Here is a 57,671-nt window from a genome sequence, read left to right as displayed (position 1 = left end):
GATCATTTCCGGGGTTTTGAGGCTTATTGGGCTGTTCCCCAGGGAGAAACTACTGCCATGAATGGCGAATGGATTGAAGCGCCTGGAGTGGCTTTATTTGAGGCAATTAGAAAGCGTTTGGGTAAGTTACCTGTTTTGGCGGAGGATTTGGGAATTATTACGCCAGAAGTGGAGGCACTGCGAGATCAGTTTGAGTTTCCAGGGATGAAGGTGTTACAGTTTGCCTTTGGTTCTGATCCCGGAAATCCATTTTTACCTTTTAATTACACTCGTAATGCTGTAGTTTATACAGGTACTCACGACAACGATACGACTGTAGGCTGGTTTAACACGGGAAATGATTATGAAAAGCAAAATTTATTGTTGTATTTGGGTTGTATAAGTCCTGATGGTATACACTGGGACTTAATTAGATTAGCTTTAAGTTCGATCGCTAATCAAGCGATTATACCTTTGCAGGATGTATTAGGTTTGGGAACTGAAGCCCGGATGAATTTTCCTAGTACAGCGGAGGGAAATTGGGAGTGGCGTTACCAACCAGGTGTATTAACGCCAGATTTAAGCGATCGCTTAAAAACTCTCACTCTCCGTTACGGACGCGCTAGTAGAGAAAAGTAGGGGAAGTGGGGGAAGTGGGGGAAGTGGGGGAAGTAGGGGAAGTAGGGGAAGTAGGGGGAGTAGGGGAGAAATTTTCTTCCTTCTGACAACTGACAACTGACCACTGACCCCTATGAGTTTGGTTTAGCAGCGATCTTGATTTCTTGAGTTTTCCCAAGTTCTCCCATTTCCTTTGCTTCCTGCTGATTCACGCTCATTAACACACCACCAGCATTATCAGTTTTTACTGTCAGTTGGTCAGTGGCGGTCCAAGTGCGACTAGAACCTTGTGGTAAAACTCCCTCAAAGGCGGTTTTACCATCTGTAACCACGCTAATCCAAGATGAGGTTTTTAAAGTCACACCAATTTGTACGGATTGATGCTCTTTCTTGCTGAGTAATGTATTACTAGCTGTTTCTTGCCCTTTTGACTGCGCTGCTGTATTTGGTTGAATTTGGCGGTTATTTGCCTGCAAGGTGGCATTATTCAACAACTGGGATAAACCGTTCACAGAACAGAAAATTAACCCGATATAAAGCAGGTAAAGATGAATAGGACGTAATTGAGGAACAGCTTGTGCTTTCCAATGGGATTTAACACCCACTGATTGAGAACCAATGGGGAAATGACTGGCAAATTCTGCTCCCCGAACTCCTAAAGCGTCTGCAAACTGTCTAATTAAGCCTTGAATATAAATTGGTTCTGGTAAGTCGCTTAAATTACCTTCTTCAATTGCTTGCAAAAGTCGTCGAGGAATTCTAGTTAATCCGACTAACTCATCCAGAGTTAAACCTTTTTCTTGCCGTAGTGAAGCTAGTTGTGAGCCAAGTTGTCCTAACTTTTCGGCTTGATGTTCCTTGATAGAAGGTTTGATTGGCTGTTCATCCTTCTTTCTGAACCATTTCATGTTTTTCCTTTACTCCTTAACTCGGCTTTGTCTGAATCGTTGTGCGAATTATCTGCTTATTTAAAAAACTCATCTCATCTTCACTAAGATGACGATATTTACCAGATGGCAAAAATGCTGTTGTTGACGTTTTTAATTGAATTAAACCAATAGCCGTACGATGTAGCTTGATAACTGGATATCCCAATTGTTCAGCTATGCGGCGAATTTGACGGTTTCTTCCTTCCTGTAAAACGATCTCTAAACAGCTTTTATCAATATAAGTTTCAATTAAGCGCACCTGAGCAGGTCTTGTGATTCTTCCTTCCAGAACTATACCCTGACTCCACTTTTTGAGAACTGTTGCTGGGGGATGGCCTTGAACAACAACACGATAGGTCTTAGTAATACTATGACTGGGATGGGTAAGTCCATAGGTAAGTTCCCCATCATTGGTTAAAATCAAGGCTCCTGTGGAGTCTACATCCAAACGGCCTACCGGGTGAATACCCCATCCGGTTCTTAACTCTGACGGTAGCAGATCCAAAACGGTTGGTCTTCCTTGAGGATCATGGCAAGTAGAGACAATTCCGGCTGGTTTATGCAGTAATAAACAGATTTTGGATGGTCGCTGTTCTGCCAGCACAGGTTGACCATCAATAGAGATTTTGTCTTGAGAGGGATCGACTTTTTGACCTAAATGTGCTAATACCCCGTTAACACATACTCGTGATTGCCTCATCATTTCTTCGGCTTCACGTCGTGAGGCGATACCCCATTGAGCTAGAATTTTTTGTAACCGTTCCTCCATGTTTAAATTGTGATTTTCTTGCTGAATATTTTTATACTACTAATGTTTGCACTTTGTTGTTAACAAACTTCCATGCTAAAGTTAAGAACTGTTTAAGATGCTCAATAATTGGGCATATTTACATTGATGTAACCGTCGAAAAATGACAGAACCAAGTTCCCCAAATCCAAATAATAGCAGAGTCAGGATCATTACAAAAGTTTTAACATCAGCGATTAAGCTCTGGTTAAGAAGCCAATTAAATCAAGTATCTCATTTAGAGGTACAGATAGAAGCAAGCGATCGCCAATTACTTTCTGGTTACATTCCTGGAGTATCAATTTCCGCTAGTAATGCAGTGTATCAAGGTCTTCGTGTTACACAAATCGAACTTGAGGCAGAAAAAATCCAACTGAATGTTGCTGCAATATTAAAAGGACAACCTTTGCAATTATCAGCAATAGTCCCTGTGGTTGGTAAGCTGATTATCACCGCACAGGATCTTAATAACTCTCTTTCCTCTCCATTATTATTAACTGCTATAAATGATGGACTGATTCCACTATTAGCAGAATACAGCCTAAATTACCCGTTTATTACTTGGGAAAAAATCACCCTTGACAACCAGGTATTGATCCTACACGGTATCCCCATTTCTGAAACAGAAGGGGCATTTTTCAATATTCATTTAGGCTTAGAACTACGCAATGGTCAAGAACTGCAATTAACGCAGGTTCAGGTCAAGACCGATCAAGAGGTGCTTTTGGAAAGGAATTCTCCTTATATGATAAACCTGGGAACAGATGTTGATATCGAAAAAATTTCTCTGCTGCCAGAACAATTAACTTGTTATGGACGTATTAATATTAACCCATAACTATTAAAAAATCAAAACTCAATATTCCCTGAATTTACTTTAAATTGTATGGCTATTGTGAGTGACATGAGCAAGTTGAGATTAAATCTTATCTTAGTTCCTATTACAGCGTTTTTTCTAATAAAGGTAAAAGTAATGTAACGAAATAATACACTAGAGGAGCAGTGAAAATATAGCTATCGGTGCGATCTAAAATCCCTCCATGACCAGGGATCAATTGTCCCGAATCCTTGACACCAGCATCACGTTTCAGTAAGGATTCTGTTAAGTCACCCAATAAACTAGCAATACCAATAATTAGACCTAATGTGACACCAGTGATTAACCAATGGGGAAAATGGAGAAGGTAAGCTCCTACCATAGCAACAGCGACACTGGCAGTAATGCCAAAAACAGCACCTTCTACAGTTTTTTTGGGACTAATATCTGATAATCGCGTTTTCCCGAAGAACTTACCAAACGTATAAGCACCAATATCAGCAGCCCAAATACATAAGAATGTGAGGATAGTCGCGGTTAAACCCGCGGGGAAGGCAGTTAAATTGCCTTGTCCAATATCTTGCCAATTAGATGGCCAATAACCACCTAAAGGTAAATTACTGCTAATAGCATGATCAATTCCTCGTAAGCGGACCCAGTAACTTGGTAAGTAACCGACATAAAACAAACCCATAATAGAAGCGGAAATATCCGCAATGGTGGCTAATTTGGGTTGAAATAGTAAATAAAAACAAATAAGTGTCCCGGCTATGGGCATAATTGCATCAGCTAAACTACCATTCAGGGTACAAATTGCCAGTAGAACTTGACTAACAATCATAGTAGTTTTGACTGAGGGTGTGATGCCGCGAGAACGGACCAAATTAAAATATTCTTGTTGACCTAAAAATACGACAATAGCGATCGCTATCGTAAAATACCAACCCCCTAAGAGGGTTGCAGATAGCGCCATGATAATCGCAATAATTCCACTAATAATTCGAGGCCAGGGCATAGGATAATATTGGGGATTTTAGATTTGGGATTTTGGATGCAACCCAAAACCGAAAACCGAAGGAATTTAATCTAATTTTTCACCACTAAGAATGAAAATGGGATCGGCTGCTACAAAGGTTTGAGAATAGCCCCGTGTTTCTAAGCGATTTACCGCTGACTGGACAACTTCAATATTCCTAACTCTCAACTGAGAAAAGCTTTGAGAAATAGCATACAGACTTTCTAGACTAGCAGCAGTAGCGACTACTCGGCCAGATGTTGGTAAATATTGCCATGCAGCTTGGACAATTTCCTGTATGGCTTTTCCACCTTCAATGCAGATCCGATCAGGTAGTAACTTGATTTGATCTAAGCATTCTGGGGCGCTACCTTCAATTACTTCGACGTTTTTGACTTCAAAGCGATCGCAGTTGCGTCTAATTAGGTTCGCAACATCCTCATCTCTTTCGATAGCAATCACTCGTCCGTGGGGACACAATAAGCTCACCTCTATAGGAATTGTACCTGTTCCTGCGCCAATATCCCACAATACCGAATTCGCTTCTAGTCGCAGTTGGGAAATTATCAGCAATCTTAATTCTCGCTGACTGAGGGGAATACCTGGTAAATTCTCAAATAATTCGTCGGGAATACCTGGGGTAATATAAGGCCAAAGTGGGGAAGGCATAAGCAATTAAAAATTAACAATTAAAATTTAACAATTGGGAAAGGGGAAGATAATTTTGGTAGTTATGCTCATCAATGACATCAGGAAACTGCAATGATGAATAGGGAAATATTAGCTAATCGCTATGAAGTTCAACAACAGCTAGGCAAAAAAGCCGGGAGAAGGACTTTTTTAGCTACTGACTTAGTAACTGGAAAATCGGTAATTGTCAAGTTACTTGCTTTTAGTAATGATTTTGAATGGGATGATCTCAAATTATTTGAGAGAGAAGCTCAAACTTTAAAATCTTTATCACATCCCCATATTCCTGCATACTTAGACTATTTTGAGGTCAATTCCCCTACATATAAAGGATTTGCCCTGGTTCAGACTTATATTTCAGCCCAAACCCTAGAACAATATTTACAAGCTGGGAGGAAATTTACAGAAATTGAAGTTAAAGAAATTGCTAAAGCAGTTTTAGAGATCCTTAAATACTTGCATGAGTTAAATCCACCTGTTGTCCACCGTGATATTAAGCCTAGCAATATTTTATTAGGAGAGCGCTCTGGCAATAGTGTCGGTTTAGTTTATTTAATAGATTTTGGTTCAGTTCAGACAGTCCTAGCAGCAGAAGCAGGGACAAGAACTGTTGTGGGGACTTATGGTTATATGCCACAGGAACAGTTTGGAGGGCGTACTGTTCCCGCTTCTGACCTTTATAGTTTAGGTGCAACCCTAATTTATTTGGTGACAGGGACTAACCCAGCAGATTTACCCCAAAAGGATTTTCGCATTCAATTTCAGCAAGTTGCTAATCTTAGTCCCAATTTCGCTAAGTGGTTGGAGCAAATTACAGAACCCAGTTTAGAAAAGCGGTTTTCTACTGCAACCCAAGCACTCAGAGATTTAAAGCAGCCACAATATGCTGATACGTTTGCTTTAACTGTTGGTAAACCAGCGGGTAGTAAAATTCAATTAACCAAAAATGAAGAGATTTTAGAAATTATTATTCCTCCGGTTGGCTTGCAATGTTTAATGGTATTTGGAGGTTTTTTTGCCATAGCCTGGAATTCTTTTACCTTATTTTGGACTATTGGTGTTTTGTCTGCTCCCTTTCCTACTAATATACTCTTTGCCTTATTTTCATTACCTTTTTGGGGCGCAGGATTTTCGATGATCTATGGTACATTGTACAGTTTATTTGGTAGTACCAAAATACATATAGATTCCCAACAAATTTCTGTGAATTACCAGTTAGGGAAATGGACAATCCCCCGTCGTCGTTCATTTTCTAGAGAAAATATTGATAAATTAGTTTATACACCGAGATATTTTACTAAAGACTCAGATGGAGATAAAACTCAAGTCCCTGCAAAATTGGTAATTTGGGCAGGAGTCGCAAAATTTGAGTTTGATGTTAATACTTTCACCATCAAATCTGAAGCAGAATTAGAATGGTTAGCGAGGGAATTAAGTGATTGGTTAGGGATAGAAATCACCAGTCCTTAGTTTTTAGGGGTTTAGCAATGCTAAACTCAACCCCATTAAAAAAATCCCCCACCTTACGGCAGGGGATTTTTAATTACCTAAAACTAGTAGTCAGGATCAACCGAACTTACCAGCAGTAGAAGCAATGAGGAACGCTGCGTAGGTGAGGATGTAGCCAACAGTGAAGTGAGCTAAACCAACCACGCGAGCTTGAACAATGGAGAGAGCAACGGGCTTGTCCTTCCAGCGAACCAAGTTAGCTAAAGGAGTACGTTCGTGCGCCCAAACCAAGGTTTCAATTAACTCTTGCCAGTAACCTCTCCAAGAGATGAGGAACATGAAACCAGTAGCCCAGACGAGGTGTCCAAAGAGGAACATCCAAGCCCAAACAGACAGGTTATTCATGCCGTAGGGGTTGTAACCGTTAATCAACTGAGCAGAGTTAGCCCAGAGGTAATCACGGAACCAGCCCATCAGGTAGGTAGAGTTTTCGTTGAACTGAGCAACGTTACCTTGCCAAATACCTAGATGTTTCCAGTGCCAGTAGAAGGTTACCCAACCAATGGTATTCAACATCCAGAACATAGACAGGTAGAAAGAGTCCCATGCGGAGATATCGCAAGTACCGCCACGGCCGGGACCGTCGCAGGGGAACGCATAACCGAAGTCCTTTTTATCGGGCATCAGTTTAGAACCACGAGCATCCAAAGCACCCTTAACGAGTACCAAGGTAGTGGTGTGGATAGCCAAAGCGAAAGCGTGGTGAACCAAGAAATCGCCAGGTCCAATGGTCAAGAACAAGGAATTTGTGCCAGAGTTGATGGCATCTAACCAGCCAGACAACCAAACGTTACCAGCATTGGGGTAAGCGGTGTAAGCAATACTGTCGGGGTTAGACAACAGTACATTCAAGCCATACAGAGCTTTACCTTGGGCAGCTTGGATGAATTGAGCAAATACTGGCTCAATCAAGATTTGTTTTTCAGGAGTACCGAACGCAACAACTACGTCGTTGTGAACATATAAACCCAGGGTGTGGAAACCCAAGAAGAGAGATACCCAGCTAAGGTGGGAGATGATCGCTTCTTTGTGTTGTAACATCCGGTCAAGGACGTTACCTTTGTTTTGTTCAGGATCGTAGTCACGAACCCAGAAAATTGCTGCGTGAGCAAAAGCACCAACCATCAAGAAACCAGCGATGTACTGGTGGTGGGTGTACAGTGCTGCCTGTGTGGTGTAATCCTTAGCGATGAACGCATAAGGAGGCAGAGCGTACATATGCTGCGCTACCAAGGAACAGATAGTTCCCAAAGATGCCAAAGCTAATGACAACTGGAAGTGCAGGGAGTTGTTGATAGTGTCGTAAAGACCTTGGTGGGGCAGGTTGAACTGACCTTCGCTCTTGCTACCGGGGATTAAACCGGATTTGGAGTTCAGCATTTCTTTGATGCTGTGACCAATTCCGAAGTTAGTCCGGTACATATGACCAGCGATGATGAACAAAACTGCGATCGCCAAGTGGTGGTGAGCCATGTCAGTCAACCACAAGGATTCTGTTTGGGGGTGGAAACCGCCCAAGAAGGTGAGAATCGCAGTCCCAGCACCAGTGGAAGTACCAAATAACTGGCCAGCGGTGTCAGGGTTTTGAGCGTAAACGCCCCAGTTACCTGTGAAGAAAGGAGTTAAACCTTCTGGATGGGGAGCTACAGTCAAGAAGTTATCCCAGCCGACGTGGATACCACGAGATTCAGGAATAGCAACGTGAACCAAGTGACCTGCCCAAGCGAGAGAACTAACACCGAATAAAGCCGATAAGTGGTGGTTTAGACGGGGTTCAGCACTCTTGAACCAAGAGAGGCTAGGACGGAACTTGGGTTGTAAATGTAACCAACCAGCAAACAGGAACAATGCTGCTAACAGGAGCAAACCAACAGAACCAGTATATAGTTCTGTGTTTGTCCGCATCCCGATGGTGTACCACCAGTGATAAACACCGGAGTAAGCAATGTTTACAGGGTTGCTTGCACCAGCTTGGGTGAAAGCTTCAATTGCAGGCTGACCGAAGTGAGGGTCCCAAATTGCATGGGCAATGGGACGGACGTGCAGGGGATCTTTAATCCACTGTTCAAAGTTACCTTGCCAGGCCACGTGGAACAGGAGGCTGGATGCCCACAGGAAGATGATTGCCAAATGACCGAAGTGCGTAGCGAAAATCTTTTGGTAAAGATTCTCTTCCGTCATGCCATCGTGGCTTTCAAAATCGTTGCCTGTAGCGATCGCATACCAAATCCGACGAGTAGTCGGGTCCTGTGCGAGATCCTGGCTAAATTTTGGAAATTTTGTTGCCATAGGTGTGATCTGTCCTCTGACCTTTAGCCATTATTTGTCAGCAAAATTTTAGATTTTAGATTCTGGATTTTGGATTAAATCTCAAATCCAAAATCCCTACGGGTTCGGCAGTCGCTCATGGGGGAAACCCCCAAGACCGCGCTGCCTCACCAAAATTCCACTGATTCTTATCCTACTGAAAGGATGTGTGCGTGGAAGAATGCCCAAGTGGTAGCAATTCCTCCTAATAGGTAGTGAGCCACACCTACAGCCCGACCTTGAGTGATGCTCAGTGCGCGAGGCTGAATTGTTGGGGCTACTTTCAGTTTATTGTGCGCCCAAACAATGGACTCAATTAATTCTTGCCAGTAGCCACGACCACTGAACAGGAACATTAAGCTGAACGCCCAAATGAAGTGAGCGCCTAAGAACATGAGTCCGTAAGCGGATAACTCAGTTCCGTAGGAGTTAATTACTTGTGTAGCTTGCGCCCACAAGAAGTCACGTAACCAACCGTTGATGGTGATAGCACTTTCTGCAAAGTTGCCACCAGTAATGTGATTTACTGTGCCATCTGCATCTACTGTTCCCCAGACATCAGATTGCATCTTCCAGCTAAAGTGGAAAATTACAATTGATAAGGAGTTATACATCCAGAAGAGTCCGAGGAAGATGTGATCCCAACCGGAAACTTGGCAAGTACCGCCACGACCTGGACCATCGCAAGGGAATCTGAAGCCTAAGTTAGCCTTGTCTGGAATCAGACGAGAACTGCGGGCATACAATACACCTTTGAGCAAGATCAGAACAGTAACGTGAATTGTGAATGCGTGGATGTGGTGAACCATGAAGTCCGCTGTACCCAAAGCAATGGGCATCATTGCGACCTTACCGCCTACAGCTACCAATCCGCCACCAAAAGCATGACTAACTACTTGAAGAGCGTTAGGTGCTGTGTTGCCGGGAGCTAATGTGTGCAGGTTTTGCACCCATTGAGCAAATACTGGTTGCAATTGAATTGCACTGTCGGAGAACATATCCTGGGGACGACCCAAGGCACGCATGGTGTCATTGTGAATGTATAAACCAAAGCTATGGAAGCCTAAGAATATAGATACCCAGTTGAGGTGAGAAATGATAGCGTCACGGTGACGAATCACGCGATCCAATACGTTGTTTTGGTTAACAACAGGATCGTAGTCCCGCACCATGAAGATGGCTGCGTGAGCAGCGCCACCAACAATCAAGAAACCACCGATCCAAATATGGTGAGTGAAGATACACAATTGTGTTGCGTAATCAGTTGCCAAGTAAGGATAGGGAGGCATCGCGTACATATGATGGGCGATGATGATTGTCAAGGAACCCAAGAAAGCTAGGTTAGTAGCTAATTGAGCGTGCCAAGAAGTGGTGAGGTTTTCGTAAAGACCTTTGTGACCTTCGCCAGTGAAAGGACCTTTATGAGCTTCTAGAATATCTTTGATGTTGTGACCGATACCCCAGTTGGTACGGTACATATGACCAGCAACGATGAACAGTACAGCGATCGCTAGGTGGTGATGAGAAATATCAGTCATCCACAAGCCGCCTGTAACTGGGTTTAAACCGCCCTTAAATGTGAGGATATCCGCGTAAGCGCCCCAATTTAAGGTGAAGAAAGGTGTTAAACCACTAGCGAAACCAGGATATAGTTCTGCCATTTTTGCTGTATTAAACAGCAATTCATGAGGCAATGGAATGTCCTTAGCTGCTACACCTGCATCTAACAGATTGTTGATTGGTGCAGAAACGTGAATTAAGTGACCAGCCCATCCTAAAGAACCACAGCCTAACAACACTGATAAGTGATGATTCAGCATTGACTCCACATTTTGGAACCATTCCAATTTAGGAGCGCGTTTGTGGTAGTGGAACCAGCCAGCAAATAAGAACAAGCCTGCTAATACCAAGCCGCCAATTGCAGTTACATATAGCTGGAAGGAGCTAGTGATACCCCAGCCACGCCATACTTGGAACAAGCCAGATGTGATTTGAATGCCGCGGAAACCGCCGCCCATATCACCATTTAAAATGTCTTGACCAACAATAGACCAAACAGTTTGAGCGCTAGGCTTAATGCCTAACGGGTCAGCCAGCCAAGCTTCGTAGTTAGAGAACTTAGCACCGTGGAACAACATCCCGCTCAACCAGATTGTTACTACAGCCAAATGTCCGAAGTGAGCGGCGAATATCTTGCGGGAGATGTCTTCTAAATCGCTTGTATGTGTATCAAAATCATGGGCGAGGGCATGGAGATCCCAAATCCAGGTTGTGGTTTTTGGGCCTCTCGATAAGGATCTGTCGAAATGTCCTGGCTTTGCCCATTTTTCAAATGAGGTAGGAACCGGATCATTGTCAACGATCACTCTTGCTTTTTTTTCCTCTCGCTCCGGAGGACTAATCGTCATTCGACCTCCTCTCTATAAGGAATTGGGAATCATGAATACCACCTAGAATAACACAGTCGCTGTTTTCAGATTGCTCTTGTCCAGCGATGCGGTTGCCGTGTGGAAAAGAAAAGTTGTTTCTGTTGAATTATAGAGTCAGAACTTGCACATTGTTATAGACCTGTTAACAATAATTAAACATAGCCAAGTTTATGGTCTAATTTACGTTACCAGTTCCTATACATTGTTCAAATGTCAATAGACTCTTCATTTAATTTACAAAGAACAACAATTTGCAAAACTGATGATTTATACGGAAATCGGCTTAAACCCTTGCTGTTTAGCTACTTTTACCCAAAATTAGCGGTCTATAAGCAAATTATTTTCCCGGGATTAAGTCAAAAAAATCACTTATTTGGTATTTTAATCAAAGAAAAGTAAGTAGATTTATAACTTTGGTCATAGATTTATGCTCTTAATCCATAGTCCATGAGTCATAATTTGCGCCACAATGATTGCGTCAATTGTTAAAAACTATTAAGGAATAAAAACATGAACACTGGGTGCAGAAAATTTTTTGAGTTACTTTTCTCAAATAGATTCCCAATTATTAAATGGGTTGTCACATTAGTGCTAGTTGTAAATTTGAGTAGTTGCGCTGAAGCAGCAAATAGTCAGGAAATATCTATCAATCCCTTCATGAAAGCGTCCCCAGCTTCAGAAATTTCTGGGACATTTTCCGAAACCGCACCACCAAATGTTATCCAAGCATTGCGTCCCAGTTTGGAGGGTTATCAACCCCAAGTCAGCATCCTCAGTCCCCAGGTAGATGAAATTCTTCAAGACAATATAGTTAAAGTAAAGTTACAAGTTAAGGACTTACCGATATTTAAAGACCCTCAATGGCAACTTGGACCTCATTTGCACCTAATTTTAGACAATCAGCCCTATATAGCTGTTTACGATGTAAATCAGCCGGTGGTATTGTCAGACTTATCCCCTGGTACGCATACTCTTCGCGTTTTTGCTTCTCGTCCGTGGCATGAAAGTTTTAAAAATGAAGGTGCTTATACTCAAACCACATTTCACGTCTTGACGAAAACCGAGGAAAACAACCCAGATTCTAAATTACCGTTACTTACTTATAGTCGTCCCAATGGTGGTTATGGTGCAGAACCCATTATGCTGGATTTTTACCTAACTAATGCACCATTGCATAGTCTCGCTGAAACTAATCCTGAAGATACAATGAGCAATTGGCGCATTCGGAGTACAGTTAATGGTGAAAGCTTTATTCTTGATCGTTGGCAACCTATTTATCTCAAAGGGTTTAAACCTGGTAAAACTTGGGTAAAACTGGAATTCCTCGATAATCAAGGACAACCTGTGAAAAATGCCTTTAATACCAGTATCAGATTAATTAATTATCAACCCAATGGTCAAGATACTTTATCCAAAATTGTCAGAGGGGAATTGACAGCAGATGAAGTCCGTGGCATTGTAGACCCAACTTATACTGCTAAAATTCCAGCTACTGAGGCTACACCAACTCCAGCAACGAAAGTAGAGAAACAGCCAATTCCTGAAGTTAAAGTTCCTGAAGTTAAAGTTCCTGAAGTTACACCAACTCCAGCAACGAAAGTAGAGAAACAGCCAATTCCTGAAGTTAAAGTTCCTGAATTTACACCAACTCCAGCAACGAAAGTAGAGAAACAACCAGTTCCCGAAGTTAAAATTCCTGAAGTTAAATCAACTCCCGTTGCGTCTCCCCCAGTAGCAGCAGAAGCAAAAGTCACGGAAACAGAGGAATCAAATTTACCTACCCAGACAATGGAAAATCCTAAATCTCAATTTCAAGAGTAATTAACTAAAAATACTCAGTTGCAAACTTTGAGATAAAGTTTCCATTAGTGCCAAACCAGCTACAGGATTACCTACAATGTCTAAAGCAGGACTGTAGCTGGCGATCGCTCCCTGATTTGGTATGATGGCCACAAGTCCACCACCAATACCTGACTTTATTGGTAAACCAATTTTCACAGCATACTCAGCGGAAGCTTCATATAAACCGCAAGTTAACATCACCGCATTCACAATTTGACGGTGTTGATTTTTGATCACCTCGCTTTTGCAAGCTAATACTTTTCCTAACTTCGCTAAATCTTCCACTGTCCCAGATATACAACATATTTGCTCATAAACATCAAGAGATAATTCAATATTATTTAAATGTCCAGCTTCGTAGAGATAGTTAGTAATATCTATATTTGTCTGAGAACTACTAGCACGGACTGAAGCTAGAATATTTGCATCTATATATAATTGAGTATCTGCTAATTTATTTAACCATTCACAAAACAATTGTGTACATTCATTTCCATCTTTTCCTGGCAACTTATCAGCGAGAGTAATAGCACCACTATTAATCATGGGGTTGCGAGGATATCCATTATCTGCTATTAATTGCACTAAAGAATTAAAAGGCGCGTCCGAGGATTTAACCCCAACCCATTGCAAAACCTGTTTTACTCCGTAATATTCGAGCAGGTATAGTAGAGAAAATGGCTTTATCACACTCATAAATGGAAATACACAAGCTGTATCTCCTAAACTGTAATTTTCTCCTGGTTCGCAACTTATATGAACAGCAAAACGGTTAGGATTAACAATAGCTAATTGAGGAATGCGTTCAATAACTTTTCCCTGTGCTGCTTGGGTTTTTGATTGTTCTACCCAGCTAGATAAATTATGTATATTAATGCTTTTTATTCCTAGCACAAGCCGAAACCTCAAATTAAAACATAATCTGGATTATATCTTAATGAGTATTTACTCTAACCTTTCATGTAACTAATTTTAAATAAAAAGCCGAAAATTTACGTGATATTAGCAATTACGGGTAATTGGTAAAAGGCAATAAAAAGATAAATGTTCCCTGTTCCCTGTTCCCTGTTCCCTGTTCTTAGGTAAGATAGACTGATTAACAACCAAGTTGTCGGAAAAGATAAATTGGTTTATTTCCCTAATAACAAGGTTTTTAACAGTACATGAACAAAAGATTTATTTTAACTTTAATTTCTAGCCCCGTATTGTTCACATCCATGTTATCTATGGTGATGATGGCTAGACCTGCTCATGCTAGTCAAACAATTGACGCTACTGGGACTCATCTATCTTGCGTCATGTCTCCCCATTCTGCAACTCCGAAAAAGGTATGTATACAGGTAAGTAATACTTCTCCTGCTGTTGCAAAAGAACCCATGCAAATAGCACAAGTAGATACAAATAATCCCAAAGAACTAGAATTTTCTGATGCTGAAAGTGATTTAGCTATCAAGCTATTTGGCTGTGATTGCCCTGTTTGTATCAATGCTGCTCGGCAATTGAATGGTTCAGCGCCTTTACCAGTATAGAAGGAAAGGGCAAACAGCAGGAAGCGGGGGAAGAATTTTCTTCTTCTTCTTCTTTCTAAACTCCTGACTCCTGACTCCTATTCCCTAATAATACTTCTCGAATTATTTCCGTTGGTACTTCGTCGGTAACTTTGACTGCACCAATTTGGGTTGGTAATACAAAGCGGACTTTACCAGATTTAACTTTTTTGTCCAATTGCAAAGCATCAATAAGAGCTTCAATATCTAAATCTGCGGGTATTTGGGTGGGTAAACCTGCTTTCTTGATTAAGGCGTTTTGACGTTCTGCGTCTGCTTGTGACCAAAGTTCTGATTTTACAGCAATGTCTCCCGCTGCTACCATACCAATACCGACAGCTTCACCATGTTTGAATAAACGGTATTCGGTGAGGCTTTCTACTGCATGACCGATAGTATGACCATAATTTAAAATTGCTCTGATTCCAGATTCTTTTTCATCTTTGCCGACAACATCTGCCTTTGCTTGACAGGAATGAGTTAATATGCTGTTTATCAGGTCGGATTTTACATAGCGGAGTTGATCAAGGTGTTTGCTTGCTGTTAGTTGAGTAAACAGTTCGGTGTCCCAAATGATCCCGTATTTGATCACCTCTGCCATTCCTGCTCGAAATTCCCGTGCTGGAAGGGTTTTTAAGACTTCTGGGTCAATTAAAACTAGACTGGGTTGATGAAATGCACCAATCAAGTTTTTACCGTGGGGATGATTTACGCCGGTTTTGCCACCAATAGCTGAATCTACCATTGCTAAGAGACTGGTAGGAACTTGCACGACATTGATGCCTCTGAGCCATGTAGCGGCAGCAAAGCCTGTCATATCACCAATTACCCCTCCTCCCAAGGCAACCATTGTTGAGGAGCGTTCTAGGCGATTTTCCAGGGCGATGTCGTAGAGTTTTTGAATGGAGTTGAGGGTTTTATAGCGTTCACCGGGGGGGAGGTTGTAGCTGACAACTTCAAAACCGGCATTTTGCAAGGATGCGATCGCTCTTTCGCCATAGTATTTAAATATCATGGGGTTGGAAACTAGCAATACTTTTTTACTTAGTTTCAAACTCGCCATTTGTTCACCTAGTTGATCTAAACTCCCAGGTGCAATGGTAATATCATAAGATTTTTCTGGTATATCTACTTTAATTACAGAACTCATAAAAATACCCGGTAAGTGGGAAACTCAGACACTTCAGTGCTGAGAGGGAAACGACTCGTGCGGTTTTAACCGCCTTGAATATTTTTTCATTACCGCCTTGGAGTTGGTAAATTCGGTGTACTTTTGTAATGTACTTTCAACGGGACAATTACCGATTCAAATTTCCCAACTCTGTACGCATAATGTGTTGCTCCGAAGAGCCTCCCATTTCTGGGGTAATGTTAGCTTCGTCAATGTTTTAAGAGCTTTTTAGACTTGCAACACTGTTTCAGTGACTTTAAAACTGTTTAATTGCAAATGACAGAGCAGGGAACTAGCTACGCATTCCAGGGTGTCGTGACTCAAAAAACGTAGTCAGTTAAGACTTAGACTGGTCAGTACAGCTTGCAATTTCTTACAAGCTCAGTCCCTTTAGGGCTGAGTTACTGACTCCCTAACCCTAATATAATCACTCGTCTGGGTATTTTACCCCAAGTTGACAACCTCTTTTCTATTCCCTGTTCCCTTTCATAATTATTGATGATTGAATAGAAATAAGTAACTAATCTGGAGCAAAACAAATGGCTGTAGTTGAATATATTGTCTTTCTAGGCGTGTTTATGGGTGTAGCTGTAGGCCTATTATTTGGTCTACGCGGAGCTAAGATAATCTAACCCTACAATTAGACGCTAATTAAACCCACTTTATGTGGGTTTAGGTATCGGTTTCAATCAGATTATCAAATGTCTATTTACTACTTTGCTGTTTGATTGCAAGTTTTCACCACTTCAATCTCTAACTCAAGTATCCGAGCAACTTTTTCTACAGTTAGTCCCTCATTTAATAAACCAATTCTCAATTATCAGATCCTCAAAATCCTGAAAATCTGCCACATTATTTGTTACTAAAATCAAGTCATTGCAGAAGGCAATACTGGCAATTTGTCCATCAATAAAAGCAGGTGTTTTACCAATTTTCGATAATCTAGCTCTTTCCTGTGCGTGCCATTTTGCAGCTTTGAGATCATAATCAAACACAGGCAAATCTAACACAGAATCTTGAATGTATTTCCATAAAGAATCCTTGCGTTTAGATGCTGGTAAACGCCAACAGCCATAAAGGATTTCATGAACAACAAGACTTGCTACTGCTACCTCTGAACGATAGCGATTTAATTGATCTAAAACCTGAGTATTGGGAATTGGCCGACTCGGTTCTGAGATAATATTAGAGTCTAGTAAAAAGCGAACTGTCATAAATCAATCTCGCGTCCTGGACTACGATCTCTAAGATCTGCAAAATCTTCATCTGTAAATTCAATTCCTTCTCTTTCAATTGTTTCTCGAAACCTTAAAACCCCTTCCCAAAAGCTATCTCCTTTATTCTGTAATGGTTTTTCCTGTACTTGTTCTTTTATTTGTGACAGTTTATGTTTGAGAAATTGAATAAAATCTAAAACTTCTTGTTGTTTATCGGTTGGTAACTCTCGCAGATTTTCTAAAACTGCTTGTTCAATGGTCATTGTTTCACCTCTACTACTAGGCTATAATTCTATTGTAAATGACATCAGCATTAATTTTTATTTTCTCCTCCATTGTTGATATCAATTCCTAATATTGCAAATTGTTGATTTATCCAATCTGTAGCTGTTGCTTCATCGGTTTCAATGGCTTTTTCTACTCCTATTTTAGCAATTTCTAGAAGTTGTTTGGATTTTTGTTTTAAATCAAAACTTTCCAGAAATGAGAGAAATCTTTTTAATTAATCATTTGCCATTCACGAGCATCTACAAATAAGGATAAATGTTTAACATTGGTAGTAGCAACAATTACTTGATCTCCATTTAATTCTTCTATTTTTGCTTGTGCTGCTAAAATAACATCACCATCAAGAGATTTAGGATCAGCAGTTGGTTTTCCTGTGTTTCTAATTTCTGCCCAAAATTGTGCTGCTAAAAGCATGGTAGCAGTAGTAATAGGCAAGTAAGTAATCGCTTGCTTGAGTTGATCTAAACGTTTAATTCCTTTTGTTTTTCCCGCTCTTAACAGTTCTCGTCTTACTTCATAATCAGCAATTTCTGGTAAAATTATTTGATAACTTTTTAAGGGTAATTCATCTAACCATTCTTTACACTCCTGACAATTAGAATTAGAACTTTTAGGATTTGTTACCATTCCTAAAATATTTGTATCGAGGAAAATCAATTTATTCATATAAATTCAGCTTAATCTTAAAAAGGATTATCATCAATTTCTTGTTTTTGCCGCAAATATTCCCAAGTTTCCGTTTGTTCTTCTTGTTCTCCTTCTTCTAACCACTCTTTGGTTAATTCTTTGAGTAATTGATGTTGTTGATTTAAAATTTGTTGTTGTGCGTCTATTTCTAGGTGAGAATGGTGAAAAATCTCAGGTTTAAAAGTAACACTTTCTCGAAATACTCGCATCATTTGTAGTAAATTCGGCCAGTATTCTTTAGGTGTTGCTTGAATTTCTCGTAAAATTTCTATGAGATGATTTTCTTTGGTAGTGTTACTTAATTCTGGTTTATTGATTAAATCGGATTGAGACATAATTATTTATTCCTCATAATGTTGATAAAGCGTAATTAGGGGGTGCTGAAAAAGTTGTCTGTGAGGGCTAGGAGTCAGGAGTCAGGAGTCAGGAGTCAGGAGTCAGGAGGAAGAATTAGAAGAAGAGAAGAATAGTATTGAATCTGGTCAAGTGATAGGTTTTTGCTGATTTCAACCCTTATTCCTTGCACCTGATTCACCTTTTTTACCTTCAAACTCTTGATATATCTCAGTTCTAGGTTTATTCAGCAGCCCCTAATTAGTCATGGGAATCCTATCTTTATATTATGACAAAATTTGCCGTGATAGTAAGCTGTTAAATTGATCAGGGAAAATATATATAAATATTATACAACAGGAAATTAACTGATGATGCTTTTGATATCAATTCCTAATATTGCCAATTGCTGATTTATCCAATCTGTAGCTGTTGCTTCATCGGTTTCAATGGCTTTTTCTACTCCTATTTTAGCAATTTCTAGGAGTTGTTTGGATTTTTACTTTAAATCAAAACTTTCGAGCAATTTTGAATTAATATGGGTAACTAAATATTAGGCAGTGAGTTAATAATCTCTACAGCCTTAATTGCTGAAGTGTCTGGCTGAAAACCAAGATGTGAGTTGAGAAGCTTTAAAGGACCTTTATTAAATTGAGGACAAGCTTCAATACGAGCGAAGATATCTATAATAATTTCCTGATAATCTTCAATTAACACAGGAAGATGACCCTTATGTGCTGAAATATCAAAAGTAAATTCTTCCTCGGAGTTATAAAAAAAGTTGCAGCCATTTGCATCTTTTCCTACCCATCCAACAAGATCGCTGAACTTTCTCCAGATACTTTGATTGAATATACCATCAGGCTTGCCACCAACGCTTAAATAAATTTCTTTTTGGATGCTGAATCCAAATTTACCATTGCTATGTTCTACCCACAATTTGTCAATTTTGTAGAGGTCTGTGCATGGAAAATCTTTTACGTCTTCCTTGGTCAATTGATCCCCCTGAGTTTTACCTACAGCATTGAGCATAAGTTTATAAGTCAGATAATTAGCATTTTCCCAAGCATCTTCCCATTTACTTTCTGATAATAGTTCAGTGAGTTCTCTATAGTCTATGCCTTCTGAGCTAATACTATCTGCATGAGGTGGTTGTTGAGGAGTTTTGGTGAGTGATTTAGGCTGAGTTATTATAGACTGTGACTCTGGGTCTCTTCCAGTAATAGCAGAAATCAGTTTGTTCATTGGGTTAAGTTCTTCTTTACGAAAATCACAATAATGAAAGTCTTTAAATTCTGGATAACTGTTTTTTACGGTATTTATTATTCCCTCTCCTGTGTTGCGTAGGATAACTAAGCCTGTTTGAATTTCAGAGTTTTTTGGCAAAACTTCTTTTAAAAAGAAATCAATTTCTTCGTGTTGTATTGGTCCTATACCATTATTACTAATAAAGACAAGGAAAGCTTTAACTTCACTAATATGATCTTGGAGTTGTTTTTTCCATTTTTTAAATGCTATTAAGTTATCCTCATCATAAAACGTTTTGATTCCTTGACTTTGCAAAATGCTTTTAATTTTTCCTACCTCTGGCTTGTCTTTGCTATTGTGGCAAATAAAAACATCATATTTTTCCATTTTATTCCTCCACACCTGCAATAATCGCCAACGCCTTCGCATACTGTTCCAAACCACCTCGCAAAGCAGCCAACTCACTTCGCAATTTTGATTCTTCTGACCAACTTACCTCATGTTCCTTGGGACTCACCCCTATAGGTCGTCTTGCTTCCCAAGCCTGTAACACAGGATGCCATTTAGCTAAAAATGGTCTTAACCCATTATTCAGCACCGCAATAGCAATACCCCCGACTGAGTTTTTAGAAGCACCCACATCAAATCCAGCAGCTTTGAGAACTTCACGGGTAGTTCCGAATAAACTATACAGAGAGTTCAACGCTTCTCGCACTAACCCCTGGTCAACTTCTAAAGACTGGACAGCAATACGCGTTACCAGTTCCACATATAACGACCAAGCGGCTTTTCGTTCCGTTGTGTCAGCTTCCCATTCCGCAGAACCTATACCAAAGGGAAGACTAATAGATACTTTTTTTAATTTTGCGGGATCATGCTTGGGCATAAAAAGCAACGTTAATAAAATCAGTAATTTGTTAAGGGACTTCCAAATAAAAAAATACTCAACCACCTAACACAAAAATCTCTCAAACCCTTATTCCTCTGTGTCCTCTGCGCCTCTGTGGTTCGTTAATCAGGATAATTTATTTCTTGGAAGTCCCTAAATCTAATTATATTGTCTTTTTAGGCATCCTAGCCCTAAAATTTGGAATAAAGACCAAATATTCTGGCAATTACCACCCAGGGCTATTTCGTTCTAGATACAACCCGCAACCCACTTTATTATTAATAAGAAATTGTTTAATTAAATCAATTCTAAACTGACCCTATCTTCACCATAATTAGCGACTAAAACAAACAACTTCAACCATCGAGAACCCAGTAAAATTTCCTGTATTTCATCTCCAGCAAATACAGGGATTTCCCACTCTTGACCATCTATAATTACCCTACCATGATAAACATCAAAATCAGTTTCTCCTTGAGCAGTTCTTAATTTATCTTGACCTAAAAAATTCCAATCAAGACTTTGTACATCTTGTTTATTCATGGCTAAAAATTCAGTAAATCCTGTATCTAACATTGTTTCTACAGGAAAACTGAAATTATCCCCACCAATTAAATCAATTTCAAAATAAACTTGTCCATTTTCTCCAAATCTGCCCTCTATCTTATGCTGCCACTAACTCCCGTTTCATTAATGCCATAAATATGATGAATAACATGAGGATACTTTTCTCTGGCCATTTTACTGGCTACTTCCTTATCTTGATCAATAAAATAATCACCGCTGTCAGGTTCAATAGCAATATACCAACCAGAATATTTATCTAATATTTCTGGTTTTAAACGCTCAAAAATTACCCAACAACGATCAGAAAATGCCTTTCTTCTAGCTCTATCTTCAGCTTTTTGTTCATCAGTCCACTGAATTTCGGGAAATACTCGACCACGACGGACAACTCTTTGGGGTGTGGATTGTGTCATCTTCATCACTTGCTTAAAATTCATCCTAAATTCTAGCATATTCGAGTCCTCTCCCAGTCAGGGAGAGGTAATTTTCAATTGTTATATCATCGCTGGAGTTGGTGTTTTTTCCTGCTTTTGGAAGGGGGGACGCATTTCCAAACCTAGCAAGTTCAACATTTCTCTATCTGCATCATAATCAGGACAGGGAGTAGTCACCGTCAACATTTTATTATCATCGCTGGAGAAGATGGAATTTGCACCAGCCATGAAGCATAAAGCCTGTTCTACTTGGGAAAGTCTCGCCCTACCTGCACTCAAACGCACGTCAGATTTAGGCATAATAATTCTAGCAGTCGCAATCATCCGCACTACATCCCAAATAGGCACATCTGGTTGATTTTCTAAAGGTGTACCGGGAACTTGAGAAAGAATATTGATGGGTACAGATTCGGGGTGAGGCTGTAAATTTGAGAGAGTATGTAACATTCCGACTCTATCGCTAATATTTTCCCCTAAACCGAGAATACCGCCCGAACATACGGTAACATTAGTTTGGCGAACATTGGCAATTGTATTTAGGCGATCGCTATAAGTTCGAGTCGTAATCACTGTGCTGTAGTATTCCTCAGAAGTGTCGAGATTATGGTTATAAGCATATAATCCCGCATCCTCTAACCGCTTGGCTTGGTTTTCTGTCAACATTCCCAAGGTACAGCATACCTCTAAACCCATGCCAGTTACGTCCTTAACCATATCCAGAACTTCCTCAAATTGGGAATTATCCCGAACTTCTCGCCAAGCAGCACCCATACAAACGCGACTTATACCGCTTTCTTTAGCTGTTTTGGCAATATTTATCACCGTTTCTTTTTCTAACAGTGCTTCGGGTTTTACCTCGGTTTTGTAACGGGAAGATTGAGCGCAGTAACCGCAATCTTCTGGACAAGCACCGGTTTTAATAGAGATAAGCTTACAAACTTGTATTTGTTGCGGTTGATGATATTGACGATGCACTGTAGCAGCTTGATAAATTAGCTCTAGAAACGGTGTATTATATATTGTCAATATCTCTGTTGGTTGCCAATTGTAGCGTATTCCCACCGTAATTATCCTTTTTGCAGTCTTTTGGTTTAATGTTCAAATTAGTATAGCTGATACAAAATATTTAAATTTGAGGATATGACATCAGAGCCACCAATTCTGACAAGCGATCGCCTAATATTAAGAATGGCAGTGATGGAGGATATTCCCTACATACTCAAATATTTTACGGAAAATAAAGAATATCTTACGCCATTTTATCCTCAATGGGATGAAAATTTTTTTACTCACGATTATTGGGAGTATCAAGTAGAAACGAGTTTCTGGGAATTTGTGAACAACTATTCATTAAAACTATTTATTTATCGGAAACACCAGCCTAGAAAAGTTATGGGAACAGCTAATTTTAGCAACTTTGTCTATAGTGCTGCTCAATTTTGTCAATTAGGATACAGTTTAGCAGAATCAGCACAAGGTTATGGTTACATGACAGAAGCCTTGTCTATTTCCACTAAGTATGTTTTTCAAGAATTAAATCTGCACCGCATTATGGCTAATTATATGCCCCATAATCGCCGCAGTGGTAATGTTCTTAAAAGGGCTGGTTTTGTAGTTGAAGGATATGCTAGAGACTATTTAATGATTAATGGTAAATGGGAAGATCATATTTTTACAAGTTTAACAAATCCCCACTGGCGACCAAATTTATAGTATTTTAGATCCCCGACTTCTTGGAGAAGTCGGGGATCTGAAGATAATTATGGGAAAATAAATTATGTCAATATATAATAATCGCGTGGCTATTTTGGCGACAATGCACAATAAAGAAAAAGTAATTTCTCCTTTATTGAAAGAACATTTAGGAATTAATTTGATAGTTCCTCAAGGCTTAAATACTGATGTTTTTGGAACTTTTACTAGAGAAATTAAACGTCCAGATACACAAATTATTACTGCTAGGTTAAAAGCTAAAAAAGCCTTGGAAATGGATGATGAAAAAATAGCCATCGCTAGTGAAGGAAGTTTTGCACCTCATCCCCTAATTCCCTATATTTATGCTAACCGAGAAATCATTATTTTTCTGGATCAAGAAAATGATTTAGAAATTATTGGTGAATTATTTTCCATAGAAACTAATTTTAATCATCAAACTATATCTAGTTTAGAAGAAGCTGAAGAATTTGCTCAAAAAGTTGGTTTTCCTGAACATGGTTTAGTAATTTCATTTGCTAATATATCCACAGGAAAAACAGAATCTATTAAAGGTATTACCAGCCAAGAAAACCTAATCAATTCAGTAGAAACTGCCATAAAAAACACAAATGGTAAATTTCATATAGAAACAGATATGAGAGCAATGTATAATCCTACCAGGATGAAAAATATTGCCTTTGCTACTCAAGACTTAATTAATAAAATTAATAGTTTATGTCCCCAATGTAATACTCCTGGTTTTATGATTAATCAAAAAATCCCTGGACTACCTTGTGAACTTTGTCATCAGCCAACTTCATTAATTAAAGCAGTAATTTTTCAATGTCAAAAATGCGGTTTTACCCAACAACAATTATTTCCTAACAATCAAGAATTTGCTGATCCTAGTTTATGTGAATATTGTAATCCTTAAAGCCGCAATTTTTTGAAGAAGTCGGGGATCTATTTTTTATTTATCATTCTCAAGAAGATATATTATTTTTATAAGCTCGTGATAGCGCAGCGTGACGTTAGCCATTTTTGACAATTTAACTAGCAACTTACGTTAAATTAGCAAGATGGTGAGCTTTTTTGTCTATCATTAAATAAATATCAATTAAGCCTAATTATAATGACTCTGGATGAAACTCTCAATCATACTCATGCTACTAATCCCTTACTTACCCTCAACTATGAACCAGCCCTAGAATCTCTAGGTAATGACTACTATGATCAAGTTGTAGCCGAGGAATTTCCCCAACTTATGTTACGCTGGCGCAATGACGCACTACTGCCACGCTTAGGAGTTGCGCCCCAAGTAGTTAAAGACGAAGATTTTATTAACGCTTTTGGTAAATTTGAGGGAAGAGAACCGCTGTTAGCACTACGTTATCACGGTTATCAATTTGGACAATATAACCCCCAATTAGGTGACGGTAGAGGCTTTCTCTATGGACAAGTGCGGGGTATTGATGGGGAATTATACGATTTTGGCACAAAAGGTTCGGGAAGAACCCCCTACTCTCGCGGTGGTGACGGAATGCTAACACTTAAAGGAGGAGTGCGGGAAGTTCTCGCCGCTGAAGCACTTCATAGTTTAGGTGTTCGTACTTCTCGGTGTCTGAGTATGATTGAAACGGGTTTGGGTTTGTGGCGCGGTGATGAACCTTCTCCAACTCGTTCTTCTGTCATGATTCGCATGAGTAAATCTCATATCCGTTTTGGTACTTTTGAACGATTAAACTATTTCAAACGACATGATTTAACTCAAAAACTGTTAGATCATGTAATTGAACAGTATTACCCGCATTTGCAAGCTGAAAATGATAAATATGCTTTATTTTATGCCGAATTAGTGCAGCGTGTTGCTGAATTAGTAGCCCAATGGATGGCAGCGGGTTTTTGTCATGCGGTTTTGAATACTGATAATATGTCAATTACCGGGGAAAGTTTTGACTATGGACCCTATGCCTTTATTCCTACTTACGATCTCCAATTTACGGCGGCATATTTCGATTATTATAAACGTTATTGTTACAGTCAACAACCAGGGATTTGCAAATTAAATTTAGAGCTTTTGCAAGAACCTTTAAAGGCGATAATTCACCAAGGTGATTTGGATATTGCTTTATCCAAGTTTGCTGAATATTACCAGGCTGAATATCGAGCTTTGATGTTGAAAAAATTGGGTTTTGAAGATTTACAATTAGCGGAAGCTGATGAATTTTTGCGGTTAACTATTACCTTTTTACATGATAGTCAAGTTGGTTATCATCAATTCTTTGCTGATATAGCTGCTACCTTTTCTAGTAAATGGCGAGATGATCCAGCTTTTGTGATGAATGGTTCTGAAATTAGCCCCGCATTAGGAAAATCACCCACTTTTGATAATTGGTGTTTCCTCTATCATAAAATTCTCAATCATTTTGATCCTGAACAAATGGATAAAATTCACCAAACTTTGATTGAAGCTAATCCCAAAACAGCTTTATTAAGACCTGTGATTGAGTCTGTTTGGGAACGAATCACTGAAGATGATAATTGGCAACCTTTTTATGATTTAGTGGAAACACTGCAAACAGGAAAGTAGTTTGTCAGTAGGGGCGGGGTTTCCTCGCCCATGAGTCAGGAAATTCGCCTTTTTAATCGCAAGTATTTAACAGGAAATAATATGATAAACAAAAAACTAATTGACTATACAATTATTTTACGCCCCGATGATAATGGAACATTTGTTGCTTACGTTCCAGCAATTAAAGGATGTCATGCGTGGGGAAAAACCCATGAAGAAGCTCGTTCAGAGTTAAACCATGTTTTTGAAATGATATCAGCAGAATATTTAGAGGCTGGTAAATCCTTACCTAATGATATTGAGGTAACTATTGCTTATGCCAGCTAAAGCCAAAACTTTAGAAAAAGTTGCCAAAAAATTAGGCTTTGAGAAAATTCGTCAAAAAGGTAGTCATGCTCGCTGGAAGCATCCCGATGGTCGCGCAACAACTATTCCTATTCATGGAAATGCTGAAATCGGCGGTTGGCTATTCCAGGAAATTCTTAACCAATTAGAAATCACAGAAGATGAATTTAATAATCTTAGATAGTTTTTCTGATTTTCCCAAAACTATGATCACTATTAATTTCAATTACTAAATCAACAGATGATGATTGAATTAAGGGATTAATGAATAATTCTGGATGTAAAGAACGCCAAAAATAATTTACAAATTCTTCTATTTCTGCGTCACTCATTCCTGATTTACCAGCAGCAATCATTTGTCTTTCTGCTTGCTTGCGCCATGCTAAAGAATAACGGTAATCTGTGGGATAAAGAACTATTAAACTATCTAATCTTTCCCACAGTGGTAAATAATCTTTTAGCTGATTATTCATATCAGAGGCAAATTGTTTATCTACGTCTGTAAGAATAGGTGGTGGTGGAGTTAATAACACTTTAGGAGGAATTGGTTTTACGCCCACAAACCAGCCTTCAAACAGAACAATATCTATAGGATTTGTGATAACTTCAGGAGTAGTGCGATCGCCTGCACCCCCATGAGCAGATTTATCAAATCTAGGAACTATCACAGGACTCTTGCCTTGGTGAATCTGATCGAGTACAATTAAAGCTAGGTGAATATCGTGGGTTCCGGGCGGACCGCGCCAAACTAACCGGGAATCTTGCTGTAATAAAGCCAAACGCTCGCTATAAGTTTTGTACAAGTCATCCAAAGACAAACTTAACGTCCGATATCCTAACTGCTGGAGAATCAAACCCAGTATCTGGGACATTGTAGTTTTACCAGTTCCTTGTGCGCCTAAAATTCCCTGGACAAAAGGTTTCCCTAACTGTTGACGTTGTGCTGCAATTTGGATTCCCAAGGGTAGCCATAAATCCCACAATACCTGTAACACTTCGACAAGCTCAGTGCATCGCACTTCTGGGGGTTGAATTTTTAGGGTAGTTTGACAAAATTGACTAAAATTAGGGAAAACTAACTTCAGTAAATCCCCTCTCTTTTGGATAACTTCAGCCACATTATCAGAAGTAATATTAAACACCTTAGCTCGCAAAGGATCTGCCAATGCTGCGGCTTGTGCTGACACTTGCCAAGATGTGTCCGTTGTTAAAATTTGACTCAACCATTCACTACTCATAAAATCACGAACCCAGTTTTAACGCTTCTAGAAATAGACTGTAGATAAAACCAACCTTGAGATAGTTGAGTATTTCTACCCAAAATGCTTGGCGAACAAAAAAACTCCGACTGTAAAATATTCTACTGGTAATTTCGGTCAGTAGCACTAAAAATCCAGCAACCACAATGTCTAATTCTGCCTTTTGTCCAGCGGTTGTTGATACTGCTGATCCCAAAAAAAAGCCAAACAAAAAACTAATTAGTATTAGCGATAACCGCCGCCAAGGATTCAGAAACCATTCACTCAAGCTACTGAAAATTGTTTCTAATAGGTTGTTCAAGCGAGTATTTTGCATGGGAATAGGGAACAGAAAAAGTCGTTTTGACTTGATGAAACTGGATAATTTATTTTGGAGAACCTAAGTAAACCACTCTAATTACGGTTGGGGATCATTTGTAACCATCGGGTTTAGCTTACAAAAAATCTTATTTCTAAAGCTATATCATTATGAAAAACTTCCTTGATCGGTATGGTAACTTCATTATCAGTCTTTCTGCCTTAGGATTCATGGGGATCATGACAGGATGCTTAGATATGCGGATATCTTTTCAGTCTACAAATCCAGAAACAACCCCATCTATGATGACAAATAGTGGTAAAAATGGGGATGAAATTAACTTAGATAGTACACCAAGTGACTCAGTAGAATCAAGTCCGCAAAAAAATCAGTCCACAGTTGTAGCCTATCAGGTTAACTCTGATAGTAAAAACAAGGCTGCTGGATTGCTTCGCATTAGCAACAAAACTACTCAACCTGTCCGTCTAGCATTGTTAGCTAGACAATCATCCCTCAAAAGTGCGACTGCGAATAAATCTAAATCTGATATTCCGGCTCATTGGGATTTTGCTCCTGAAGAAGGAAGTGAGAGCGGGTTAGTTTTATCTTTACCTCAAGCTAATTTAAGACTTGAGAAAGGTGATATTTTGGTGGCTTTTGCTCAAGATGGTTCTCGACGTTATTGGGGTCCCTATGTTGTGGGAGAAACTTCCTCTCCCCAATGGAATCCGCAAACTCAAGAATGGCAGTTAGTGTTACAAAATAGGTGATATTGGAGAATTCAGGAGTCAGGAGTTCAGGAGTCAGGAGTCAGGAGTTCAGGAGTCAGGAGTCAGGAGTCAGGAGTCAGGAGTTCAGGAGTTCAGGAGTTCAGGAGGAAGAAGGAAGGAGTTCAGGAGGAAGAAGGAAGGAGTTCAGGAGTTTTTTTGAATTGTAAACTATTGTGTATTGGCAGGACGCGATTTCAGTGTCTTTAAGTATGAATTCATGAGTATAAAATTGAGTGTTTCTTGGCAAGTGGTGGATAAGTGGTTGAATAATTTAGAACAGCGTCCAGTCCTAGCTGTGGCTGTTTCGTCCCTGTGGTTATTGGTAATTGGTTGGATAGCTTTTGGCTGGAATTTGGGTAATGTAGGCTTAATTGATGAGACTGAACCGCTGTTTGCGGAAGCTTCCCGACAAATGCTGGTAACTGGTGATTGGATTACGCCGTTTTTTAATGGTGAAACTCGCTTTGATAAACCTGCTTTAATTTATTGGTGTCAAGCGATCGCTTACTCTATTATGGGAGTAAATGAATGGGCTGTGCGTATCCCTTCAGCATTCGCAGCAATGGGCGTAATTGCTTTGGCATTTTACACTGTGCAGTGGTACTTTGCCAAAAAAGATGAATTAGAACAAGTTACTAATTTGCCTAGACGTTACTTTACAGCCGCCATTGCCGCTGCTTTAATGGCACTCAACGCAGAAATGATTGTTTGGGGCAGAGCCGGGGTTTCTGATATGTTACTCAACGGCTGTATAGGTTCAACTTTATTATGTTTTTTCCTGGGATATGCTCAGAATAATTCCCCAATCGTCACTGCTAATTGGCGACTTCCCAATAAATGGTATTTAGCCAGTTATGTCTTAATTGCTGGGGCAATATTAACTAAAGGTCCTGTAGGCATTGTCTTACCAGGACTAATTATGATTGCTTTTGCCTTGTATGTGGGGAAATTTTGGGAACTATGGCGAGAAATGCAGCCGATTTTAGGAATGGCGATAGTTTTAGTTATCTCACTTCCTTGGTATGTTTTGGTAACTTGGCGCAACGGCTGGAATTTTATTAATGCCTTTTTTATCTATCACAATATAGACCGTTTTACCGAAGTTGTTAATGGCCATTCAGCCCCTTGGTATTTTTACTTTTTAGTCGTTTTGTTGGGCTTTGCACCATATTCAGTGTACATCCCTGCGGCTCTAGTTAGAGTAAATCTTTTGCAGCGATCGCAGTGGTTAAAGCAAGAACGCTCTCAACAATTAGGTTTATTTGTCTGTTTATGGTTTTTGGGTGTATTTGGATTTTTCACAATTTCTGTTACCAAATTACCCAGTTATGTATTACCCTTAATGCCAGCAGCAGCTATTCTTGTGGCATTATTTTGGAGTGATATTTTCCCCAATTCACAAACTCCGACTCCTCCCAAATTTTTACGCATCAGTGCTTGGGTAAACGTAGCTTTTCTAACAGTTATTTCCATTGCCCTCTTTAATCTTACCCAAATTGCTGGGCCTGATCCTGCTGCTCCTGAATTATACGTACAAATGGAGAAATCAGGAATCCTCAAATTTGCGGGAATAATTTGGTTACTATCTACAGTTACTTCGGCTATCTTAATATTAAGTCACCGTTATCAACAGATAATTACAATTAATTTATTAGGATTTATAGCCTTTATTGCTATTTCCTTAATGCCTGCTGTTTTGATTATGGACCAACAGCGTCAACTACCTCTGAGAGAATTATCAGCCCTAATTGTTGAATCAAAACAACCCAATGAAGAATTAATTATGGTTGGGTTCAAAAAACCTACCGTGACTTTCTACACGCACAAAAACGTTAATTACATTAAATTTTCTCAACAAGCTCTTGAATATATTCAAAAGCAATCATCACAAGAAAACAGACCACCATCATTGTTAATCTTAGTTGAACAGGGAAAATTTCAGGAAATGGACTTACCACCTGATACTTACAAAAACTTAGCCACCAAAGGCGCTTATCATCTCATTCGCATTCCTTTGAAAACAGCTAAACGAGATAACTTGTCTTAAACTATGATTTTTTTGATTGATGTGATTTATGTGATGATTGATTATTGTGAGGATTATTTCCATCATCATAATCAAATGAATCAAATAAATCAAATAAATCAAATAAATCATAGTCTAATTTGCTAAAGATTGATTAATCTGAATTAATAGTTCCTCCATTGAAATCGAACGGGGTAATATCTGGGTAGCAATTCCCCGAACCGCAGTTTCTACAGAAGATGTATATCGTTGTTTCCGAGATTTTGTTACATTTCCATAATTGGGTTCATTTAATTTTTGGTCAAGTACCAAAATTGGCGGCAAATTAAATGGTAAATTCCCTAATGATTCAAGAGCTTTTTGTACTTCCTTATTCATTGCCGTCTCGTTCAAGCAAATCAAAAGTAAATCAACACTTTGATGACTGACTTGTTGGATAACTTCCGACCAACAACCGGCAATAGAAGCTCTAAAACCAGCAGTTTGTAAGTATTGAATTAAAGCTTGAAACCACTCATATCCTCGATTAATTTGCTCATCTTCAAAATTAACAAAAGAACTTTTGACTGACTGATAATCTTTAAGTGGTTTGCGTTTTACCGTGGATAAATCACTCAGCATACTTATATCTACAACTAAAATATTTATTGGACAACAAATACCAGCAGCAATTTGTAATACAGATGCTAAAGCATCTTGTTGATAATTTTGATGATTATTTTTCTGTGTTAAGGGACTTAAACAAGGAAATACAGACAATCCTGGTATTTGGGAAGCAGCTAAAGTAGTCGCAACATCACAAGTTACCAATGGTAAAGTTGCCAATCTTTGATGTTTTGTTAATTGTTCTAAATAAGTGCGAGCAGTAGAAATTTCCATATCTAGTAAAATTACATCAAACTGCCAAACTCGCGCTAATAAATCTGCTTGATCTAAATCATCTACTTCAATAACTCGATGTTCTCGCAGAGAAGGGTAGAGATTAATAGCCTCTATTTCCGGATTTACTAACCTGAGAATTCGCAAAGGAATATTTTGAGAATTGATCTGATGATTTTCCATCACTGAATTCTTAAATTCAGTTGTTGTTGATATTTTTTCTAACAATGATGCCAATGCTTGATGCTTAATTGGTAAACTCAAAAAACTATCAGCCTGTTTATTAAATGCTTGTTCCTTTTCGGCCGCTGTGGCTGTGACAATAACATGAATATGACGAGTTAAAACATCAGATTTTAGTAAAGTCATCACATCCCAACCAGAAAGTAAAGGTAGTAAAGGATTTAAAAATATTGCCTTTGGTTGCAAACGTCGAGCTTTTTCTAGTGCCTCTGTTCCTGATCTAGCAATAACAACACGATAACCTAAACCTTTAAGTTGTTCAGTTAATTCTTCAATATATTGAGCTACTGCTTCCACTACTAACACCAGTCTTTGGGAAGAACTATTGAGGTTTTGAGGAGAAGAATTGATGATATTGCCTATTTCCCTCTTGGTCGCTATGTCTTCAGACTCATTAAAACTGGCTTTTGGTGGACTTGGAGGTAAAAGCAAAGTAAACTGACTCCCTTTCCCCTCACGAGATAAGAAACTGACATCTCCACCATGTAAACGAGCCAAAGCTCTAGTTAATACTAATCCTAAACCCGTTCCTTCAAACTGACGAGTGAGTGGGTTTTCTAATTGCTGGAATTTTTGAAATATTAAATGTTGTTGTTGTTCAGGAATTCCAATCCCTGTATCCCAAATAGTAAAGGCAATCCAGCCTTCCCAACGGCTAACCCGTAAACCAATTTCCCCAGATATTTCCGTGAATTTAAAGGCATTAGAAAGTAAATGTACTAACATCTGTCGCAAGCGTAATTCATCTGCTACCATTTCTTCTAAACCTGGTTCAATTACTAGGCTAAATTGGTGATTAGAATTAGATAAATTTTGATTTTCTGCTGGGGATGATTGTTTAGTTTTGTGAGTTTGATAATGAATGTTTTTAACGTCTGAGAAAGCCCGTTCACATACTACTTGAATTTGTACCGAGGTGAGGGTAAGTTCCATCTGTCCCGTTTCCATTCGCGTTAAATCTAAAATATCATTCACCACACTCATCAAATGTCTACCACTTTGATGAATTAATCCAGCATAACGAGCTTGACGCTCATTTAATTGTCCCAACTGTTGATCTACCAGAAGGCGAGATAGTCCTAAAACTGCTGTTAACGGTGTTTTTAATTCATGACTAATGCAAGCTAAAAATTCATCTTTTAAGCGATTGAGTTGAATCAAATCGGCATTTTTTGCTGCCAACTCTTTGCAAAGTTGTTGTTGTTCAGTTACATCTGTGGCTAATATTAACCATAGTTCTTCTGAATTTTTTGGTAATTCTGACTCCGAAACCCAAATTTTTAACTCGTTACTATCTAAAGGAATTTTTGCAAATTCCCAAACTCGTTCCTGACCAGTTTTAATTTCCACCACACAAGTACAAATACCCAATTTCTTATCGAAAACACAGTGGTTAGAACCGTCATTTATCGGCAGAGATAGTTCTTGCAAAAAAGGGAAAGCTGATGGTGAGTCAGGAGAAAAAACTGTCGGTGAGATACTGTGTTTGTGCGTCGTGAAAGTATCGGTTTTCTGATTTTCTTGAGGATTGGTATAAATATATTTTGGAGTAAGTATAGTCTCTACCTGTTTTCTAATGCCTTCAGGATCTTTTGATGTTCCTAGTTGTTGCCACCAAGGGAGGTTTTGCATAACTACTTCGCCTTGACTAGTTTGTAACATCATTGGCCAGGGCAATCTAGCTAATAAGTGGACTATAGACTTGTGTATTTTTGGCTGGCATTTATTGGCTGTATCTTTGATGTTTTTTTGGTGTGGAGAAGTTTTGGTGTTTGTCACATATTTGTGACTTTCTTCTGCTTTGGTTAAACTAATGGAAATTTTCTTCTGAGCTAACAATATTAATAGGCTTAAAGTATTTAGGATTCCTAAATATTTACCATCTGAATCAACTAGCGCCCAATCTAAGTTACTTTTTTGTTGTGCTTCTTGATCTTTGAGAAATAAACTAAATTTTTCCAGATTTGCTGCGGCTGGTATGGTCTGTATTGGTGCTATGAGGGATTTATCCACCTGTGAGAGTGGTTGTTGCAAATGCAAATTTAAGATGTGGTTATCAGCATCTGCGGCTAAGAATTGTGGCAGTAATCGAGCAGAATACAATACACCAATTGGGCATTGTTGGGAATTAACTATTACCAAGCGATCGCACTGTTCTTCGACAAAAATATCCAGCACTGCTGCCAGAGTATTCGTTTGCCAGCACATTGGTACAGTTACTATAAATTCATCAAGTGGGTACTGTAGCATTAAAATAAGTCCTCGGTGGTCTTTCTGCTTGTGATCAACTTCAGCATTACCATCAGCACTTGGTTTAGATAGTTTTCAAGCCTGAAGCAATATCCTCCAGGAATATTGAAAATGGGCGACGCTATCAGCGATTCTGGTGACAATTGACAGACCTCTTCAAACTAGCTATTTAGCTATAGCTTGTGGTCACACTCCGTCATGGACATACATTGTCTCGAAGTCAATCACTAATAATTTTTACCCTTGTGATCCAATATGTGAGTTTCTATCCAGAGCAAGTAACCATATTTACCAGAAAAGCTACTGGTATTGGAAATCATCATTTTCTAGGGTGACAACTACAACAATAATTATGGCTCTAAAGATTCGCTTTAGAACCTTGAGGAATTATAATGATTTAAAATGCGACAATTCTTTAAGTTCGTTTAAGTATCTTATCAATAAGTGAAATAATGTCATCTATCTGCCGTCGGATATCCTCATACACATTATCCATTAGCCATGACTCTCTCTCAATGCAATGAGCCATCAAAGAATTTATCAGTTATACTACTTAGCTTTGCTATGTATAATTGATTGCGTGACAGTGTATTGCACTTTCAAAAATTCATGATCTATAAATAGTAGATGTTATTACCTATATTGCTTTTACAAACAAATATAAAACAAATTCTCGATAGACCATTTGTAGAAGAGAGGCACAAAAGTTTAATTGCTCAAATATGGAACTTCCTTGAGAAATTAATCACTCAATGTTACTGGCAACCTATACTTTGTCAAATACACTATTTGCCCCATTGTCAGCCACAAAACCCAGATCAAAAAGATAATTATTTCTTTGCAGTTAGCCAGGAAAAAAAGACACAAAATTTTCAGGACATGGCTGCTATCGAAAAACAGGAAATTTTAAAATCACTTAAATCAGATTACCGTCAAATAATTATCAATTATTTTATCAGTGACAAAACACTACCAGAAAAACTTGATAAATTTGTTAATACCCTATTTTATACAGGTATTCCCATACCACAAATTATAGAAATGCACATGGAAGTCATTGATGAATTTTCTAAGCAATTAAGGATGGAAGGCAGAAGTGATGAAACATTGCTCGATTACCGTTTAACCTTAATAGATATTTTGGCACATCTTTGTGAAATTTATCGCTGTTCTGTTGCTAAAATTCCGTTGAATATTCCAAAGTAGAACTTGCATTTGCATTCATGATGAATTAATGCTTGATTGTGTATGTAAAGAATACGGCTTTTGGTCTTTCACCTCTATGTTTTTAGGAGTTTATATTGTATGAATGAAGCTAAAAAAACCTATGTTCTCAAGCTATATGTAGCAGGAAATACCCCTAATTCAATGCGGGCTTTAAAAACCCTCAAAAATATCTTAGAAGAAGAATTTAAAGGAGTTTATGCTTTAAAAGTAATTGATGTCCTGAAAAACCCCCAGTTGGCCGAAGAGGATAAAATACTCGCCACACCAACACTATCAAAAATTCTGCCCCCACCTGTGCGAAAAATTATTGGTGATTTAACAGATAGAGAAAGAGTATTAATTGGGTTGGATCTGCTGTATGAAGAATTGAGTGAAGAATATGGGAAAGAATAACACAAAATGCAGGAGGCAAGAGTAAAGCCGTGGTGTTAGCCATTCTTTGATGAAAATTCGGGAATTCTTTTTACCTGCAATTTGGTATATTTATTTAGTTATTAAAAATAATTAAAAACTTTCTTGATTTTAAAAACCTGGGGTGAATATCCATATTAGACAAACCATGAATAAAAAAGAGCAACCTGAACCCAAAAAAATACCTATTGGTGTCGAAAAAATTCGCACGATGATCGAGGGCTTTGACGATATTAGTCATGGCGGTTTACCTGTTGGTAGAACTACTTTAATTAGTGGAACTTCAGGAACTGGCAAAACTTTATTATCACTGCAATTTCTTTATAATGGCATCACTTACTTCGATGAACCAGGAGTATTTGTCACATTTGAAGAATCACCCAGTGACATTATTAAAAATGCCCATATTTTTGATTGGAATTTACAAGGTTTAATTGATGAAGGTAAATTATTTATTCTCGACGCATCTCCTGATCCTGAAGGTCAAGATATCGTAGGTAATTTTGATTTATCAGCCCTGATTGAACGTTTACAATATGCCATTCGTAAATATAAAGCTAAACGGGTTTCCATTGATTCCATGACCGCCATATTTCAACAATATGAAGCGATAGGAGTAGTCCGGCGAGAAATTTTTCGGTTAGTAGCACGGCTGAAATTATTGAATGTCACCACCATCATTACCACTGAACGGGGTGAAGAATATGGACCAGTAGCATCTTTTGGAGTTGAAGAATTTGTTTCTGATAATGTAATAATTGCTCGTAACGTCTTAGAAGGAGAACGTCGCCGCCGAACTATTGAAATCCTCAAGTTACGGGGAACAACTCACATGAAAGGCGAATATCCCTTCACAATTACCAATGAAGGAGTCAATATATTCCCCTTGGGAGCAATGCGTTTAACACAACGATCTTCTAATGTGCGCGTATCTTCTGGAGTGAAAATTCTTGATGAAATGTGTGGTGGTGGTTTCTTTAAAGATTCGATTATTTTAGCCACAGGAGCTACAGGAACTGGGAAAACTTTATTAGTGAGTAAGTTTATTCAAGATGGCTGTGTTAATGGTGAACGAGCCATATTATTTGCTTATGAAGAATCTCGCGCCCAACTTTCCCGGAATGCTTCTTCCTGGGGAATTGATTTTGAAGAATTAGAACATCAAGGATTACTGAAAATCATTTGTACCTATCCTGAATCCACTGGTTTAGAAGATCACTTACAAATTATTAAATCAGAAATCTCCCATTTCAAACCTGCTCGCATTGCCATTGATTCACTTTCCGCAATGGCTAGAGGCGTTAGTAATAATGCTTTTCGTCAGTTTGTAATTGGGGTGACAGGTTATGCTAAACAAGAAGAAATTACTGGTTTCTTTACCAATACTACAGATCAATTCCTGGGTTCTAATTCCATTACTGACTCCCACATTTCTACGATTACAGACACAATTTTGATGTTACAATATGTAGAAATTCGGGGAGAAATGTCACGGGCAATTAACGTATTTAAAATGCGCGGCTCGTGGCACGATAAGGGAATTCGTGAATATAATATTACGGCAGATGGTCCTGATATTAAAGATTCATTCCGTAACTATGAGCGAATTATTAGTGGTGCGCCTAACCGCGTTACTATAAACGAAAAAGCAGAACTTTCTCGGATTGTCAAACGTTTTGAAGACAAACCGAGTTCAGATGTTTAACACAGGGTATAGTCCGATATTTCTGCCTAAATCTCTAGATCGTGCTATATTTTGTGGTGAAGACAAGTATTCTGCCGCTAAATTAATATTTTTTGTGTGAGGGGATGCGGTGAAAGGACAGCAATTATTCCATTGTTTCTTACCTGGTGTGACAGCAGCAGTATTAACAACTCAGCCCGCTTGGGCTAATGTTATTCAAGTAAGTCAGTTACAGCTAACGTCTTCTCCTAGTGTGTTAATTTCTACTAATAGTGGGAATCCATTCACAGACAATAGCCTACAGCCCAAAAGTAACATTAAAAGTAACCCAGGATTATTACCTGCTAATTATTTCAGTCAAGGTAGTATCCAGCCTATCGGCAACCACAGTCTACCTGTAGTTGTTGCTGACAATTATCTCAGCATTGACGGAGAAAAAATTTCTAAACAAGATCACAGTAGATTTGTCGGTTTTTCTGATTTATCAAATAATAATTTTCTGGCTGTTAGTAATCCACAATCAAGTAATTTAAGTAACTCTGATCAGCAAGGTGATGTAGAGGTAGCAAAGTTACTAAAATCTGGCAATTGTCCACAGTCTCAGTCAAAGAGTCAAGCGGCTTTACTACTTGCTTCTAACACCTGCTTACCTCAAAATACTGATACTTGGATAGCACAAACAACTGTTCCTACTACTTCAGAAACCAGTACACCTCCGGCAGAGAATGTAAAGCCTACACCTCCCACCGTGGAGAATGTACAACCTACACCTAGTCAGCCCGTAGATTTTCCTAATGTTCCTAATGATTTGAATCCTAGTCCTAATCCGCTGCTATATCCGACCCAAGCAGAGGAAGTGAAGGTTCAAGGAACTCAGCCAATTAGTTTGTCACAGGCTCTGGAACTGGCTAAACGGAATAATAATGATTTACAAGTGTCTGTACTACAACTGCAACGGAGTAAATCAGTTCTCCGCGAGGCGCAAGCCGCTTTCCTACCCAGTGTAGATTTGAATGCGAATGTTGAGAATAGTCGCACTGTTAGCGATACATTGCGTGTTAAAGGACAACAGGATGCTGGATTATCGGTAGATGATGCTTCTTCTACTACGGCGTTTACTGGTACAGGACAGATAAGATATGATCTTTATACTTCTGGTAGACGTAATGGGGCTATTAAAGAAGCTCAGGAACGGATACGTAAGCAGGAGTTGGATGTGGAAAGGCAATCTGAGCAAATTCGGCTAGATGTATCTAAGGCATATTATGACTTGCAACAAGCTGATGAAAATGTGAGAATTTCCCAGTCAGCTGTAAATAATGCCCAGGCTAGTTTGAAAGATGCAGTGGCTTTAGAACGGGCTGGTGTGGGGACTCGTTTCGATGTGTTGCGATCGCAGGTAAATTTAGCTAACTCCCAACAGGACTTAACTAGTGCCTTTTCTCAACAACAAATTGCCCGCCGTAAGTTAGCACCACTGTTGAATTTGCCCCAGTCAGTGAGTATTACTGCGTCCGATCCTGTCAAATTGGCAGGTTTATGGCAACAGCCACTAGAACAAAGTATCGTTTTGGCTTATCAAAATCGTCCTGAACTACAACAAACTTTAGCAGATCGGAATATTAGTGAGGCTCAAAGAAAACAGGCCTTAGCATCTTTGGGTCCCCAGGTAAGTTTACTCGGTCAGTATAACTTATTCGATCAATTTGATGATGGAACAAGCGTGGTTGATGGTTATTCTGTGAGATTGCAGGCTAGTCTCAATTTATATGATGGGGGAGCAGCAAAAGCCAGAGCAGCCCAATCTAAGACCAATATTGCGATCGCTGAAACTCAATTTTCTGAACAGCGCAACCAAATCCGCTTCCAGGTAGAACAGGCATATTCTACCCAAGCATCCAATTTGGAAAATGTACAAACTTCTAATGTGGCTTTAGAACAAGCTAAAGAGTCTTTGCGGTTAGCGCGGTTGAGATTCCAAGCCGGTGTCGGGACTCAAACTGATGTAATTAACGCATTAAATGACCTCACCCGTTCTGAAGGTAATCGCGTCAAAGCCATCTTGGATTACAACCGTGCTTTAACAGAATTACAAAGATATGTTACATCCAGGGGTTTAAATCAATTACAGAACTCAGGAGTCAAGTAAGAGGTGATGGGTAAATGGGTCAACTTAAAGCCAGCCAGGGAATAAATTCCCTGTCTAAAAGCTAAAGTCGGTTAAAACCGACTATTCTAACATTCAGAGTGCGTTTTAACGCACTTTAGCTTTTAGACCGGAACTTAAGTTCCGGGCGGGTTTGTCAGCCAACAAATAAGCCATTTTTAGCCTAATTTGACACCAATGAAGCTCTTGCTTTACCCCTACCCGCAAAATCAAATAATTAAGCCGTGTTGAGTATACCTATCACTATTCCCAATGTTGTAAAATAGTTTTCAAACCCCGGTCTAGTCAAAAACTCATGACTAAAGTTACATCACAAGAGATTGCAAAATTTCGTTCTCATTTGGTAGATGATCCTCAAGCAATGGAAGCATTAGACTTGATAGAGGATTGCGATGGAGATTTAGAAGATGCGGTAATGACTCTGGCTATTCGGGCTGGACAAGAACCAGAACAAACTAATTCCGATTGGTTAGATGCTTTAGCCAAAAAATGGCGAGCGGCAATTTGTGAACAAGAATATCGAGAAGACTTGTTAAATGGGTCAATTCAAGAGATGATAGTACATCTAAGGACAATACCGAGTTTTCCCAAAAGTCTGGCTACACCCGTTTTAATTTATATTCTTAAACAAGGTGTGAATAATTTTTGTGAGCCTTTGGATTTGCTAAAGTCACATTAATCCTGAATTTTAAAATTGATGAATTATCTTGTTGCTGTATTATCAGATCGCATCCAAGCCGAAGCCGCTGATTTAGCTTTAGAAAGAGAAGGCATAAATGGCACTATTCTCGGTAGAGGATACAAAAGTGCTGATGAGTTTGGTTTAATTGACCCCAAAGAACAGGCGAAAAAACAAGTAAAATTAATGGCGATTTGGTTAGTACCATTTGGCTTTTTTGCTGGTTTTACCTTCAGTCTCATCACTGGTTTAGATACCTTCGCTTGGGCTGGGGAAATCGGAAATCATGTGGTAGGCGGCATCTTGGGCGCTGGTAGCGGTGCCATGGGTAGTGTGTTTGTAGGTGGTGGCGTGGGTTTATTTGAGGGTGGTGGTGATGCTTTACCCTATCGCAATCGTTTAGATGCAGGTAAGTATTTAATTGTGGTGCAAGGTTCGGAAAATCTGACTCGTCAAGCTACTCGTATTTTACGCCAGTTTGAACCAGAAAATATTCAAGGTTATGCGGAAACTAATTAATTGGTAATTGGTAATTGGTAATTGGTAATTGGTAATTGGGTAATTTTTTTCTTCTTTCTTCTTTCTTCCTTCTTCCTCCTGACTCCTGACTCCTGACTCCTGACTCCTGACTCCTAAAAATTCATGCTACCTAGAGAAGAACTTTTAAAAGGTGTTGAAAACCGCGATACTGTTGCCCGTGTAATTGATCAAGCAGATCAAGCTATAAAGACCTGGGAAGTGGTATTTACAGATTTTTTGTCTCCGCCGGAGTTAGCGGAAATTCAACGGGTATTTAGCCGCTTAACGGAGGTGCATTCGGTAGCGTGGGGTGGATATCCACAGGCGGAAAGACAAAGGTTAGCGATCGCTCGTGCTGATTTACCATTAGATCAGTCTGAAGTGGCAATTGTGGCTTTAGATATTGCTGGTAATTTCTTGTTTGATACCGCAAATCACCGAGATTTTTTAGGCGCAATGCTGGGAACAGGAATTGTGCGGGAAAAAACGGGAGATGTAATTGTATTGGGAGAAAGAGGGGCGCAGGTGATTGTTGTCCCTGAATTAGTAGAATTTTTAGAGATGAGTTTGCAACAGGTGCGTTCTGTGCCAGTGAAAACTCGACGCATTGAGATTAATGAGTTAAAAATCCGTGAACCTAAGAAGAAGGAAATGACGACTGTGGAAGCTTCTTTGCGGTTAGATGCGGTGGCTTCGGCTGGGTTTGGGATGTCCCGGAGTAAAATGGTGGATTTGATTGACTCTAATGATGTGCGTGTCAATTGGAAGGAAGTCACTCAAGCCAGTTCCCATGTTAAAACAGGGGATTTAATCGCTATTCGGGGGAAAGGGCGATTGGAAGTTGGGGAAATTGCGGTGACGAAAAAGGATCGCTATCGGGTGCAGTTGACTAGATATATGTAGGATAAAATTTTGGTTTTAGGGATTGACAGATTATGTTTTATATGATAGATTGTTGATCTGTGTTGATTACGGACGGTTAGCTCAGGTGGTTAGAGTACATCGTTGACATCGATGGGGTCGTTGGTTCGAGTCCAATACCGTCCATATTTTTATCTGTAAGTTGTTCGCTAAAGTTTTGTGATTTCAAGTTTGAGATTGCCACAACGGCAAGGTGATGGTTGAAAAATAGGTGCAATTAGTTCAAATTTAGAATTAGATTACCAAAAAATCGGGTTTAAGTGAAAAATAAAATTTACATTATTACCCACAAATCAAAAAAACAATAACATAAAAACCCTATTTAGTCGGTTTTAACCGACTTTAGCTATTAGACAGGGAATTTATTCCTTGTCTAAATAGGGCTTGCTGATTAAATATAAATTAAATTACATCCATTAGGTTGGATAGTCCACCTGTCCAGAGTTTATCTACTTTTAATTTTAGGTTAGGATACGTTAGCATGAGTATTATAAATACTATGGCATAGACATTTAGTGTAATTCAATTTTACCAGTTTCTAACAACTCTTTTATACATAAAATAGGTGGTGATACTGTTTCAGTTGGTATTTTATCAATTTCCCAACAAATAATCATATCACATTTTTCTGATGATTCAGATTCATGGTGTTTGTGTCTCCAGTAATTGAAGCTATTTAATTCAAATTCAATATTGATTTTTTGATAATTATCGTGATCAGAATATATATCAATATCTCGTACTTCTTTTTTAATTAGAATTTGTGCATCGGGATATTCAGTTCTTATATATATAATTGCTTCAAAACTTGATTCAATATCATTAAATATAAATGTTTCTTGTTTAATTAAATGGAAATTCGTGCAAAATAACCCAACTAATCCCTGTTCACTTATAGGTGAGTAATGATATAGTTCAGTAAGACTTTTATAATTCTTATGTAATAAAATTGTTTCTAGTCTTTCCGCTCTTTCTAAGGGACTATTTTTTGCTCTTTTCCTTCTCTCATTTTCTTGTAAATCTAATTTTTTAATAAACTTAAAAAGTTCCTTAGCTTCCTTGTCAGATAATGAAGATTTAGCTTGTTCTAAAACTTGCTTGAATATTAGTACAATGTCACCATCATAAGTAACCTTACTTTCGTCTTCCTCTAAACGGAGTATTCCTAAAATTTGAACCTTTAAAATATCTTGCATTTCAGCAATAGTATAAAGATGTGATACCAGCATCTTATCTGTTATCATGTCTATTGGAATCTTCTTATAGATTGTAATATATTGTTGTGCAGTTTCTTCTTTAATATCAAATTCCTTTGAAGTATAACTATTAAAAGTTTTATATTTTTCTTTATATTCTTTAAGAGCAAAAATATGATTCAATATCTCGCCAGCTTCCCATGCTTGCTTTCCTGATTTTTTAGTCTTTTTGATCAGTGTTTTGAGTGTTTTTGTATTATCTTCAAAATTAGTCATGATATTTGCAATAAGAAAGAATAATTATAATCTACGCCGCCAATAATTCCGTAAACTTTAAAAAATTAACCTGATTCGCATTATACTGGTGTTTGGCAATAAAATTCTCAAACTGACGCTTTACCACATCCTCATAATCAGGTACAGCATCCTTTAGTACATTCTTCTTTGCAGAGTATTACTGTGTTTGTATTTGGCTATACAGTAATAGTCTAGTATGCTTTTTAGCACAAGTGTCGAATCCTGCAATAAAACTTTACAATCTTTGCGTTTTACCCAGGTAAAATCAATTGTCTATTGAGAATAGAGTCATTAATTGATCAAATTTGGTATCACTAATACCAATGCACAACTTGGACACAATCCTCAAAATCTTAACATTCAACACTTCTGGCTTTTTAGCTTTAGCCAGCTAGGGTAATGTAACAAATCATAACTAATAATTGGTGTTTTCTCTTTAATTAGGAGGAGTAATTATAATTTTTATATTTTCTTCATGATTACTCAAAAGTACCAAAAATATTCAAAAAATCATACTTACGAGAGATTTATTCGTAACTAAAGTAGTTTTTTTACATAAAAAGTGATAATTCCAATACTTCTCTCTAAAATCAAACAATGTATATTATCCACATCTAGCACAGTAGGAAACATCAAGGCAGAAACAAGGTAACGGTAAAAGGTAAATTTACTTCTTTCTACCCTTGTCGTGTCAGAACTTCATCTTGATGTTTCTCTTTTTTTTAATAATTTGTAAATTGTTGTTTTTTTAACCTCTTATTAAGTATTTTTAAATATAAAGCTTTATATGGCAAGCTTATAACTAGATTGGTTATGGATTTTAAAAATGTCGCTGTTAGAAATCAAGTTACCGATTCATGAAACTTTTCAAAGTACAGTTCAGGGAGAAGGATACTGGACTGGTTGCTTAGTAGACTTTATTCGCTTATCAGGTTGTCCAGTCGGTTGTCCCTGGTGCGATACTGGTTATGCTGACCCAGGAGCGAATTTACCACGAGTAGAACGTCCCATAGCTGAACTTCTAGCGGAAATCAAATCTCCCAGAGTGGTAATATCTGGCGGAGAACCATTCATTCACAAGCATTTACCTGACTTAGTTCAAGCTTTATTAGCCGCGGACAAACGAGTTAACATTGAAACATCAGGCTCTTTTTGGCAAGCAGTTTCCCCAGCAGCTTGGATTACTCTATCTCCCAAAGAACATATTAACCCTAAATACCCAGTAAAAAGTCAGTTTTGGAGTCGAGCTAACGAAGTTAAGATAGTCATAGAGACTGGTGGAGAAATTGATTTTTACCAAGAACATCTATCTACTCACCCTAATTTGCTTGTCTACTTACAACCTGAGTGGAACAGTTCGTCGAAATCAATCCCACTGATTTTGCAGATATTACAACAAAAACCTGATTATAAACTATCCTTACAAACACACAAGTATATCGGGGTACAATGACCAATCATCAGTGGCTACTGGCTAAAGAATTCCGCTTTGAAGCAGCACATAAATTACCTTACCATGATGGTAAATGCTCCAGGCTGCATGGACATAGTTGGCGTGGAGTTGTTTATGTAGCTGGTGATACCTTAATAACAAAAGGTGCTAAACAGGGTATGGTAATGGACTATTCAGATATTAAAAAATATCTCAAACCCTTGCTTGAGAATTATTTAGATCACTATTATTTAAATGAATCTATGGGTTTGGAATCACCAACCAGCGAAGCAATTGCTGCTTGGATTTATGAAAAATTAGAACAAGCAGGATTAGCGGGATTAACAGCAGTGAGAATTGATGAAACTTGCACTTCTATCTGTTTGTATTCCAAAACCCGCATATCTGGTTGGTTGAATTCTGGTGAAAGTTTGAATTTACTGCAATCTCGTCAAAATGATGATGGTATCAAAATCATCTAAACTGAAATTTTTACTCCTGCGCTCCAGCTTGTTTTAATATTGTCCAAATACTGCGATAATTATTGAATTCTGCAATCATTAAAGCAGTATAACCACCCTGATTTTTCAAATCAACATCCGCTCCAGCTTGTAGTAACATTGCTACGGCTTGACTATAACCTTCCGCTACAGCCCACATTAAAGCAGTTGCGCCAGCCGAGTTTTGCAAATTCACATTTGCTCCTTGTGCTAATAACAATTGGCATATTTCAGGATAGTTTGCAGCTATGGCTTTGACTAAGGCTGTTTTACCATCATCTGCTAATTTATTAATATCTGCACCATTCTCAAGTAATAGTTTCACAGTTAGGAAATGCCCTTTGGATACTGCTAAGGTAAGAGCAACTTCTCCAAAGTTTTTCTTTTCCATATCTGCCCCCGCGCCCAGTAAAACGGCTACTATTTGACTATATCCCTGGAATGCTGCTATCAATAAAGGTGTATCTCCCAGATGGTTTCTAATTTGCACATCTGCCCCTCGTTGAAGTAATATTTTGACCACATCTACATATTCTTCCACAACCGCAAGATGTAAGGCTGTTTCACCTTCTTTATCTTGATGATTAATTTCCGCACCTGCGTCTAATAAAGCGGTGATAATAGCAGTATTTCCTGTTGCTGCGGCTGCTAATAGTGCTGTTCCATGATCAACATTTTTGATATTGACATCAGCCCCAGATGACAGCAATGCTTGTACTATTTCTAAATAACTTAAATCTGCCGCAATTATTAATCCTGTATCACCTTCTGAATCTTGGCTATTGACAATATTGCTATTTTGTGATAATGCTTTAACAACTGCTGGATGTTTGTGTTTTATTGCCAGTTTTAAGGCGGTATCATTATCTTTGTCGGTAATGCTGATATCAGCACCAGCCGCTAATAAAATTTGCACAATCTCCAGATAACCTTTCAGTGCTGCTATCATTAATGCGGTACTACCATCATCATTGGTAGCATTGACATTTGCCCCTTTAGAGACTAACAATTTGACAACATCTATTTGATTAGCACTAGCAGCCAGCATTAATGCTGTTAAACTATAGGTTTTTCTAGTTAAGTTAATGTTAGCATCGGCATCCAAGAGCGATCGCACAATTTCTGTATAACCCAAATTCGCCGCAAACATCAATGCTGTAGTCCCATTTTCATCGCTAACATCCACTTTAGCACCAGCGGACAGCAGTGCAAATACTCCTTGAATATCACCAGTTTTCACAGCCTTCAGCAACGAGGTATTTTTATTTTCTATCATTGGTTATGTCCTGTTTGGGTAGATGTGACTGATTCCAACTCCAGATTACACTTTGGTAAGATTGAAAAATTTCTACGTAAGAAAAATAAATGTATGCTAAGTTTTATGAAGATTTAATAACCGGAAGTAAAAAATATGGCTTTTGAACTGACTCCAACAATCAGATTCTGGTTGAACTTTGCTCACCCAGTTACTATGTGGGTATTATTAGCACTTTCCTTGTATGCTGCATATTTAGGATTACAAGTACAGCGTACCAGAAATGCTCAGGGAGAAGAAAAGAAAGAACTAATTAAAGGGCGTTACACCATCAAACACCACCAAATTGGTTCTATTATGTTAGCACTAATGGTAGCCGGTTCCATTGGTGGCATGGCTGTTACCTACATTAATAATGGTAAGTTGTTTGTTGGACCGCATCTATTAGCAGGATTAAGTATGACGGGTTTAATTGCTTTTTCTGCATCCCTATCTCCTTTCATGCAAAAAGGCGCAAATTGGGCGCGGATAACTCATATATTGTTAAATTTTGCTATTTTGGGGCTTTTCATCTGGCAAGCCCTCTCTGGTGTCGAAATTATCCAAAGAATTCTCACGAAAGCGTAGATTGTTAGTTGTTAGTTGTTAGTTGTCAGTTGTTTGTTCCCTGTTCCCTGTTCCCTGTTCCCTGTTCCCTATTTCTTCTGTTTCTTTTGAGGAAAAGGTATATCCAAGGATTGATAAAAGTCTTTTTGTACCTTGTGTGTGAGACGATGGGAAACCTGACGGACAATTTGATTAAGGATGCGATCGCCTGTAGACTGAATTAAAGAATAGGGTAATCGCTGAATAAATCTGGGAAACTGCAACTCAACAACCAAATCCAACTCCCATTCCACCCGTGTAACCCCATCTAAATCACCTATCAATTGTGTTGATGATTTGTAATCCACCTCATAACCAGGTGCTTGATAATCAGGTACAGGAATAGTCCGAATGTGGAATTGACGATTTTGGGGGTTTAGCAACTCCAAGCCAATCTTTGGTTCTACTTCGTAACCAAAAGCACCAAATTTACCCACCGCTAGAGCATAACTATTTTCCCCTAGCGGGAGTACCTTCATGGGTTCTGCACAACGGCCAAACCAGGAAGCATGAGTATTAAAATACTCCTCAACCTGCTCCACAGGTGCATACATTTCCATACTATCTTGATAATTGCCATAAAATTTAGTTGGAGTTGGATGATCTTTTTTAAAACCAGTATCATCTGCTACTTTCCAAGATTGATATTCACTATTGTTTGTCACCATAAATTTATTTTTTGTATATTTTGAAGTTTGTCTATATTCATCATTCCCAATTGAGGGAAGTTTTTTCCCATTAAAATCCAATTTTTACGAAAATCTCAACAATTTGCCATTAACTTCACATAAAATAAATCAACAAGGCAGATTTATATGTATCTACTTAGCATTCCTAATTGACTAACTAGAAAATATCTAGCTTTTTATGACTTTCTTGATAATCGTCATCCAATAGTTGATATTGTAACTAAATAAGCCAATAGGTGATCATAGCAATATTACTGAAGTTTTTAATTTTTCCGAAAGCAAAGTGTAAGTTTTTGTAATTAGTCAAGAGAAGAAATTGAGAGGAGTTGAATTCTGAAAAGCTTTGAACCTAAAGGTGTAGAAAAACTCATTGCTCCCATAGCCTCACTTTTGGGCTTTGTGTACCTATTTCAGTGGTATATTTTTGGAGATATACAATTATCTCCCGAACCCGTATTTACTAGAAAACAGCCTCCCCTAGTCATGAAAGGTGGAGATCCTTATATTCGGGCATTAATGCGAACCATATCTGCCAGCGAAGCTAGTGGTAATCGTCCTTATTCTCTCTTGTATGGTGGTGAACAAATTAATGATCTCAGCCATCATCCTCAAAAATGTGTCACCATCATCACAGGACCGAATACAGGTAATTGTTCCACAGCCGCAGGTAGATATCAAATTATTAATACTACGTGGGATCAAATTGCCCCTCGTTATCACCCAAAACCCGCAAAGATGATGCTTTGGACTAATTATAGCTTTGAAGCAGAGTATCAAGATGTAGTAGTTTACCGTTGGTTGAATGATGCAAAAGTTTGGGGTGTAAATATTCCTAAGCTATTACAGCAACAAAAATTAAATGACGTTTTGCGGAAACTTTCTCCCACATGGACAAGTTTGGGGTACGGGATAGAAAATAATTCTGTTAGTAGTTCCTTACCCAAGATTTATCAGCAAATCTTAACAGAAGAATTAAAGCAAAATCCCGAAATCAAAAGGACAAAATCGGAAAATTAGATCAATCTACAAGAATTTTATTCTTCGCTGTTGCTGATACAGGCATAAATACCTTTGATTGAATAGGTTTTAGCACTTGCAACCCATTTAAATTTTGCAAACAATCTAAAGCTGCTTCCCGAATCATTACTTCTTTTTCCTGACTCAGTAGCAGTTGTAAACATTCCCCGATATCTTGTTGTATTGCCGTATCAACTCGCTGACGGGTAATCAGTTTATTGAGTTGACGTATGGAAAGTAAACGTTTTAAATGATCCTTTTCCGTTAAATTATTTAACAATTGATCAAGATAATCTTCTTCTCGATTTCCTTGAAAACTGAATATTTGCCACACCAGCAAAATTAAAGTTAATAGCGTTCCCATTCCTTGCACAATAGCACCAGCCGCCAACCAATGACTAGGAGCATCAACCCAAATTGCCGAAGCCATATAAGTTATCACAGTCGCAATCCCACCACTAGCAACAGAATAAGCTAACCGACTGTTAGTGCTACTCATTAACTTGCGTATTTCTAGCCAGCGCAATTGCCAATTCCATTTTTGCACTGAGTAAGTAAATACCATGCTCCCAATGCCAACAATAACAGCTAGTAGTAATTGCCAACTCCACAGCAGCATAGCCACAATAATTGTTAACAATCCCAGCAAAACACCAGGTTCATAAAAATGTTTAAAAATCTGCTGTTTTTGGCTTGCTGTCTTAATTTCTGAAATTTGATTGATGAATTGTTTCCAAGACGACGAAGCCTGTGCCACAGTATTTACCCACTTAATTACAAAATTATAAATGTATTGTTTTTACTAATTTTGAGGATGAAATCAGGAGAATTTCACCCTTAAATATAATGCTATTTATCCTGTAATCGAATATCAATTACAGACGCATTGAAGTTATAGTTAAAACCTTCCAATTCAAAAGGCATTCCAATTTTCACTTTGCTATTACCAAGAACAGGCCCATCTTTAGTGACTGTAGCTTGTCCTTCTAAAGTCAAGAGAAAATCTGTACTAAAGTTAATTTTTCTAGGATCTGGTAATTCTTTCACAGAACCATCTGGTTGACCAATTGTCAGTGTTCTCTCTAACTGCTCAACCGATTTAATCCCAATTTGACCATAGGGTTGATTACGGATAATCACATTAGTTTTACCACCTTTTGTGAATCCTTCTTTAACTAACTGTTGAGGATTACGAACATTGAGTCCACGTACCAACAAATCTACCTCAATGGGTACTGTTTTCGCACCCACTTGAGCCACAGAACCAGAAGTACCAGGGAAAATAAAGATACCCACTATCACTAGCAAAATTACTAATGCAGCCCCTAAATCTAATAGGTTAATTTTACCGAACAAGCGACCTTTAGAATCTAAAATAGCCATAATCAGGTTTGGATAAGTTGCAGTTAAGTTTTCAGCTAAGTAATTGATTGTACCGTCAAGTTTTTTCAAATGATCCACAATCTTGATCACTGAATCAGAATTGACAGAAACTAGACATTATGGTTATGCGACAGTTTATCATGATTGCAGGAGATTCAGTGTCATAGTAGCAGTAAGTTATTTGAATTGACTATTTGCCCTATCTGGAGTTGAAAATGCAACTTAGTAAACTGAAAATTCGTCCTCTAATTTTAAGTTCTCACACCAATCTCATATAACTCGATTATGATTAACTCGCAAGGAATTTGGACAAATTATCGTTTGTGGCAGCGGCGCTGTTTGTATCCGTTCATTTCTGTAAGCGTTGCTTTAACTGTGTGCCTGAGTACACAATTATCAAGTAAAGCTATAGGTTTTAGCGATCTGATCCGTATAGTCCCACAAGTAACCCAGATATTTAATCTATCTAATATATCCGATCGCCAGGAAGTTGATCTTGGGCAGCAAATAAATCAAGAAATACAGCAAGAAGTCAGAATTTCTCGTAATTCACAACTAAACAGCTATGTTGAACAAATCGGTAGACGTTTAGCAGCTAATAGCACTCGTCCAAATATTCCCTATACTTTTCAAGTAGTCGAAGATCCTGCTGTTAATGCCTTTGCAACTGCCGGTGGTTTTATTTATGTGAATACAGGTTTGTTAAAAACAGCAGACAATGAAGCCGAATTTGCCAGTGTATTAGCTCATGAAATGGGACATATCGAAGGCAAACATTTAATTAAACAAATGCGACAACAAGCTATAGCCAGTGGTGTAGCTACCGTATCCGGTTTAGATAAAAGCAAGGCAGTAGGAATTGGCGTGCAACTCGCCCTTAATCTTCCCCGCAGTCGCCAAGACGAATTTGATGCTGATAAAAGAGGATTAGCAAACATAACCCGCACTGGTTATGCTCAGTCAGCAATGGTTTCTTTTATGAAAAAGCTACAAAGAAGTAGCTCCGTACCTACATTTTTAAGTACACATCCAGGGGCGAGCGATCGCGTAATCTCCCTGCAAAATCAGATTAAAAATCAACCAAGTAGTCAAAATCATGGTTTAGATAATCCGGTATATCAAAGCAAAATGAGAGCATTTTTGCCATAATTATGCTCGTTTTCTATGACGGCGGCTACCTGCGAACTCTTGTGGCTGAACAATTGTCATCACCTCTTCCCAAGCCACAGTCCGCACAGCCCTACTGAACACATTGGCCTGATAAACCAACTTATTCGTAATATCCAGCCCCGTCAACCAACCACTACGGGGATGATAAGCGCCAGTATCAATATCTAACCAGCCCTGGCCCTGTGCCAAATTACCAGGAGCCACACCAGGTAAAGTAAAAGTTATAGTATGACCAACTATAATCAACTTATCTGCAAAATATGGTTTCTCTATCCGATGAAACTCATCCCTAATCCAGCATAATTCTTCCGCCGTCTGTTCTTGGACACTCTTTTCTGGATCAACACCTGCATGAGTTAACCAAAAATCTCCCAAATCTAAATATGTGGGCAAACTCTCAAACCAATCCAGATGTTGTTTAGGAATTGTTGCAGATTGGTAACTAGCAATAGTAGCCTGTCCTCCACTGTATAACCACGTTTGCATATTTGTGGACGAAGTATTCTTACCAGTCATGATATTTAATAACATCTGCTCATGATTACCTAGCAAACAAGGGTAATCATTTTCTTTAACAAACTCAACTACTTGGGCGCTTTTTGGACCACGATCAATTAAGTCTCCCAAAAAATATACTTGATCCTCTGATGTAGGCGCTATTTTTGCCAACAGCAACATCAAACATTCATAGTGTCCATGCACATCACCAATAACAACCCTGCGTTGACTAATTTCGCTCATTTGCTTCTAGCTTAAATGAATTAGCTGAATATTTCGACTAAACTTTGATTGGTCTAATTTTCGTTTAAAAGGTCAAGAAAACTTGACTAAGTTATGATTTCTTTAATAATTATGTAGACATTTGGTTAACTTGCCAAGTTCCCATATAAATAATTACTAACACCCAAGACTCCTATCATACACAAATTTTCATGCTTAAGTAGGCTCGTTCTCGGTAACAAAATATAACAAGCATCAGTTTTGGTTGAGTCGAGGGGGAATATTATTTCCCGCCCCTCTCAGTTAGATCCGTGCGTACCCGTTTCCGTGTACACGGCTCCCGATGTTCTTAGCTTTCGCTTTTGCTCATGTGAATATAATCGTGGCAACTTTCGTGAATAGCTAGAAGGTTTTTAGTTTTCCAGTTTTGGTGGTTTCCATCTATATGATGTAAATGTACCTTCTCGTCACTGAGCATTTTTAACCCACAATGACCACATTTATGGTTTTGCCGTTTGAGGGCTTTAGAGGTATGATTGTCATAGAGCTTGCTGTTACGCTCGCTCCAGTAGCTCAAATCTCCGTCGTAGGGTGATTTCTCTCCTTTGACATTGATGTGTTTATGTTCGGAATAAGGAACTGATGGAAACGCCTTATCTAGTAATTTCTTGCTAGTGTAGCGGTTTTGCTTGGTTTCCTTATTGAATACCTTGAATGCTCTTGTTTCGATGTGGTATAGCGAGTTACGCGACCCGTCCATCTTGCAGAAGCGGTGGTAATTCCTCCAGCCTCTAACTACAGGGGCTAATTTCTCAGCCTTTGTGGTAGCACCATAATTCGAGTTGTTGACGATGAATTTTACTTTCTTGCGAAAAGTTTTATAATTGTCCACTGATGGGACGCATCTGAACTTTCCGTTTTTCTGGACTTTAAAGTGCCAGCCGAGGAAATCGAACCCATCTGTCGCGGCGGTTAGCTTTGTCTTTTTCTCACTGACTTTCATTCCCCGTTCTGCTAGGAACTGACTGATTTTGTCAAGTATTTCTGTGGCATCGTCTTGGGGTCTGAGTATTATCACCATGTCATCCGCATAACGGATTGTTGGTTCAACAATACTCTCCTTTGAGGTTTTGTCTGTAATTCTGTAGTTAGACATCGCATGATATCTATGAATACTTTCAATCCCATTCAAAGCGATGTTAGCTAAAAGTGGACTTACCACACCCCCTTGAGGTGTTCCTTGTTCGGGAAATTCTGGATTAACTCCGGCTTTGAGACAGCGGAATATTCCCTGTTTTATGCTATAAGGAGCTATGAGTTTATCCATGATGGCGGTGTGATTTATCCGGTCGAAACATTTTTCGATATCGAGTTCTATAACCCTTTTATCTATTCCGTTGGCTTTTGAGTTTAGATTATTGAACAAGACTTTCTGTGCGTCATGGGCTGAACGTCCTGTCCTAAAACCGTAGCTCCTGGCGTGGAAAGTTGCCTCGTGGGCTGGTTCTAATGCGTATTTAACAAGGCATTGATACGCCCTATCTGCAATAGTGGGGACTTTGAGAATCCGGGTTTTGCCGTCCTTTTTAGGGATGGGTATTTCACGTAATCCCTGGTGTTTCCAGTCGTTACATTCGGTTTTGAGCTTTTCACTCAATTGAAACCTTTGTTCAAATGTGAGCGCGGTTTTCCCGTCTATTCCTGCGGTCTTTTTCCCAGTATTTAGCTGTGTTACTTGACGGATAGCCAGTAATCTCGCTGCGGTTGATTTCAGAATCAGCTTTTGTAGGGACTTTGCTTTACGCTTGTCTCCAACTTGAACCGCTTTATACACGCGCTTTTGTAGGCGGAATAAGTTACGGCGGAATTTCTTCCAGGGTAACGTCTTCCAAGATTCACGCTTAGTTGTCTCTGTGTCTAATCATGCTCTGCTCCAGTCTGTGTATTCTGAACACCTCAGACCAATTACGGTCTGTCCTACCCGAATTGAGGGAGTTCCGCTGCTCGTCCAGCCTACTTAGGGAACGAATCCGCCCTTAGACCCTCAACCCGTTTTTATTCGTTCCCTCGGTTGATTGTTCGTTCCGTTAGGTGTAGCCAATTCAACTGCTGGATTCCCTAGACTCTTGCCGATACTAGCTTAAACGTTCGGCGGGAATTAACTCCAATGAAGTCAGGTGTTGTTGTTGTGTCCTGCTTAGATGTAAGTTGCTTTTTTTAGGCTCTGTTTCACCATGGGAACTCCCCGTTAGCACCAGTGTCACCCCACAACGGATGTCTGATTGCGCCCAGTTAAGAGCTTCGACCTCCCGAAACCGAGTCGGGTCATCGTGGGCAGGTAGGGATTCATACCTGAGTCTGGTAGATGGGACTTTCACCCATATCAGACCGAGAGTTCAACCTTTTTCCATGATTGGATTGGGTTGGTTAGCTTATGTACGGGCTGGATACCGTGATTCAACTAACAACGAATCGCACTAATCTTCATCTTGCAATAACCACAAACCACTATAAGTCATTCCCGAATCATCTGGTTGCACCAATAAAAAATGCAATCCCTGACTTAGCTGTTTTCGCTCTTGATATAACTTCCCAGCAGCAGTAACTTCCTCATCTGTAAAAGTCGCCAAAACCCACCTATCTAGCAAACCAGCTTCTAATACCAACCCATCAGGCGCACCACCAATATAGTTTAATGATACAGGATTACTTTCCTTTAACCACTGCGCTAAACGCATAGATTTTCGTCCACCGTAAATCACTACACCAGGGATAGGTACTGTTGAAGCTAAACCCAGATTAATTGGTTTGAGAAAATCTGGTATTTGCAAAAAAGGAATTGGTCGTTCTGTAAACTCATCCACAATATCACCAGATGGAATCGTCGCAAACCGCCATTCTTCCCCCCAGAGATTTTCCGGTAATGGTAATGGAGGTAGTTTATCTACAATTACAGGATATTGTTTCGCTGTTAACCACTGTTTTAACGCTAAAGTTCTCCGAGTAGCTTCAACATAAATACCTAGATTATTTCCCGCAGTTGTGATTAAACTTAAAGACTGAGGACGAAATACTTGAATTACATCTGGTAACTTTTCCTGACCAGCTAATTGTAATTGTTGGGCGACCCAAGTAGAATTAGCCTGGGATTGGGGACAACTGGCTGTAAATTCAAAACTGCGAGTTGGATCACAGACTAATAATTCCCATAATATTTGCTCTTCAACATTTTGTAGCGGAATACGATAAAAATCAGCTTGCCAAATCAGACTCATTCCCTACTCCATAAAAATTAAATAACTCAAAACCGAATTTAGCAAGTTTACTTTTTAACTAAATTCCTGGCAAATTCTATCGCTGCTTCTACTGTAGAAATTTTCCCCTCAGCTTGAGCAACACCAACCTCCATTAATAATTCACCTATCAATGGTGAAGCGGGAATGTTTAACGCCATCATCATGTCTTTACCATTGAGTAAAGGAATAGGATGAGCAACTGCATCGTTTTTGTCAAGATAACGCTTGATTAAAGGTTCATAAGTAACAAACATACTTTCTTCAAACATTCCCTTAGCTACAATATCATTTGCTAAAGCTAATACCAAGACAGCCGGAAATAAACTTCCCATTTCCCGAAACAAAAAATACTGTTTTCGCAAAGGCATCTTTACCGCTTTTATTTCCGAAAATAGTCTTAATCCCGTTGTCACAGCCCGAATTTCTGCCCGACTATAGGTAAGTTCCTGTAATTCGATTTCGGCAATTTCTGGCTTTGAGTCAACCAGACAAGCAAGTTTAGCAGTAGCTAACCAAGAAGTTTTCACAGTCTCCCGTACATAATTTGCTAATTCTTCTCCTAGTTGTTGCCAATTTTCACTAATTAAAGTATAAGCTTGATCAACAGCAGTTAACTTAATAAAACTTTCCTCAGTCGCGTTTTTAAAGAAACTAGTCAAAACACCATCTTTCCAAGCAGCATTTAGCCAAAATGTCCCTTGAGAATTTGCCAACAAATAACCAATTTCTACCCGTACTCGTTCCGCTGCCACTTGATTAATACTTTTTGCTAAACTGCGAATTGTCTCTTGAGTAGCTGGTTCAATAGTAAAACCAAGTTGGGCAGCTTGACGATAAGCCCGCATTAACCGCAAAGGATCATTTTGCAGATTTACAGGTGATATCATTCTTAATAGACTAGATTCTATATCCTTAAATCCTTCCAGAGGATCAATAATTTCTTGAGTATGGGGATTATAAGCGATCGCATTAATAGTAAAATCCCTTCTATGCAAATCCGTAATTAAACTTTCTCCCTCCTGTTGAGCAAAATCAGCCGTAGCATGAGGAAACACCACACGGGCAATTTGTCTTTCGGCATCAAGTAACACAAAACCAGCTTGATAACGTTGAGCAATCTTTCTCGCTACCTTCACCGCATCCGCTGGGATAATAAAATCTAAATCCACATATTCCCGCACCCTACCCAAAATCGCATCACGCACCGCACCACCCACCATATAAACAGGTTGTGGCAAATATTCCAGACTAAAAGGCCAATTTTTGGCAGCGAGACGAGAAACAACTAATTCATCCATGATCATAAAAATCAACCTAGTAACCAATGCCGATTATTTTGCATTAAGCTACATTAACTATAAAGCTTCCCAAAGTTGGTTCTATTATGTGTATTTGCGTGAATTGCCACTATGTAGACCGCTGCGTCACCTACAACGCCGTAGAAACCCAGCACCAACAGCCACACCTGACAGAAACACCAGATTTTGACCCCAACGAACCCTCCATCAACGTCAATATTCGCACACAAGGCGAAATCATTGAAATGGAATGGGACGTTGTTGGTTGTCTCAGCTTCAAATCAGAAATAGGTAAATGGTCCAAATTACGTCCAGGTGAATTAGTCCCGACATAACTGAGAGTAGTTTCTGAAATGTTGCTGAATATTCACACTCGAAATCAGCAACACCAATTCTTATTCATGTTTTCCCCTCCAATCCTTAATTCTGCTGTATTATTTATCAGAAAAATATATTTGCATTTACCTTGACAAAGATAATTAAACATCTCTCACCGGATAAATACGCCTTAGCATTGCATACCACCACACCAGAACTCGGTTTAGCAATTAGCAACTTTACAGATTATCCCCAATCTCAAGTTTGGAACTTAGGACGTGACTTATCCAGTCATATCCATAAATACCTAATTGAAGTGATTAAACCACGAACCTGGGCAGACCTAGAATTTATCGCCGTAGCCCAAGGTCCTGGTGGTTTTACAGGAACTCGCATCGGAGTTGTCACCGCGCGGACACTAGCACAACAGCTAAACATTCCAGTATTTACAGTTTCCACCCTAGCCGCATTAGCTTGGCAAGCCCATAAAGCCCAAAAAAATTGCCAACAGCCAATAATTGCCGTAGAAATGCCAGCACAGAGGGGACAAGTTTTTGGTGCTGTTTATCAACCCAACCCTGATAATTCTGGCATTACTGCTCTATTACCAGATACAGTATTCACCCCAACCGCATGGCAAGAAACCCTAGCAGTCCAATCTTCTGAGCATACAAGTTATCAATTAATTTCCGCCACATCCCAGTTAGCAGCCACCGTTAACAGTATTTTGGAATTAGCATATTTAGATTGGCAGCACGGTAAAAATCCCCATTGGTCTGAGGCTCTTCCTTATTATGGACAACATCCTGTAGATATTTGATGATTATCGAAATCCTCCTAATCCTTACCAAATAAAGCTTATAGCTAAAAATAAGCATTAAATTTCCCCTCCCAAAAAAATATTTTCCCAACCCCCTTGACAGGAAAAGGAAGGATTGCTATATTAGTTAAGTGCCGGGGAGATAAAACAACTCACGGCAACTGAACCGAGAAAAAATAATACTTTGAAAGAATAGATTAAACCAATCCTCGTCGTCAAGATAATTTAAAGAGGATTCGAGATTTTAATTAATTTCGGAGCCAACAAACTCGAAAGAACCAAAATGGAGAGTTTGATCCTGGCTCAGGATGAACGCTGGCGGTATGCTTAACACATGCAAGTCGAACGGAATCTTTAGGGATTTAGTGGCGGACGGGTGAGTAACGC

Annotated in this window: 57 protein-coding genes, 1 tRNA gene and 1 rRNA gene (1 of these 59 running past the window's edge); 30 read left to right on the top strand and 29 right to left on the bottom strand. The window is 38.9% G+C overall.

Going from position 1 to position 57,671, the window contains the following annotated elements; all coding sequences use genetic code 11:
* Positions 1-618, top strand: partial view of a 4-alpha-glucanotransferase gene (gene malQ / locus FJR09_RS08245; RefSeq protein WP_015081495.1) — the 3' end only. It extends 891 nt beyond the left edge of the window; the window shows 618 of its 1,509 coding nt (coding positions 892-1,509); the start codon falls outside the window, past its left edge; the stop codon is at positions 616-618.
* Between the two features lie 110 nt (positions 619-728).
* Here malQ and FJR09_RS08240 read toward each other — a convergent pair whose 3' ends face one another.
* Both FJR09_RS08240 and FJR09_RS08235 read right to left on the bottom strand, forming a co-directional pair.
* Positions 729-1,505, bottom strand: coding sequence for a RodZ domain-containing protein (locus FJR09_RS08240; RefSeq protein ID WP_168652508.1), 777 nt, complete (start codon positions 1,503-1,505; stop codon positions 729-731).
* Between the two features lie 16 nt (positions 1,506-1,521).
* On the bottom strand, positions 1,522-2,295 hold the full coding sequence (locus tag FJR09_RS08235) for a pseudouridine synthase (protein ID WP_015081497.1): 774 nt from the start codon (positions 2,293-2,295) through the stop codon (positions 1,522-1,524).
* Positions 2,296-2,437: 142 nt separating this feature from the next.
* Between FJR09_RS08235 and FJR09_RS08230 the strand changes: the two genes are divergently transcribed.
* The gene (locus FJR09_RS08230) at positions 2,438-3,151 is read left to right on the top strand and encodes a DUF2993 domain-containing protein (RefSeq protein ID WP_015081498.1); all 714 of its coding nucleotides are present in this window, start codon (positions 2,438-2,440) and stop codon (positions 3,149-3,151) included.
* 103 nt (positions 3,152-3,254) lie between these two features.
* On the opposite strand, the gene FJR09_RS08225 is transcribed toward FJR09_RS08230, so the two are convergent.
* Both FJR09_RS08225 and cbiT read right to left on the bottom strand, forming a co-directional pair.
* Positions 3,255-4,145: a phosphatidate cytidylyltransferase gene (locus FJR09_RS08225; protein WP_015081499.1), complete on the bottom strand. Its 891-nt coding sequence runs from the start codon at positions 4,143-4,145 to the stop codon at positions 3,255-3,257.
* A gap of 66 nt (positions 4,146-4,211) precedes the next feature.
* Positions 4,212-4,814 (bottom strand): precorrin-6Y C5,15-methyltransferase subunit CbiT, encoded by a 603-nt coding sequence (gene cbiT, locus FJR09_RS08220; protein WP_015081500.1) that lies wholly within the window; start codon positions 4,812-4,814, stop codon positions 4,212-4,214.
* Positions 4,815-4,907: 93 nt separating this feature from the next.
* Between cbiT and FJR09_RS08215 the strand changes: the two genes are divergently transcribed.
* Positions 4,908-6,305, top strand: coding sequence for a serine/threonine-protein kinase (locus FJR09_RS08215; RefSeq protein WP_015081501.1), 1,398 nt, complete (start codon positions 4,908-4,910; stop codon positions 6,303-6,305).
* Positions 6,306-6,401: 96 nt separating this feature from the next.
* On the opposite strand, the gene psaB is transcribed toward FJR09_RS08215, so the two are convergent.
* A complete protein-coding gene (gene psaB, locus FJR09_RS08210; protein ID WP_168652507.1) occupies positions 6,402-8,633 on the bottom strand; it encodes a photosystem I core protein PsaB in 2,232 nt (743 codons plus the stop codon).
* A 167-nt stretch (positions 8,634-8,800) separates the two neighbouring features.
* The gene (gene psaA / locus FJR09_RS08205) at positions 8,801-11,059 is read right to left on the bottom strand and encodes a photosystem I core protein PsaA (RefSeq protein ID WP_015081503.1); all 2,259 of its coding nucleotides are present in this window, start codon (positions 11,057-11,059) and stop codon (positions 8,801-8,803) included.
* 531 nt (positions 11,060-11,590) lie between these two features.
* On the opposite strand from psaA, the gene FJR09_RS08200 reads away from it, so the two are divergent.
* Positions 11,591-12,901 carry a hypothetical protein gene (locus tag FJR09_RS08200; protein ID WP_015081505.1) on the top strand — a complete coding sequence of 437 codons (1,311 nt, stop codon included), beginning with the start codon at positions 11,591-11,593 and terminating at the stop codon, positions 12,899-12,901.
* Here the strand turns inward: FJR09_RS08200 and glsA are convergent, their stop codons facing one another.
* Positions 12,902-13,816, bottom strand: coding sequence for a glutaminase A (gene glsA / locus FJR09_RS08195; RefSeq protein ID WP_015081506.1), 915 nt, complete (start codon positions 13,814-13,816; stop codon positions 12,902-12,904).
* A 269-nt stretch (positions 13,817-14,085) separates the two neighbouring features.
* On the opposite strand from glsA, the gene FJR09_RS08190 reads away from it, so the two are divergent.
* The gene (locus FJR09_RS08190; protein ID WP_015081507.1) at positions 14,086-14,451 is read left to right on the top strand and encodes a hypothetical protein; all 366 of its coding nucleotides are present in this window, start codon (positions 14,086-14,088) and stop codon (positions 14,449-14,451) included.
* Positions 14,452-14,506: 55 nt separating this feature from the next.
* Here FJR09_RS08190 and aroB read toward each other — a convergent pair whose 3' ends face one another.
* Complete coding sequence (aroB, locus tag FJR09_RS08185) at positions 14,507-15,619, bottom strand: 3-dehydroquinate synthase (protein WP_015081508.1); 1,113 nt, start codon at positions 15,617-15,619, stop codon at positions 14,507-14,509.
* 560 nt (positions 15,620-16,179) lie between these two features.
* Between aroB and petL the strand changes: the two genes are divergently transcribed.
* A complete protein-coding gene (gene petL / locus FJR09_RS08180; protein ID WP_039203706.1) occupies positions 16,180-16,272 on the top strand; it encodes a cytochrome b6-f complex subunit PetL in 93 nt (30 codons plus the stop codon).
* Positions 16,273-16,434: 162 nt separating this feature from the next.
* Here the strand turns inward: petL and FJR09_RS08175 are convergent, their stop codons facing one another.
* The 9 genes from FJR09_RS08175 to bioB form a co-directional block, all read right to left on the bottom strand.
* A complete protein-coding gene (locus FJR09_RS08175) occupies positions 16,435-16,854 on the bottom strand; it encodes a type II toxin-antitoxin system VapC family toxin (protein WP_015081509.1) in 420 nt (139 codons plus the stop codon).
* Positions 16,851-17,120 (bottom strand): DUF2281 domain-containing protein, encoded by a 270-nt coding sequence (locus FJR09_RS08170; RefSeq protein WP_015081510.1) that lies wholly within the window; start codon positions 17,118-17,120, stop codon positions 16,851-16,853. The genes FJR09_RS08175 and FJR09_RS08170 overlap by 4 nt, the downstream gene beginning before the upstream one ends.
* 235 nt (positions 17,121-17,355) lie before the next feature.
* The gene (locus FJR09_RS08165; RefSeq protein WP_015081511.1) at positions 17,356-17,811 is read right to left on the bottom strand and encodes a type II toxin-antitoxin system VapC family toxin; all 456 of its coding nucleotides are present in this window, start codon (positions 17,809-17,811) and stop codon (positions 17,356-17,358) included.
* A 17-nt stretch (positions 17,812-17,828) separates the two neighbouring features.
* Positions 17,829-18,167 (bottom strand): hypothetical protein, encoded by a 339-nt coding sequence (locus tag FJR09_RS08160; RefSeq protein ID WP_015081512.1) that lies wholly within the window; start codon positions 18,165-18,167, stop codon positions 17,829-17,831.
* Between the two features lie 544 nt (positions 18,168-18,711).
* Positions 18,712-19,800, bottom strand: a complete 1,089-nt coding sequence (locus FJR09_RS08155; protein ID WP_168653422.1) for a GUN4 domain-containing protein — start codon at positions 19,798-19,800, stop codon at positions 18,712-18,714.
* Between the two features lies 1 nt (position 19,801).
* Complete coding sequence (locus FJR09_RS08150) at positions 19,802-20,299, bottom strand: hypothetical protein (RefSeq protein WP_168653423.1); 498 nt, start codon at positions 20,297-20,299, stop codon at positions 19,802-19,804.
* Positions 20,300-20,599: 300 nt separating this feature from the next.
* A complete protein-coding gene (locus tag FJR09_RS08145; RefSeq protein WP_168653426.1) occupies positions 20,600-20,965 on the bottom strand; it encodes an aspartyl protease in 366 nt (121 codons plus the stop codon).
* Entirely contained in the window at positions 20,962-21,282 is a 321-nt protein-coding gene (locus FJR09_RS08140) for a hypothetical protein (protein ID WP_015081516.1), read from the bottom strand. The genes FJR09_RS08145 and FJR09_RS08140 overlap by 4 nt, the downstream gene beginning before the upstream one ends.
* 81 nt (positions 21,283-21,363) lie before the next feature.
* Positions 21,364-22,365, bottom strand: a complete 1,002-nt coding sequence (bioB, locus tag FJR09_RS08135; protein WP_174782908.1) for a biotin synthase BioB — start codon at positions 22,363-22,365, stop codon at positions 21,364-21,366.
* A 78-nt stretch (positions 22,366-22,443) separates the two neighbouring features.
* On the opposite strand from bioB, the gene FJR09_RS08130 reads away from it, so the two are divergent.
* The 5 genes from FJR09_RS08130 to FJR09_RS08110 all read left to right on the top strand — a co-directional run bounded on the left by FJR09_RS08130 (position 22,444) and on the right by FJR09_RS08110 (position 26,099).
* Positions 22,444-23,016 carry a GNAT family N-acetyltransferase gene (locus FJR09_RS08130; RefSeq protein ID WP_168653424.1) on the top strand — a complete coding sequence of 191 codons (573 nt, stop codon included), beginning with the start codon at positions 22,444-22,446 and terminating at the stop codon, positions 23,014-23,016.
* A 64-nt stretch (positions 23,017-23,080) separates the two neighbouring features.
* Positions 23,081-23,932: a DUF6671 family protein gene (locus tag FJR09_RS08125; RefSeq protein WP_015081519.1), complete on the top strand. Its 852-nt coding sequence runs from the start codon at positions 23,081-23,083 to the stop codon at positions 23,930-23,932.
* Between the two features lie 198 nt (positions 23,933-24,130).
* Positions 24,131-25,588 carry a YdiU family protein gene (locus tag FJR09_RS08120; protein ID WP_015081520.1) on the top strand — a complete coding sequence of 486 codons (1,458 nt, stop codon included), beginning with the start codon at positions 24,131-24,133 and terminating at the stop codon, positions 25,586-25,588.
* 81 nt (positions 25,589-25,669) lie between these two features.
* Entirely contained in the window at positions 25,670-25,897 is a 228-nt protein-coding gene (locus FJR09_RS08115) for a type II toxin-antitoxin system HicB family antitoxin (protein ID WP_015081521.1), read from the top strand.
* Positions 25,887-26,099, top strand: a complete 213-nt coding sequence (locus FJR09_RS08110; protein WP_015081522.1) for a type II toxin-antitoxin system HicA family toxin — start codon at positions 25,887-25,889, stop codon at positions 26,097-26,099. The genes FJR09_RS08115 and FJR09_RS08110 overlap by 11 nt, the downstream gene beginning before the upstream one ends.
* On the opposite strand, the gene FJR09_RS08105 is transcribed toward FJR09_RS08110, so the two are convergent.
* Complete coding sequence (locus tag FJR09_RS08105) at positions 26,092-27,153, bottom strand: glycerate kinase (protein WP_168653425.1); 1,062 nt, start codon at positions 27,151-27,153, stop codon at positions 26,092-26,094. The two genes, FJR09_RS08110 and FJR09_RS08105, sit on opposite strands and share 8 nt — an antisense overlap.
* A gap of 4 nt (positions 27,154-27,157) precedes the next feature.
* Positions 27,158-27,490, bottom strand: a complete 333-nt coding sequence (locus FJR09_RS08100; RefSeq protein WP_015081524.1) for a DUF565 domain-containing protein — start codon at positions 27,488-27,490, stop codon at positions 27,158-27,160.
* A gap of 152 nt (positions 27,491-27,642) precedes the next feature.
* Between FJR09_RS08100 and FJR09_RS08095 the strand changes: the two genes are divergently transcribed.
* The 3 genes from FJR09_RS08095 to FJR09_RS08085 are packed head-to-tail and all read left to right on the top strand — an operon-like array spanning position 27,643 to position 30,289.
* Positions 27,643-28,242 (top strand): hypothetical protein, encoded by a 600-nt coding sequence (locus tag FJR09_RS08095; RefSeq protein WP_015081525.1) that lies wholly within the window; start codon positions 27,643-27,645, stop codon positions 28,240-28,242.
* Positions 28,239-28,409: a hypothetical protein gene (locus FJR09_RS08090; protein WP_168650303.1), complete on the top strand. Its 171-nt coding sequence runs from the start codon at positions 28,239-28,241 to the stop codon at positions 28,407-28,409. Before FJR09_RS08095 ends, FJR09_RS08090 begins: the two co-directional genes overlap by 4 nt.
* Positions 28,410-28,459: 50 nt before the next feature.
* Positions 28,460-30,289, top strand: coding sequence for a glycosyltransferase family 39 protein (locus FJR09_RS08085; RefSeq protein WP_168653012.1), 1,830 nt, complete (start codon positions 28,460-28,462; stop codon positions 30,287-30,289).
* A 114-nt stretch (positions 30,290-30,403) separates the two neighbouring features.
* On the opposite strand, the gene FJR09_RS08080 is transcribed toward FJR09_RS08085, so the two are convergent.
* Complete coding sequence (locus FJR09_RS08080; RefSeq protein ID WP_168653011.1) at positions 30,404-33,640, bottom strand: ATP-binding protein; 3,237 nt, start codon at positions 33,638-33,640, stop codon at positions 30,404-30,406.
* A 627-nt stretch (positions 33,641-34,267) separates the two neighbouring features.
* Here FJR09_RS08080 and FJR09_RS08075 point away from each other — a divergent pair.
* The 8 genes from FJR09_RS08075 to FJR09_RS08040 all read left to right on the top strand — a co-directional run bounded on the left by FJR09_RS08075 (position 34,268) and on the right by FJR09_RS08040 (position 41,374).
* On the top strand, positions 34,268-34,846 hold the full coding sequence (locus tag FJR09_RS08075) for a KaiA family protein (protein ID WP_168653010.1): 579 nt from the start codon (positions 34,268-34,270) through the stop codon (positions 34,844-34,846).
* Positions 34,847-34,945: 99 nt separating this feature from the next.
* Positions 34,946-35,260, top strand: coding sequence for a circadian clock protein KaiB (kaiB, locus tag FJR09_RS08070; protein WP_015081529.1), 315 nt, complete (start codon positions 34,946-34,948; stop codon positions 35,258-35,260).
* Positions 35,261-35,426: 166 nt separating this feature from the next.
* A complete protein-coding gene (kaiC, locus tag FJR09_RS08065; protein WP_148765326.1) occupies positions 35,427-36,983 on the top strand; it encodes a circadian clock protein KaiC in 1,557 nt (518 codons plus the stop codon).
* A gap of 109 nt (positions 36,984-37,092) precedes the next feature.
* Positions 37,093-39,111 (top strand): TolC family protein, encoded by a 2,019-nt coding sequence (locus FJR09_RS08060; RefSeq protein ID WP_168653008.1) that lies wholly within the window; start codon positions 37,093-37,095, stop codon positions 39,109-39,111.
* Between the two features lie 313 nt (positions 39,112-39,424).
* Positions 39,425-39,808, top strand: a complete 384-nt coding sequence (locus FJR09_RS08055) for a hypothetical protein (protein WP_015081532.1) — start codon at positions 39,425-39,427, stop codon at positions 39,806-39,808.
* A gap of 18 nt (positions 39,809-39,826) precedes the next feature.
* The gene (locus FJR09_RS08050; protein ID WP_015081533.1) at positions 39,827-40,327 is read left to right on the top strand and encodes a hypothetical protein; all 501 of its coding nucleotides are present in this window, start codon (positions 39,827-39,829) and stop codon (positions 40,325-40,327) included.
* Positions 40,328-40,450: 123 nt separating this feature from the next.
* The gene (locus FJR09_RS08045; protein ID WP_015081534.1) at positions 40,451-41,230 is read left to right on the top strand and encodes a photosystem II S4 domain protein; all 780 of its coding nucleotides are present in this window, start codon (positions 40,451-40,453) and stop codon (positions 41,228-41,230) included.
* A 70-nt stretch (positions 41,231-41,300) separates the two neighbouring features.
* Positions 41,301-41,374, top strand: a tRNA-Val gene (locus tag FJR09_RS08040).
* Positions 41,375-41,760: 386 nt separating this feature from the next.
* Here the strand turns inward: FJR09_RS08040 and FJR09_RS08035 are convergent.
* Positions 41,761-42,720, bottom strand: a complete 960-nt coding sequence (locus FJR09_RS08035) for a hypothetical protein (RefSeq protein ID WP_168634167.1) — start codon at positions 42,718-42,720, stop codon at positions 41,761-41,763.
* Positions 42,721-43,567: 847 nt separating this feature from the next.
* Here FJR09_RS08035 and FJR09_RS08030 point away from each other — a divergent pair.
* A complete protein-coding gene (locus tag FJR09_RS08030) occupies positions 43,568-44,194 on the top strand; it encodes a 7-carboxy-7-deazaguanine synthase QueE (RefSeq protein ID WP_015081536.1) in 627 nt (208 codons plus the stop codon).
* Positions 44,191-44,655, top strand: a complete 465-nt coding sequence (gene queD, locus FJR09_RS08025; protein ID WP_168653007.1) for a 6-carboxytetrahydropterin synthase QueD — start codon at positions 44,191-44,193, stop codon at positions 44,653-44,655. Before FJR09_RS08030 ends, queD begins: the two co-directional genes overlap by 4 nt.
* A gap of 10 nt (positions 44,656-44,665) precedes the next feature.
* Here queD and FJR09_RS08020 read toward each other — a convergent pair whose 3' ends face one another.
* Positions 44,666-45,949, bottom strand: coding sequence for an ankyrin repeat domain-containing protein (locus FJR09_RS08020; RefSeq protein ID WP_168653006.1), 1,284 nt, complete (start codon positions 45,947-45,949; stop codon positions 44,666-44,668).
* Between the two features lie 135 nt (positions 45,950-46,084).
* On the opposite strand from FJR09_RS08020, the gene FJR09_RS08015 reads away from it, so the two are divergent.
* Positions 46,085-46,555, top strand: a complete 471-nt coding sequence (locus tag FJR09_RS08015) for a DUF4079 domain-containing protein (protein ID WP_015081539.1) — start codon at positions 46,085-46,087, stop codon at positions 46,553-46,555.
* Positions 46,556-46,623: 68 nt separating this feature from the next.
* Here FJR09_RS08015 and FJR09_RS08010 read toward each other — a convergent pair whose 3' ends face one another.
* Positions 46,624-47,241: a DUF1997 domain-containing protein gene (locus tag FJR09_RS08010; protein WP_015081540.1), complete on the bottom strand. Its 618-nt coding sequence runs from the start codon at positions 47,239-47,241 to the stop codon at positions 46,624-46,626.
* Positions 47,242-47,592: 351 nt separating this feature from the next.
* On the opposite strand from FJR09_RS08010, the gene FJR09_RS08005 reads away from it, so the two are divergent.
* Positions 47,593-48,279, top strand: a complete 687-nt coding sequence (locus FJR09_RS08005) for a glycoside hydrolase family protein (RefSeq protein ID WP_015081541.1) — start codon at positions 47,593-47,595, stop codon at positions 48,277-48,279.
* A gap of 1 nt (position 48,280) precedes the next feature.
* On the opposite strand, the gene FJR09_RS08000 is transcribed toward FJR09_RS08005, so the two are convergent.
* Both FJR09_RS08000 and FJR09_RS07995 read right to left on the bottom strand, forming a co-directional pair.
* Complete coding sequence (locus FJR09_RS08000; protein ID WP_168653005.1) at positions 48,281-49,036, bottom strand: ABC transporter ATP-binding protein; 756 nt, start codon at positions 49,034-49,036, stop codon at positions 48,281-48,283.
* 92 nt (positions 49,037-49,128) lie between these two features.
* Positions 49,129-49,662 carry a DUF4330 domain-containing protein gene (locus FJR09_RS07995; RefSeq protein WP_015081543.1) on the bottom strand — a complete coding sequence of 178 codons (534 nt, stop codon included), beginning with the start codon at positions 49,660-49,662 and terminating at the stop codon, positions 49,129-49,131.
* A 285-nt stretch (positions 49,663-49,947) separates the two neighbouring features.
* Between FJR09_RS07995 and FJR09_RS07990 the strand changes: the two genes are divergently transcribed.
* Positions 49,948-50,811: a M48 family metallopeptidase gene (locus tag FJR09_RS07990; protein WP_015081544.1), complete on the top strand. Its 864-nt coding sequence runs from the start codon at positions 49,948-49,950 to the stop codon at positions 50,809-50,811.
* Here the strand turns inward: FJR09_RS07990 and FJR09_RS07985 are convergent, their stop codons facing one another.
* The 4 genes from FJR09_RS07985 to FJR09_RS07970 all read right to left on the bottom strand — a co-directional run bounded on the left by FJR09_RS07985 (position 50,812) and on the right by FJR09_RS07970 (position 56,146).
* The gene (locus FJR09_RS07985) at positions 50,812-51,573 is read right to left on the bottom strand and encodes a metallophosphoesterase family protein (protein ID WP_015081545.1); all 762 of its coding nucleotides are present in this window, start codon (positions 51,571-51,573) and stop codon (positions 50,812-50,814) included. It abuts the gene before it with no gap.
* Positions 51,574-51,901: 328 nt separating this feature from the next.
* Entirely contained in the window at positions 51,902-53,386 is a 1,485-nt protein-coding gene (locus FJR09_RS07980; protein ID WP_371416398.1) for a group II intron reverse transcriptase, read from the bottom strand.
* A gap of 643 nt (positions 53,387-54,029) precedes the next feature.
* Entirely contained in the window at positions 54,030-54,827 is a 798-nt protein-coding gene (locus tag FJR09_RS07975; RefSeq protein WP_015081547.1) for a Tab2/Atab2 family RNA-binding protein, read from the bottom strand.
* Positions 54,828-54,874: 47 nt separating this feature from the next.
* Positions 54,875-56,146, bottom strand: coding sequence for a CCA tRNA nucleotidyltransferase (locus FJR09_RS07970; protein WP_041458547.1), 1,272 nt, complete (start codon positions 56,144-56,146; stop codon positions 54,875-54,877).
* Positions 56,147-56,232: 86 nt separating this feature from the next.
* On the opposite strand from FJR09_RS07970, the gene FJR09_RS07965 reads away from it, so the two are divergent.
* The 3 genes from FJR09_RS07965 to FJR09_RS07955 form a co-directional block, all read left to right on the top strand.
* Positions 56,233-56,481, top strand: a complete 249-nt coding sequence (locus FJR09_RS07965; protein WP_015081549.1) for a Ycf34 family protein — start codon at positions 56,233-56,235, stop codon at positions 56,479-56,481.
* A gap of 131 nt (positions 56,482-56,612) precedes the next feature.
* The gene (tsaB, locus tag FJR09_RS07960; protein WP_015081550.1) at positions 56,613-57,284 is read left to right on the top strand and encodes a tRNA (adenosine(37)-N6)-threonylcarbamoyltransferase complex dimerization subunit type 1 TsaB; all 672 of its coding nucleotides are present in this window, start codon (positions 56,613-56,615) and stop codon (positions 57,282-57,284) included.
* A 280-nt stretch (positions 57,285-57,564) separates the two neighbouring features.
* Positions 57,565-57,671 (top strand): 16S ribosomal RNA (locus FJR09_RS07955); the annotation flags it as partial.

It is taken from the genome of Dolichospermum sp. UHCC 0406, assembly GCF_009712025.1.
GTDB lineage: Bacteria > Cyanobacteriota > Cyanobacteriia > Cyanobacteriales > Nostocaceae > Dolichospermum > Dolichospermum lemmermannii.
Note: the sequence above shows the minus strand (reverse complement) of the source record. Positions and strands in the feature narration are given on the sequence as shown.

Excerpts from the sequence above, each read along its gene's own strand:
- FJR09_RS08240 (WP_168652508.1), bottom strand. The coding sequence starts at position 1,505 with ATGAAATGGTTCAGAAAGAAGGATGAACAGCCAATCAAACCTTCTATC.
- FJR09_RS08235 (WP_015081497.1), bottom strand. The coding sequence starts at position 2,295 with ATGGAGGAACGGTTACAAAAAATTCTAGCTCAATGGGGTATCGCCTCA.
- FJR09_RS08230 (WP_015081498.1), top strand. The coding sequence starts at position 2,438 with ATGACAGAACCAAGTTCCCCAAATCCAAATAATAGCAGAGTCAGGATC.
- FJR09_RS08225 (WP_015081499.1), bottom strand. The coding sequence starts at position 4,145 with ATGCCCTGGCCTCGAATTATTAGTGGAATTATTGCGATTATCATGGCG.
- cbiT (WP_015081500.1), bottom strand. The coding sequence starts at position 4,814 with ATGCCTTCCCCACTTTGGCCTTATATTACCCCAGGTATTCCCGACGAA.
- FJR09_RS08215 (WP_015081501.1), top strand. The coding sequence starts at position 4,908 with ATGATGAATAGGGAAATATTAGCTAATCGCTATGAAGTTCAACAACAG.
- psaB (WP_168652507.1), bottom strand. The coding sequence starts at position 8,633 with ATGGCAACAAAATTTCCAAAATTTAGCCAGGATCTCGCACAGGACCCG.
- psaA (WP_015081503.1), bottom strand. The coding sequence starts at position 11,059 with ATGACGATTAGTCCTCCGGAGCGAGAGGAAAAAAAAGCAAGAGTGATC.
- FJR09_RS08200 (WP_015081505.1), top strand. The coding sequence starts at position 11,591 with ATGAACACTGGGTGCAGAAAATTTTTTGAGTTACTTTTCTCAAATAGA.
- FJR09_RS08190 (WP_015081507.1), top strand. The coding sequence starts at position 14,086 with ATGAACAAAAGATTTATTTTAACTTTAATTTCTAGCCCCGTATTGTTC.
- aroB (WP_015081508.1), bottom strand. The coding sequence starts at position 15,619 with ATGAGTTCTGTAATTAAAGTAGATATACCAGAAAAATCTTATGATATT.
- petL (WP_039203706.1), top strand. The coding sequence starts at position 16,180 with ATGGCTGTAGTTGAATATATTGTCTTTCTAGGCGTGTTTATGGGTGTA.
- FJR09_RS08175 (WP_015081509.1), bottom strand. The coding sequence starts at position 16,854 with ATGACAGTTCGCTTTTTACTAGACTCTAATATTATCTCAGAACCGAGT.
- FJR09_RS08170 (WP_015081510.1), bottom strand. The coding sequence starts at position 17,120 with ATGACCATTGAACAAGCAGTTTTAGAAAATCTGCGAGAGTTACCAACC.
- FJR09_RS08165 (WP_015081511.1), bottom strand. The coding sequence starts at position 17,811 with ATGAATAAATTGATTTTCCTCGATACAAATATTTTAGGAATGGTAACA.
- FJR09_RS08160 (WP_015081512.1), bottom strand. The coding sequence starts at position 18,167 with ATGTCTCAATCCGATTTAATCAATAAACCAGAATTAAGTAACACTACC.
- FJR09_RS08155 (WP_168653422.1), bottom strand. The coding sequence starts at position 19,800 with ATGGAAAAATATGATGTTTTTATTTGCCACAATAGCAAAGACAAGCCA.
- FJR09_RS08150 (WP_168653423.1), bottom strand. The coding sequence starts at position 20,299 with ATGCCCAAGCATGATCCCGCAAAATTAAAAAAAGTATCTATTAGTCTT.
- FJR09_RS08140 (WP_015081516.1), bottom strand. The coding sequence starts at position 21,282 with ATGACACAATCCACACCCCAAAGAGTTGTCCGTCGTGGTCGAGTATTT.
- FJR09_RS08130 (WP_168653424.1), top strand. The coding sequence starts at position 22,444 with ATGACATCAGAGCCACCAATTCTGACAAGCGATCGCCTAATATTAAGA.
- FJR09_RS08125 (WP_015081519.1), top strand. The coding sequence starts at position 23,081 with ATGTCAATATATAATAATCGCGTGGCTATTTTGGCGACAATGCACAAT.
- FJR09_RS08120 (WP_015081520.1), top strand. The coding sequence starts at position 24,131 with ATGACTCTGGATGAAACTCTCAATCATACTCATGCTACTAATCCCTTA.
- FJR09_RS08115 (WP_015081521.1), top strand. The coding sequence starts at position 25,670 with ATGATAAACAAAAAACTAATTGACTATACAATTATTTTACGCCCCGAT.
- FJR09_RS08110 (WP_015081522.1), top strand. The coding sequence starts at position 25,887 with ATGCCAGCTAAAGCCAAAACTTTAGAAAAAGTTGCCAAAAAATTAGGC.
- FJR09_RS08105 (WP_168653425.1), bottom strand. The coding sequence starts at position 27,153 with ATGAGTAGTGAATGGTTGAGTCAAATTTTAACAACGGACACATCTTGG.
- FJR09_RS08100 (WP_015081524.1), bottom strand. The coding sequence starts at position 27,490 with ATGCAAAATACTCGCTTGAACAACCTATTAGAAACAATTTTCAGTAGC.
- FJR09_RS08095 (WP_015081525.1), top strand. The coding sequence starts at position 27,643 with ATGAAAAACTTCCTTGATCGGTATGGTAACTTCATTATCAGTCTTTCT.
- FJR09_RS08085 (WP_168653012.1), top strand. The coding sequence starts at position 28,460 with ATGAGTATAAAATTGAGTGTTTCTTGGCAAGTGGTGGATAAGTGGTTG.
- FJR09_RS08080 (WP_168653011.1), bottom strand. The coding sequence starts at position 33,640 with ATGCTACAGTACCCACTTGATGAATTTATAGTAACTGTACCAATGTGC.
- FJR09_RS08075 (WP_168653010.1), top strand. The coding sequence starts at position 34,268 with ATGTTATTACCTATATTGCTTTTACAAACAAATATAAAACAAATTCTC.
- kaiB (WP_015081529.1), top strand. The coding sequence starts at position 34,946 with ATGAATGAAGCTAAAAAAACCTATGTTCTCAAGCTATATGTAGCAGGA.
- kaiC (WP_148765326.1), top strand. The coding sequence starts at position 35,427 with ATGAATAAAAAAGAGCAACCTGAACCCAAAAAAATACCTATTGGTGTC.
- FJR09_RS08055 (WP_015081532.1), top strand. The coding sequence starts at position 39,425 with ATGACTAAAGTTACATCACAAGAGATTGCAAAATTTCGTTCTCATTTG.
- FJR09_RS08050 (WP_015081533.1), top strand. The coding sequence starts at position 39,827 with ATGAATTATCTTGTTGCTGTATTATCAGATCGCATCCAAGCCGAAGCC.
- FJR09_RS08045 (WP_015081534.1), top strand. The coding sequence starts at position 40,451 with ATGCTACCTAGAGAAGAACTTTTAAAAGGTGTTGAAAACCGCGATACT.
- FJR09_RS08035 (WP_168634167.1), bottom strand. The coding sequence starts at position 42,720 with ATGACTAATTTTGAAGATAATACAAAAACACTCAAAACACTGATCAAA.
- FJR09_RS08030 (WP_015081536.1), top strand. The coding sequence starts at position 43,568 with ATGTCGCTGTTAGAAATCAAGTTACCGATTCATGAAACTTTTCAAAGT.
- queD (WP_168653007.1), top strand. The coding sequence starts at position 44,191 with ATGACCAATCATCAGTGGCTACTGGCTAAAGAATTCCGCTTTGAAGCA.
- FJR09_RS08020 (WP_168653006.1), bottom strand. The coding sequence starts at position 45,949 with ATGATAGAAAATAAAAATACCTCGTTGCTGAAGGCTGTGAAAACTGGT.
- FJR09_RS08015 (WP_015081539.1), top strand. The coding sequence starts at position 46,085 with ATGGCTTTTGAACTGACTCCAACAATCAGATTCTGGTTGAACTTTGCT.
- FJR09_RS08010 (WP_015081540.1), bottom strand. The coding sequence starts at position 47,241 with ATGGTGACAAACAATAGTGAATATCAATCTTGGAAAGTAGCAGATGAT.
- FJR09_RS07995 (WP_015081543.1), bottom strand. The coding sequence starts at position 49,662 with ATGGCTATTTTAGATTCTAAAGGTCGCTTGTTCGGTAAAATTAACCTA.
- FJR09_RS07990 (WP_015081544.1), top strand. The coding sequence starts at position 49,948 with ATGATTAACTCGCAAGGAATTTGGACAAATTATCGTTTGTGGCAGCGG.
- FJR09_RS07985 (WP_015081545.1), bottom strand. The coding sequence starts at position 51,573 with ATGAGCGAAATTAGTCAACGCAGGGTTGTTATTGGTGATGTGCATGGA.
- FJR09_RS07975 (WP_015081547.1), bottom strand. The coding sequence starts at position 54,827 with ATGAGTCTGATTTGGCAAGCTGATTTTTATCGTATTCCGCTACAAAAT.
- FJR09_RS07970 (WP_041458547.1), bottom strand. The coding sequence starts at position 56,146 with ATGGATGAATTAGTTGTTTCTCGTCTCGCTGCCAAAAATTGGCCTTTT.
- FJR09_RS07965 (WP_015081549.1), top strand. The coding sequence starts at position 56,233 with ATGTGTATTTGCGTGAATTGCCACTATGTAGACCGCTGCGTCACCTAC.